Source organism: Methyloceanibacter sp., assembly GCF_051306395.1.
Lineage (GTDB): Bacteria > Pseudomonadota > Alphaproteobacteria > Rhizobiales > Methyloligellaceae > Methyloceanibacter.
The window spans coordinates 1-55,007 of sequence record NZ_JBPPND010000071.1 but is presented as its reverse complement, the minus strand read 5'-3'; the positions used below and the strand labels follow the sequence as shown (position 1 = coordinate 55,007).

56 protein-coding genes, 2 tRNA genes and 1 riboswitch (1 of these 59 running past the window's edge) are annotated in these 55,007 nt (G+C 64.2%); of the genes, 28 read left to right on the top strand and 30 right to left on the bottom strand.

All coding sequences use genetic code 11. The features are described 5' to 3' along the window. Together ACSLE4_RS04500 and pip are read left to right on the top strand one after the other, a co-directional pair. A protein-coding gene (locus tag ACSLE4_RS04500; protein ID WP_435903278.1) for a solute symporter family protein crosses the window boundary here: on the top strand, positions 1–855 show its 3' end. 990 nt of this gene lie to the left of the window's left edge; only the last 855 of its 1,845 coding nucleotides appear in the window; its start codon lies off the left edge, out of view; the stop codon is at positions 853–855. Positions 856–864: 9 nt separating this feature from the next. After that, on the top strand, positions 865–1,836 hold the full coding sequence (gene pip / locus ACSLE4_RS04495; RefSeq protein ID WP_435903277.1) for a prolyl aminopeptidase: 972 nt from the start codon (positions 865–867) through the stop codon (positions 1,834–1,836). On the opposite strand, the gene ACSLE4_RS04490 is transcribed toward pip, so the two are convergent. Beyond that, the gene (locus tag ACSLE4_RS04490; protein WP_435903276.1) at positions 1,837–2,274 is read right to left on the bottom strand and encodes a secondary thiamine-phosphate synthase enzyme YjbQ; all 438 of its coding nucleotides are present in this window, start codon (positions 2,272–2,274) and stop codon (positions 1,837–1,839) included. It abuts the gene before it with no gap. 253 nt (positions 2,275–2,527) lie between these two features. Here ACSLE4_RS04490 and ACSLE4_RS04485 point away from each other — a divergent pair, with 253 nt between their 5' ends. From ACSLE4_RS04485 to ACSLE4_RS04475, 3 genes are all read left to right on the top strand, one after another. Continuing rightward, positions 2,528–5,434, top strand: coding sequence for a peptidoglycan-binding protein (locus ACSLE4_RS04485; protein ID WP_435903275.1), 2,907 nt, complete (start codon positions 2,528–2,530; stop codon positions 5,432–5,434). Between the two features lie 131 nt (positions 5,435–5,565). Then, entirely contained in the window at positions 5,566–6,492 is a 927-nt protein-coding gene (locus ACSLE4_RS04480) for a sulfite exporter TauE/SafE family protein (RefSeq protein ID WP_435903274.1), read from the top strand. Continuing rightward, positions 6,492–7,301 carry a TIGR02186 family protein gene (locus ACSLE4_RS04475; RefSeq protein ID WP_435903273.1) on the top strand — a complete coding sequence of 270 codons (810 nt, stop codon included), beginning with the start codon at positions 6,492–6,494 and terminating at the stop codon, positions 7,299–7,301. Before ACSLE4_RS04480 ends, ACSLE4_RS04475 begins: the two co-directional genes overlap by 1 nt. A gap of 8 nt (positions 7,302–7,309) precedes the next feature. Here the strand turns inward: ACSLE4_RS04475 and pdeM are convergent, their stop codons facing one another. Both pdeM and ACSLE4_RS04465 read right to left on the bottom strand, forming a co-directional pair. Continuing rightward, positions 7,310–8,035, bottom strand: a complete 726-nt coding sequence (gene pdeM, locus ACSLE4_RS04470; RefSeq protein WP_435903272.1) for a ligase-associated DNA damage response endonuclease PdeM — start codon at positions 8,033–8,035, stop codon at positions 7,310–7,312. Then, positions 8,022–10,580: a ligase-associated DNA damage response DEXH box helicase gene (locus ACSLE4_RS04465; protein ID WP_435903271.1), complete on the bottom strand. Its 2,559-nt coding sequence runs from the start codon at positions 10,578–10,580 to the stop codon at positions 8,022–8,024. Before ACSLE4_RS04465 ends, pdeM begins: the two co-directional genes overlap by 14 nt. Positions 10,581–10,689: 109 nt before the next feature. Here ACSLE4_RS04465 and ACSLE4_RS04460 point away from each other — a divergent pair, with 109 nt between their 5' ends. Beyond that, on the top strand, positions 10,690–10,995 hold the full coding sequence (locus ACSLE4_RS04460) for a DUF6460 domain-containing protein (protein WP_435903270.1): 306 nt from the start codon (positions 10,690–10,692) through the stop codon (positions 10,993–10,995). Here the strand turns inward: ACSLE4_RS04460 and arsC are convergent. From arsC to ACSLE4_RS04445, 3 genes are read right to left on the bottom strand one after another with little or no spacing between them, the layout of a single operon-like run. Continuing rightward, complete coding sequence (gene arsC, locus ACSLE4_RS04455) at positions 10,992–11,339, bottom strand: arsenate reductase (glutaredoxin) (protein ID WP_435903269.1); 348 nt, start codon at positions 11,337–11,339, stop codon at positions 10,992–10,994. The two genes, ACSLE4_RS04460 and arsC, sit on opposite strands and share 4 nt — an antisense overlap. Next, positions 11,336–12,421, bottom strand: coding sequence for a quinone-dependent dihydroorotate dehydrogenase (locus ACSLE4_RS04450; protein ID WP_435903268.1), 1,086 nt, complete (start codon positions 12,419–12,421; stop codon positions 11,336–11,338). Before ACSLE4_RS04450 ends, arsC begins: the two co-directional genes overlap by 4 nt. Continuing rightward, positions 12,418–12,768, bottom strand: a complete 351-nt coding sequence (locus ACSLE4_RS04445) for a DUF952 domain-containing protein (RefSeq protein ID WP_435903267.1) — start codon at positions 12,766–12,768, stop codon at positions 12,418–12,420. The genes ACSLE4_RS04450 and ACSLE4_RS04445 overlap by 4 nt, the downstream gene beginning before the upstream one ends. A 137-nt stretch (positions 12,769–12,905) precedes the next feature. Here ACSLE4_RS04445 and ACSLE4_RS04440 point away from each other — a divergent pair, with 137 nt between their 5' ends. The 3 genes from ACSLE4_RS04440 to ACSLE4_RS04430 all read left to right on the top strand — a co-directional run bounded on the left by ACSLE4_RS04440 (position 12,906) and on the right by ACSLE4_RS04430 (position 14,586). Then, positions 12,906–13,106, top strand: coding sequence for a hypothetical protein (locus ACSLE4_RS04440; protein WP_435903266.1), 201 nt, complete (start codon positions 12,906–12,908; stop codon positions 13,104–13,106). A 145-nt stretch (positions 13,107–13,251) separates the two neighbouring features. After that, on the top strand, positions 13,252–13,893 hold the full coding sequence (locus ACSLE4_RS04435) for a S24 family peptidase (protein ID WP_435903265.1): 642 nt from the start codon (positions 13,252–13,254) through the stop codon (positions 13,891–13,893). 45 nt (positions 13,894–13,938) lie between these two features. Beyond that, positions 13,939–14,586 (top strand): thermonuclease family protein, encoded by a 648-nt coding sequence (locus ACSLE4_RS04430; protein ID WP_435903264.1) that lies wholly within the window; start codon positions 13,939–13,941, stop codon positions 14,584–14,586. 118 nt (positions 14,587–14,704) lie between these two features. On the opposite strand, the gene ACSLE4_RS04425 is transcribed toward ACSLE4_RS04430, so the two are convergent. Beyond that, the gene (locus tag ACSLE4_RS04425) at positions 14,705–15,118 is read right to left on the bottom strand and encodes a hypothetical protein (RefSeq protein ID WP_435903263.1); all 414 of its coding nucleotides are present in this window, start codon (positions 15,116–15,118) and stop codon (positions 14,705–14,707) included. A 133-nt stretch (positions 15,119–15,251) separates the two neighbouring features. Continuing rightward, positions 15,252–16,874, bottom strand: coding sequence for a lysine--tRNA ligase (locus ACSLE4_RS04420; protein ID WP_435903262.1), 1,623 nt, complete (start codon positions 16,872–16,874; stop codon positions 15,252–15,254). Positions 16,875–17,042: 168 nt separating this feature from the next. Here ACSLE4_RS04420 and ACSLE4_RS04415 point away from each other — a divergent pair, with 168 nt between their 5' ends. Further along, positions 17,043–17,456 carry a tellurite resistance TerB family protein gene (locus ACSLE4_RS04415; protein WP_435903261.1) on the top strand — a complete coding sequence of 138 codons (414 nt, stop codon included), beginning with the start codon at positions 17,043–17,045 and terminating at the stop codon, positions 17,454–17,456. 124 nt (positions 17,457–17,580) lie between these two features. Then, positions 17,581–17,859 (top strand): hypothetical protein, encoded by a 279-nt coding sequence (locus tag ACSLE4_RS04410; protein WP_435903260.1) that lies wholly within the window; start codon positions 17,581–17,583, stop codon positions 17,857–17,859. 4 nt (positions 17,860–17,863) lie between these two features. On the opposite strand, the gene ACSLE4_RS04405 is transcribed toward ACSLE4_RS04410, so the two are convergent. Further along, entirely contained in the window at positions 17,864–19,156 is a 1,293-nt protein-coding gene (locus ACSLE4_RS04405) for a hypothetical protein (RefSeq protein ID WP_435903259.1), read from the bottom strand. Positions 19,157–19,520: 364 nt separating this feature from the next. Further along, a complete protein-coding gene (locus tag ACSLE4_RS04400; protein ID WP_435903258.1) occupies positions 19,521–20,183 on the bottom strand; it encodes an NADPH-dependent F420 reductase in 663 nt (220 codons plus the stop codon). Between the two features lie 106 nt (positions 20,184–20,289). Here ACSLE4_RS04400 and ACSLE4_RS04395 point away from each other — a divergent pair, with 106 nt between their 5' ends. From ACSLE4_RS04395 to ACSLE4_RS04385, 3 genes are all read left to right on the top strand, one after another. Continuing rightward, complete coding sequence (locus ACSLE4_RS04395) at positions 20,290–21,222, top strand: LysR family transcriptional regulator (protein WP_435903292.1); 933 nt, start codon at positions 20,290–20,292, stop codon at positions 21,220–21,222. A 137-nt stretch (positions 21,223–21,359) separates the two neighbouring features. Next, positions 21,360–22,013, top strand: coding sequence for an HdeD family acid-resistance protein (locus ACSLE4_RS04390; protein ID WP_435903257.1), 654 nt, complete (start codon positions 21,360–21,362; stop codon positions 22,011–22,013). 173 nt (positions 22,014–22,186) lie between these two features. Further along, positions 22,187–23,053: a sterol desaturase family protein gene (locus tag ACSLE4_RS04385; RefSeq protein ID WP_435903256.1), complete on the top strand. Its 867-nt coding sequence runs from the start codon at positions 22,187–22,189 to the stop codon at positions 23,051–23,053. On the opposite strand, the gene ACSLE4_RS04380 is transcribed toward ACSLE4_RS04385, so the two are convergent. From ACSLE4_RS04380 to ACSLE4_RS04370, 3 genes are all read right to left on the bottom strand, one after another. Then, the gene (locus ACSLE4_RS04380) at positions 23,050–23,913 is read right to left on the bottom strand and encodes a transporter substrate-binding domain-containing protein (protein ID WP_435903255.1); all 864 of its coding nucleotides are present in this window, start codon (positions 23,911–23,913) and stop codon (positions 23,050–23,052) included. The two genes, ACSLE4_RS04385 and ACSLE4_RS04380, sit on opposite strands and share 4 nt — an antisense overlap. A gap of 664 nt (positions 23,914–24,577) precedes the next feature. Continuing rightward, a tRNA-Thr gene (locus ACSLE4_RS04375) sits at positions 24,578–24,659 on the bottom strand. Positions 24,660–24,865: 206 nt separating this feature from the next. Further along, positions 24,866–24,940: transfer RNA gene (locus tag ACSLE4_RS04370), tRNA-Gly, on the bottom strand. Between the two features lie 123 nt (positions 24,941–25,063). Between ACSLE4_RS04370 and ACSLE4_RS04365 the strand changes: the two genes are divergently transcribed. Both ACSLE4_RS04365 and ACSLE4_RS04360 read left to right on the top strand, forming a co-directional pair. Further along, complete coding sequence (locus ACSLE4_RS04365; RefSeq protein ID WP_435903254.1) at positions 25,064–26,041, top strand: radical SAM protein; 978 nt, start codon at positions 25,064–25,066, stop codon at positions 26,039–26,041. 20 nt (positions 26,042–26,061) lie between these two features. Next, on the top strand, positions 26,062–26,847 hold the full coding sequence (locus ACSLE4_RS04360) for a haloacid dehalogenase type II (protein WP_435903253.1): 786 nt from the start codon (positions 26,062–26,064) through the stop codon (positions 26,845–26,847). Here ACSLE4_RS04360 and ACSLE4_RS04355 read toward each other — a convergent pair. Next, entirely contained in the window at positions 26,830–27,465 is a 636-nt protein-coding gene (locus ACSLE4_RS04355) for a hypothetical protein (protein WP_435903252.1), read from the bottom strand. The genes ACSLE4_RS04360 and ACSLE4_RS04355 overlap by 18 nt on opposite strands. 133 nt (positions 27,466–27,598) lie before the next feature. Here ACSLE4_RS04355 and ACSLE4_RS04350 point away from each other — a divergent pair, with 133 nt between their 5' ends. Beyond that, complete coding sequence (locus ACSLE4_RS04350) at positions 27,599–27,979, top strand: hypothetical protein (protein WP_435903251.1); 381 nt, start codon at positions 27,599–27,601, stop codon at positions 27,977–27,979. Positions 27,980–28,062: 83 nt separating this feature from the next. Then, positions 28,063–28,311 (top strand): hypothetical protein, encoded by a 249-nt coding sequence (locus tag ACSLE4_RS04345; protein WP_435903250.1) that lies wholly within the window; start codon positions 28,063–28,065, stop codon positions 28,309–28,311. Positions 28,312–28,317: 6 nt separating this feature from the next. On the opposite strand, the gene ACSLE4_RS04340 is transcribed toward ACSLE4_RS04345, so the two are convergent. Together ACSLE4_RS04340 and ACSLE4_RS04335 are read right to left on the bottom strand one after the other, a co-directional pair. Next, a complete protein-coding gene (locus tag ACSLE4_RS04340) occupies positions 28,318–29,679 on the bottom strand; it encodes an alanine/glycine:cation symporter family protein (protein WP_435903249.1) in 1,362 nt (453 codons plus the stop codon). Positions 29,680–29,734: 55 nt separating this feature from the next. Beyond that, entirely contained in the window at positions 29,735–30,928 is a 1,194-nt protein-coding gene (locus ACSLE4_RS04335) for a 2'-deoxycytidine 5'-triphosphate deaminase (protein WP_435903248.1), read from the bottom strand. On the opposite strand from ACSLE4_RS04335, the gene ACSLE4_RS04330 reads away from it, so the two are divergent. The 4 genes from ACSLE4_RS04330 to argE all read left to right on the top strand — a co-directional run bounded on the left by ACSLE4_RS04330 (position 30,927) and on the right by argE (position 34,396). Beyond that, on the top strand, positions 30,927–31,424 hold the full coding sequence (locus ACSLE4_RS04330; protein ID WP_435903247.1) for a DUF1772 domain-containing protein: 498 nt from the start codon (positions 30,927–30,929) through the stop codon (positions 31,422–31,424). The genes ACSLE4_RS04335 and ACSLE4_RS04330 overlap by 2 nt on opposite strands. Before the next feature lie 57 nt (positions 31,425–31,481). Next, positions 31,482–31,559: riboswitch (SAM riboswitch) on the top strand. Positions 31,560–31,639: 80 nt separating this feature from the next. After that, positions 31,640–32,848, top strand: coding sequence for an O-succinylhomoserine sulfhydrylase (metZ, locus tag ACSLE4_RS04325; RefSeq protein WP_435903246.1), 1,209 nt, complete (start codon positions 31,640–31,642; stop codon positions 32,846–32,848). 75 nt (positions 32,849–32,923) lie between these two features. Continuing rightward, positions 32,924–33,199: a DUF2277 domain-containing protein gene (locus tag ACSLE4_RS04320; protein WP_435903245.1), complete on the top strand. Its 276-nt coding sequence runs from the start codon at positions 32,924–32,926 to the stop codon at positions 33,197–33,199. A 42-nt stretch (positions 33,200–33,241) separates the two neighbouring features. Next, complete coding sequence (argE, locus tag ACSLE4_RS04315; RefSeq protein WP_435903244.1) at positions 33,242–34,396, top strand: acetylornithine deacetylase; 1,155 nt, start codon at positions 33,242–33,244, stop codon at positions 34,394–34,396. Positions 34,397–34,399: 3 nt separating this feature from the next. On the opposite strand, the gene ACSLE4_RS04310 is transcribed toward argE, so the two are convergent. Genes ACSLE4_RS04310 through ACSLE4_RS04300 form a run of 3 tightly spaced genes read right to left on the bottom strand, consistent with a single transcriptional unit; the run spans position 34,400 to position 37,599 of the window. Then, entirely contained in the window at positions 34,400–35,341 is a 942-nt protein-coding gene (locus ACSLE4_RS04310) for an Hsp33 family molecular chaperone (protein ID WP_435903243.1), read from the bottom strand. After that, the gene (gene argF, locus ACSLE4_RS04305) at positions 35,338–36,393 is read right to left on the bottom strand and encodes an ornithine carbamoyltransferase (RefSeq protein ID WP_435903242.1); all 1,056 of its coding nucleotides are present in this window, start codon (positions 36,391–36,393) and stop codon (positions 35,338–35,340) included. Before argF ends, ACSLE4_RS04310 begins: the two co-directional genes overlap by 4 nt. Before the next feature lie 18 nt (positions 36,394–36,411). Continuing rightward, complete coding sequence (locus tag ACSLE4_RS04300; protein ID WP_435903241.1) at positions 36,412–37,599, bottom strand: aspartate aminotransferase family protein; 1,188 nt, start codon at positions 37,597–37,599, stop codon at positions 36,412–36,414. Positions 37,600–37,983: 384 nt separating this feature from the next. On the opposite strand from ACSLE4_RS04300, the gene ACSLE4_RS04295 reads away from it, so the two are divergent. Continuing rightward, a complete protein-coding gene (locus ACSLE4_RS04295; protein ID WP_435903240.1) occupies positions 37,984–38,490 on the top strand; it encodes a GcrA family cell cycle regulator in 507 nt (168 codons plus the stop codon). Between the two features lie 75 nt (positions 38,491–38,565). Here ACSLE4_RS04295 and phoB read toward each other — a convergent pair whose 3' ends face one another. From phoB to ACSLE4_RS04265, 6 genes are all read right to left on the bottom strand, one after another. Further along, entirely contained in the window at positions 38,566–39,291 is a 726-nt protein-coding gene (phoB, locus tag ACSLE4_RS04290; protein WP_435903239.1) for a phosphate regulon transcriptional regulator PhoB, read from the bottom strand. Between the two features lie 4 nt (positions 39,292–39,295). Beyond that, positions 39,296–40,027 carry a phosphate signaling complex protein PhoU gene (gene phoU, locus ACSLE4_RS04285; RefSeq protein ID WP_435903238.1) on the bottom strand — a complete coding sequence of 244 codons (732 nt, stop codon included), beginning with the start codon at positions 40,025–40,027 and terminating at the stop codon, positions 39,296–39,298. A 25-nt stretch (positions 40,028–40,052) separates the two neighbouring features. Continuing rightward, positions 40,053–40,889, bottom strand: coding sequence for a phosphate ABC transporter ATP-binding protein PstB (pstB, locus tag ACSLE4_RS04280; RefSeq protein WP_435903237.1), 837 nt, complete (start codon positions 40,887–40,889; stop codon positions 40,053–40,055). Between the two features lie 26 nt (positions 40,890–40,915). Then, the gene (pstA, locus tag ACSLE4_RS04275) at positions 40,916–42,559 is read right to left on the bottom strand and encodes a phosphate ABC transporter permease PstA (RefSeq protein ID WP_435903236.1); all 1,644 of its coding nucleotides are present in this window, start codon (positions 42,557–42,559) and stop codon (positions 40,916–40,918) included. Further along, the gene (pstC, locus tag ACSLE4_RS04270; protein WP_435903235.1) at positions 42,552–43,931 is read right to left on the bottom strand and encodes a phosphate ABC transporter permease subunit PstC; all 1,380 of its coding nucleotides are present in this window, start codon (positions 43,929–43,931) and stop codon (positions 42,552–42,554) included. Before pstC ends, pstA begins: the two co-directional genes overlap by 8 nt. A 133-nt stretch (positions 43,932–44,064) precedes the next feature. Beyond that, positions 44,065–45,096 (bottom strand): PstS family phosphate ABC transporter substrate-binding protein, encoded by a 1,032-nt coding sequence (locus tag ACSLE4_RS04265; protein WP_435903234.1) that lies wholly within the window; start codon positions 45,094–45,096, stop codon positions 44,065–44,067. A gap of 247 nt (positions 45,097–45,343) precedes the next feature. On the opposite strand from ACSLE4_RS04265, the gene arsH reads away from it, so the two are divergent. Next, positions 45,344–46,066 carry an arsenical resistance protein ArsH gene (gene arsH / locus ACSLE4_RS04260; RefSeq protein WP_435903291.1) on the top strand — a complete coding sequence of 241 codons (723 nt, stop codon included), beginning with the start codon at positions 45,344–45,346 and terminating at the stop codon, positions 46,064–46,066. An 11-nt stretch (positions 46,067–46,077) separates the two neighbouring features. On the opposite strand, the gene ACSLE4_RS04255 is transcribed toward arsH, so the two are convergent. After that, a complete protein-coding gene (locus ACSLE4_RS04255; RefSeq protein ID WP_435903233.1) occupies positions 46,078–47,421 on the bottom strand; it encodes an ATP-binding protein in 1,344 nt (447 codons plus the stop codon). A 214-nt stretch (positions 47,422–47,635) separates the two neighbouring features. Between ACSLE4_RS04255 and ACSLE4_RS04250 the strand changes: the two genes are divergently transcribed. Further along, on the top strand, positions 47,636–48,832 hold the full coding sequence (locus ACSLE4_RS04250; RefSeq protein WP_435903232.1) for a PQQ-dependent sugar dehydrogenase: 1,197 nt from the start codon (positions 47,636–47,638) through the stop codon (positions 48,830–48,832). Positions 48,833–48,952: 120 nt separating this feature from the next. On the opposite strand, the gene ACSLE4_RS04245 is transcribed toward ACSLE4_RS04250, so the two are convergent. Both ACSLE4_RS04245 and ACSLE4_RS04240 read right to left on the bottom strand, forming a co-directional pair. Continuing rightward, on the bottom strand, positions 48,953–49,306 hold the full coding sequence (locus ACSLE4_RS04245) for a gamma-butyrobetaine hydroxylase-like domain-containing protein (protein ID WP_435903231.1): 354 nt from the start codon (positions 49,304–49,306) through the stop codon (positions 48,953–48,955). An 18-nt stretch (positions 49,307–49,324) separates the two neighbouring features. Beyond that, complete coding sequence (locus tag ACSLE4_RS04240) at positions 49,325–49,519, bottom strand: DUF6494 family protein (protein ID WP_435903230.1); 195 nt, start codon at positions 49,517–49,519, stop codon at positions 49,325–49,327. Positions 49,520–49,601: 82 nt separating this feature from the next. On the opposite strand from ACSLE4_RS04240, the gene ACSLE4_RS04235 reads away from it, so the two are divergent. The 3 genes from ACSLE4_RS04235 (at position 49,602) to ACSLE4_RS04225 (ending at position 52,962) form a co-directional block, all read left to right on the top strand. After that, the gene (locus ACSLE4_RS04235) at positions 49,602–49,799 is read left to right on the top strand and encodes a hypothetical protein (RefSeq protein WP_435903229.1); all 198 of its coding nucleotides are present in this window, start codon (positions 49,602–49,604) and stop codon (positions 49,797–49,799) included. Then, on the top strand, positions 49,800–50,804 hold the full coding sequence (gene moaA / locus ACSLE4_RS04230; protein ID WP_435903228.1) for a GTP 3',8-cyclase MoaA: 1,005 nt from the start codon (positions 49,800–49,802) through the stop codon (positions 50,802–50,804). It begins immediately after the preceding gene. Positions 50,805–51,006: 202 nt separating this feature from the next. Then, positions 51,007–52,962: a putative bifunctional diguanylate cyclase/phosphodiesterase gene (locus ACSLE4_RS04225; protein WP_435903227.1), complete on the top strand. Its 1,956-nt coding sequence runs from the start codon at positions 51,007–51,009 to the stop codon at positions 52,960–52,962. 16 nt (positions 52,963–52,978) lie between these two features. Here the strand turns inward: ACSLE4_RS04225 and ACSLE4_RS04220 are convergent, their stop codons facing one another. Beyond that, positions 52,979–53,674 carry a hypothetical protein gene (locus ACSLE4_RS04220; RefSeq protein WP_435903226.1) on the bottom strand — a complete coding sequence of 232 codons (696 nt, stop codon included), beginning with the start codon at positions 53,672–53,674 and terminating at the stop codon, positions 52,979–52,981. Between the two features lie 88 nt (positions 53,675–53,762). Further along, on the bottom strand, positions 53,763–54,998 hold the full coding sequence (apbC, locus tag ACSLE4_RS04215; RefSeq protein WP_435903290.1) for an iron-sulfur cluster carrier protein ApbC: 1,236 nt from the start codon (positions 54,996–54,998) through the stop codon (positions 53,763–53,765). Positions 54,999–55,007: the final 9 nt, after the last annotated feature.

Sequence of the window (55,007 nt, the reverse complement as noted above, 5' to 3'; positions counted from 1 at the left end):
CGCCGCTCGACCGCCTGGGCGCTTCTGCTCGTGGCGCTGTTCGTCATCACCGCGCCGTCGCTTGCGGCGTTCGCTAAAGTGCTCATGTTCCGCGACATGGCGCTCATCCCCACGCAAGGGCTGCCGGCGTGGCTCTCCAGCTTGAGCGTGGGACAGTTGGCGCAGGCGAGCGATCTCAACGGCGACGGCACGATCGGAGCAGGCGAGCTTTTAATCTCGCGCGACGGGATCGCGCTGGCATTGCCGATCCTGGCGCAACTTCCTTACGTCCTCACCGCGCTCATGGCTGCGGCGGGCTTGGCGATCGCGCTCGCCGCCGCCGGCTCGCATCTGTTCACCCTCGGAGCGAGCCTCGCCGACGACGTCTACGGCACGCTCGACCACCAGCCTATCATTCTGCCGCGGCTCATGGCGGCGTGGGCTGCGATTGCCGCGTGCGCGTTTTTGGCGGCCGTGTATCTCTTTATCGCCGAGGTGGATGCGCTGCATACCGCGGTGACGGCCTTCGCTTTTGCCGCCGCGACGTTCTTCCCGGTTCTTCTCCTGGCGATCTGGTGGCCGCGCTGCACCACCCGGGGCGCTCTCGCCAGTCTGGCAACCGGATTTGGCGTCCTGTTTCTCGCCTTGACCATGGGCGGCCTGATCGGCGTGGCCGAAACCGCCGTGGGCACGGCCATGTCCTGCCTCGTGGCGGCGGTGCTGGCGCTTGGCGCAGGCGTCGGGGCGAGCCTCTACGGACCGGAGCCGGAGGGCTTCGACACCGCCTATTACGAAGAGATGCGCAAACCCGACGGCGAGACCATGTTCGACCAGGCGCAAGCCCGGGCGGCCACAGCGAGCAGCGAAGAGGACTGAACGAGTTCCATGGACCCGCGGCCCGACTCTCCACGGCTATCGCTTTACCCTGAAATCGTGCCCTTCCGCTCGGGCCGGCTCAAGGTCTCGGACCTGCACGAACTCTACTACGAAGAGTGCGGGTCGCCGTCCGGCAAGCCAGTCGTCGTGTTGCATGGCGGACCCGGTGGCGGCGTCACGCCCATCATGCGGCGCTATCACGATCCCCGGCTCTACCGCATCGTGCTGTTCGACCAGCGCGGCTGCGGCCGGTCGATCCCCCATGCCTCACTCGAGGAGAACACCACCTGGGATCTGGTTGCCGACATCGAACGCTTGCGCGAGCATCTCGGCATCGACCGCTGGCAAGTGTTTGGCGGTTCGTGGGGCTCCACGCTGGCGCTGGCCTACGCGCAAACTCACCCCGAGCGCGTGCGCGAGCTCATCTTGCGCGGCATCTTCATGCTGCGCCGCGCGGAGCTTGAATGGTTCTATCAGGACGGTTGTAGCTGGCTGTTTCCTGACGCGTTCGCCGACTACGTCAGCGTCATCCCCGAGGCGGAGCGCGCCGACATGATCGCGGCGTACTACAAACGGCTTACGAGCGATGATCCTTCCGTCCAGGTCGAAGCGGCGCGCGCTTGGAGCGCTTGGGAGGGACGCACGCTTTCCCTGCTGCCGGATTTCGCCCGGGAGCGGCAATTCTCCGAAGACTATTATGCGCTCGCGTTCGCGCGCATCGAGGCCCACTACTTCGTCAATCGAGGCTTCTTCGACACCGACGATCAGCTCCTGCGCAACGCGGACCGTCTGAAGGACGTTCCCGGCGTGATCGTGCACGGCCGCTACGACGTGGTGACGCCGGTGAAGAACGCCTTCGATCTTGTTCAAGCTTGGCCGCAGGCCGATTTGCGCGTGGTGCCGGATTCCGGCCACGCCATGACGGAGCCGGGCATCGTGCATGAGCTGATCGCCGCGACGCGGATCTTCTCTGGAAACTGATCACGCCTGCTTTGCGCGTCCGATGAAGCTCAGGACGACCCGGCGCCGATGCGGCGCGGCGCGATGCTCGATCAGATAGACGCCCTGCCAGGTGCCGAGCGTCATGGCGCCGTCCCGCACCGGGATCGACAGGCTGACCGAGGTGAGCATCGCCTTGATATGGCTCGGCATGTCGTCGGGCCCCTCCTCGTGATGGGCATAGGCCCGGTCCTCCGGCGCCAACCCCTCGAGCGCATCGAGCAGGTCGACCCGTACATTCGGATCGGCGTTCTCCTGGATGGTGAGGGAGGCCGAGGTGTGAGAGACGAAGACGGTGAGAAGCCCGCCGTCGGCGCCGATGCCCTCGAGCCAGGCTGAAATCCCGCGCGTGATCTCGACGAAGCCCTTGCCGCGCGTCGGCACGGTCAGGATGTGGCTCGATTCGACCAGATCAGACAACGCGCGATTTCCCCGGTTCCGCGATGCGAGAAGCGCAGAATCGTCCCATTCCAGGGCATTCCTTAAGAGAAAATTTACCCAGCCTTGCCACCGTCATCGAGACCGCTTCGTCACACGTGTTGCGGCCAGGCCGTCACCCGCGGGGGCGCGGAATCGGCGGCGTAACTCCATGGGTAACGGTATGGCTTCAGAAGCAAGTTGGCAAACCAGCAACGCCGCTCAGGGAAGCGATGCCTACTCCGAGGACCAACCTATGGACCAAGGCACCGTCGAGACCCTGTTGCGCCGCTTGGTGGAGCGGGTCGAGGACAGCGAGCGCCGCTACGGCGAAGCGCTCGACGACCTTCATGCCAGGCTCGATCATCTGTCGCAGACCACGGAAGCCGCGCGGGAGACCGGCGCGCCCGAGGACGCCGACACATTCGACCGGTTGCATACCCAAGTCAGCGATCTTGCCCGCCGGCTCGAAACCGAAAGCTCGACGCCGCTCGACGATTTCGAGCGCCTCGGACAGGCGCTATCCGGCGGTTTGCGCGCGGATAGCGAGGAGAGCGCGCGGGACCCCTACGGCTATGAGCCGGAGCCGAGCCGGTTCGCGCAGTCCGTAATGGCGTCGAAGACGCGGTCCCGGCTGGCGCCGGATTCCGACCTCGCCGAATTCGGCTACGGGGCCACCGCTCCCAAATACGCGGGCCCCGCCTCTCCCTTTGAGGGTTTCGCCCCCGAGCACGCCAATCTCGACAAGCAGCTCGTCGAGATGGCCGAGCGGCTGGAACAGTCCATCGGCGCGGCAATGCCGGCCAGCGCCATCGAAGCCCTGAACACGCGGCTCGACGAGATCGGTACGCAGATTGCCCAGAGCCTGGAGACGGTCCCGAGCGGCGCGGCCCTGGAGCATATTGAGAGACAGATTACCGATATGGGTCAGCAGCTTACCCGGGCCGAAGAGCAGCTCGGCAGGATCGGCGGGGTGGAAGACCACCTGCTCAAGCTGATCGCGCGGCTGGACGAGAAGGACGCCGAGCAAGAGCCCGCCGCGCTCGACCCGGCGCAGCTTCAGGACATCGCCGCCAAGGCCGCGAAGGACGCCGCGCGCCTTGTCGCCGACGACACCAAAAAGACCACCGAGCGGCTCGACGCCATGCAGCGCGAGCTTGCTTCCATGGACGACAGGAGCCGCCAGTCGGGCGACAAGCTGGCGAGCACGATCGAAGCGGTCCACCAATCCCTGAAGCAGCTCGTGGAGCAGCTCGAGCACAGCGGCCCCGGGGCGAGCCCAAAGCCCCGCACCCCGTTCACAAGCCCGGTCGAGGCCAAGCCCGCCGCGCCGTTCGCCCAAGCCCCACAGCAAGCGACCGCACCGCAGGCGCAGGCCCCTAAGGCTGAAGCGCCGAAGACCCTAGTCTCTGCCGCGCCCCAGACGTCCGCACCAAAGGCTCCCGAGACGCCTAGCCCGCGCCTTCCCGAGATGCGCCCCGCATCGAAGCTCGATGATGCCGAGATGCGCATGAAAGAGACCCTGCGCGACCGGCTCGGCGCCGCCATTCCCGATTACAAGGAAACCGAAACGCCGCCGCCCTTCGGCCGCGCCAAGCGCGCCGGCCTCGATGGCGAGGCGGTCGATCTCGACGCGGCGCCGAAAGCCGCACCGGACGATCTTGTGGCCGCGGCCCGCCGGGCGGCGCAGGCGGCCGCAGTGCGCGCCGAGGAACGCAGCGGACGGAGGTCCAAGAAAGTATTACCCGGGAGTTCGCCCGCGACCGAGCAGCCGGGCCGCCGCAAACGGTCGCTGCTGATCATCTCCGCGGCCATTCTTCTGGCGATCAGCGCGCTGCTTCTTTATGGGCGCCTTGGCTCCAAGCCGGATGCCGACATGAGCCCGACCACGATCATCGAGCCCGCGCCATCGGCCGACACTCCGTCCGCCACCACCGAGACGCCGCCCGCCGATACCTCCGAGGATGCCGCGGCGCCTGAGAGCAACGAGACGATACCGTCTACCGAGCCCGACCAGGGATCGTGGATGATCCTGCCAGATCAAGGCTCGACCCCGGGACCGGACTTCGAGCCCTTCAACGGCCGGGTCGGTCAGGCAACGCCCGGCGTCACCGATGTCGTGAAATCCTCGGGCGGAAAGCCCTCCGGCGCGACCATGCCCGAGAGCGAGATCAGGCCCGAGCCCCAGCTCGCTTCGCTGACACCGACGAATGCCGCTGCCCTGCCCCCCGGCGTGATCTTCTCCATCGAGGACCCCGCCTCCGCCACGGACGCCGCGCTGGCCGAGAGACTGACGATGACGCCGGTGAAGGGACCGATGCCGCCCGAGGCGCTCGGCCCGCTGCCCTTGCGGAAAGCCGCCTCGGAGGGCGACGCGGCCGCGCAGTACACGATCGCGGACCGCTACATGGAAGGCAAGGGCACCACGCGCAACGTGAAGAAGGCCACCGAATGGCTGGAGCGCGCGGCGCGCGCCGGGCTCGCGCCGGCCCAGTATCGCCTCGCCGCCATGTACGAGCGCGGGCTCGGCGTCGAGAGGGACCTCGACAAGGCACGGAGCTGGTATGCCGCCGCCGCGGAGCGGGGCAACGTCAAGGCCATGCATAATCTCGCGGTCAGCGTCAGCGGCCGTGACGGCAGCGCCCCGGATTATGACCTCGCCGCCAAATGGTATGGCGAGGCGGCGGCAAGAGGTCTCGCCGACAGCCAATTCAATCTGGGCATCCTCGCCGAGCATGGGCTCGGCCGGACCAAGAGTCTCACCGACGCTTACAAGTGGTTCTCGCTGGCCGCCGCTCAGGGCGATCCCGAAGCCCAAAAGCGCCGCGACGTGATCCACGCGCAACTGGCACCGGAGACGCTGGCCGCGGCGGACGCCGAGGTGAAGGCTTGGACGGCTATGCCCGTAACCACGGAAGCCAACGAGGTCACCGAGCAGCGGACCTGGGCGGCCACGTCGGCCTCCTCACCTCAAGGCGTTTCCCTCGTGGCCAAAGCCCAGGTGCTCCTCAACAAGCTCGGCTTCGACGTCGGCCCGCCCGACGGCCTGATGGGCGAGCGCACCCGGACCGGGATCAAGTTGTTCCAGCAGCGCAACGGCCTGAATGAGACCGGCGAGGTCACCGCTCCGCTCGTCACCAAGCTCGAGAGCCTGGCGAGCTAGACAGCGCCGGCCGAATTCACTCTTCGGCCTGATTTTCGTGACATTTCGTTCAAGTCAGGGCGTAACGCATTGACAGGCCCGCGCGCGGCGAACAGGTTGCCAAAACGCCCGCTCTCTCAACGCCACGGCCGATGTTTCAAATTTATCTGCCCATTGCCGAGATCTCAGTGAACCTCGTGGTGATGCTGGGACTTGGCGCGGCGGTGGGCTTTCTGTCGGGCATGTTCGGCGTCGGCGGCGGCTTCCTGCTCACGCCGCTCCTGATGCTGTCGGGCATCCCGCCGGCCATTGCCGTGGCCACGGGCGCCAATCAGATCGTCGGCACCTCGGTCTCGGGCACGATGGCACAGTGGCGGCGCGGCAATGTCGACCTTCAGATGGGCGCGGTGCTCATCGCCGGTGGCGTGGTCGGGGCGCTGGCCGGCGTCTTTCTCCTCAAAATCTTGCGCGAGGCCGGCCAGGCGGGGCTGATGATCTCGCTGACCTATGTGTTCTTCCTCGGCTCGATCGGCGCGCTGATGCTGTGGGAGAGCGTCAACGCGATAAGGCGTCAGCGGGCCGGCAAGAGCGTCTCCGCGCGCAAGGCAAGCCAGCACAATTGGATTCACGGCCTGCCGTTCAAGATGCGCTTTCCGCGCTCGCGTCTCTATATCAGCGCCATCCCGCCGCTGGTCATCGGCTGCCTGGTCGGTCTCCTCGCCGCGTTCCTCGGCGTCGGCGGCGGCTTCATCATGGTGCCGGCGATGATCTATCTGCTGCGCATGCCGACCAACATCGTCGTCGGCACCTCGATCTTCCAGATCATTTTCGTCACGGCCATCGTCACGCTGCTGCACGCAACCCTGAACCATACGCTCGACATCATGCTCGCATTCCTGCTCATCATCGGGGGCGTGATCGGCGGTCAGTTCGGCGTGCGCGCCGGCCAGAAGCTGCGCGGCGAGCAATTGCGCGCGCTGCTGGCCCTCATGGTGCTCGGCGTCGCGATCCGCATTCTGCTCGACCTGGTGATCCGGCCGTCCGAGCTCTACAGCATCGTTCCGTTGGTGGGGTCGTGATGGGCGCCACGATCCTCCGTCTCACCGCACTTCTCCTCGCGCTTTTGTGCATGCCGGCGCGCGCGCAAGACGCCGTGACGCCGCCGGAGGTGAAGCCGGGCACCAGCCAGGAAACGGTTCAGTCGGACATCTCGACGCGCGAGATCGCCATCCAGTCGAACTTCACCGGCATCGAGATCCTCATCTTCGGCAGCATCGATTTCAGCGACTCGCGCACGCCGGGCGAAGGCACATACGACGTGATCGCTGTGGTGCGCGGTCCGTCCGAGCCCATCGTGCTCCGCAAGAAGGAGCGGGTAGCCGGAATTTGGGTCAACGGCCCCGCCAAGGCCTACGGTAGCGTGCCCGGTTTCTATGCGGTGCTCTCCACGCGGCCGTTTCGGGCGATCGCTTCCGACGCGACCTTGAAGGACCTCGGCATCGGCCTCTCCGATCTCGATTTCGGCCGCTACACGAAGGGGGATCCGCAAGAGCAGTCCTTCCGCTCGGCGATGGTCCGGCTGAGAGAGGACAAGAAGCTCTTTCAAGAAGACGACGACGGCGTGAGGTTCATCGGCCGCAGCCTGTTCCGCGCCACGGTCGCGCTCCCGGTCAACGTGCCCACCGGGCGCTACACGGCCGACGTCTATCTGTTCCGCGACGGCGAGGTGGTGAGCAAGAGCCAGGGCTCGCTCGAAGTGACCAAAGCAGGGATCGAAGCTTTCATCTACCAGCTCGCCTTCCTGCACCCGTTCCTCTACGGCCTGCTCGGCGTCATCATCGCCGTGCTTTCGGGTCTCGCCGGCTGGTTCGCCTTCCGGCGCGACTAGGCCGGTCGCTAATCCGGCAGCAGCAGGCTGCCGAGCACCGGATAGACCGCGTGCCGGCCCATCATCCAGGCTTCCAGCCGGTGCCAGAGGAAGAGCGGCCGAAACGCCTCATGCAGCACGTTGAGCCCGCCCGCGTAGGCGCCGAAGGCCGGCATGACCAGGCGGCTGCCATCGGTGGCGAAACAGCGGCGGCGGACCACCGTGCCCCGCCGCGAGATGCGCGCGATCGGGTGGAGATGCCCCACGATCTCCGGACCCGTTGCCTGGTCCGACGGTTCGTGGCGCAAGACGACGCCCGCCATGGTCAGCGTGGCGCAGACCGTGCCGCCGATGCTTTCGGGCAGATGCGGGTCGTGATTGCCGCAGATCCAAAACCAGTCGCGGCCTTTCTGGAGTTTCATCAGGAGCGCGAAATCGTCCTCGACCAGATTGTCGGCGCACTCGCTGCGATGGAAGCTATCGCCGAGCGCCACGACGCGGCCCGGGTCCACGGCGGCGATGATCTTGCCGAGGCGGGACAGCGTGGAGCGTGTGTCGTACGGGGGAAGCAGCATGCCGCGGGCGGCATAGGCGGCGCCCTTCTCCAGATGGAGATCGGCCACGAGGAGCGTGTCCTCCGCCTCCCAATAGAGCGCGCCCGCCGCCAGCGGCTTCAGCGTATGGGGGCCCACGGTGAGATGTGAGCGAAGCGTGGGCGCCGTTTCCGGCATGAGATCGAGCCTAGCGCGCAGCATGTTTCCCCAAAGCCTCCGCGATGAGTTCTTCGGCGGTCTCACGCAACAAGGTGTCGCCGACGTCACTTGGAACGCTTTCGCGTCCGATCTCGAGCATGACCGGTACGGCAATCGGCGAAACGTGACTGAGCTCACTATGCCTGATTCGACCGCCGATCCGCTTGAGGAATTGCCCCAAGCGGCCGAGATCGATCAGGCCTGAGGCCGCGTCGGCGAAAGCAGCCTTCAGCAGGACGTGGTCCGGCTCGTGCTGACGCAGAACGTCGTAGATGAGATCGGACGAGACGGTCATCTGCCGCCCGGTCTTCTCCTGCCCGGGATGACGCCGCTCGATCAGCCCTGAGATGATGGCGCAGACGCGGAACGAGCGCTTCATCAGGTTCGACTCCGCGAGCCAAGCGTCGAGGTCGTCGCCCAGCATGTCTTCGTCGAAGAGTTGCGCGAGGTCGAGGCGCCCGTCGCGGATCATCGCGCTCATGTCGTTGAGCCCCCAGACGGCGAGCGCGTACTCGTTGGCGACGAAGCCGGTCGGCGCGGCGCCTGCCCGCTCCAGCCGCCGCGTCAGCAGCATGCCGAGGCTTTGGTGGGCGAGACGCCCCTCGAAGGGGTAGCAGACGAGGTAGTGGCGCTGCCCGCGCGGGAATGTCTCGATCAGCATCTCCTCGGCGGAGGGAACAACCGAAAAATCGGCTTGTAGCCTGAGCCAATCGGAGACCTGGCCCGGCAGCTTCGCCCAGGCGCCGCGCTCCGCCAGCATCCGGCGCACGCGGCCGGCGAGATAGGTGGAGAGCGGAAACTTGCCGCCTTCATAGGCGGGTACCTTGGGATCGGCGGCATGCGCCCGGGTGACGATGGCATCCATCTCGCGCAAACCCTCGAAGCGCAGCACCTCGCCGGCGAAGACGAAAGTGTCGCCGGGAGCGAGCTGCTCGATAAAATACTCCTCCACCTCGCCCAAGACGCGCCCCCCGGCGACCATACCGGACTTGCCGACGCCGCCCTTGAGGCGTGCAAGCCGCACGCGCAGCATCGGCGCCTCGACGATGGTGCCGACATTGAGCCGGTATTGCTGCGCGATGCGAGGATGCGCGACGCGGTATTCGCCCTCCTTGGTGAGTTTCAGCTTGGCGTAGCGCTCATAGTTGGCGAGCGCGTAGCCGCCGGTAGCGACGAAGGCGAGCACCTGGTCGAACCCCTCGCGGGTGAGCCCCTGATAGGGCGAGGCGCTGGTCACCTCCCGATAGAGCCGGTCCGGATCGAAGGGCTCCGCGCAAGCCACGCCGAGAATGTGCTGGGCGAGCACGTCGAGCGCGCCGGGGCGCGTGGGCGGGGTGTCTTGCGCCCCCTCCTCCGCCGCTTCGAGCGCCGCCTGACACTCCATCACCTCGAAGCGGTTGGCGGGCACCAGCAGCGCCTTGCTCGGCTCATCCAGCCGGTGATTGGCGCGGCCGATGCGCTGGGCGAGACGGCTTGCGCCTTTCGGCGCGCCGACATTGATGACGAGATCGACAGCGCCCCAGTCAATGCCGAGGTCGAGGGTCGAGGTGCAGACCACGGCGCGGAGCTTGCCCGCGACCATGGCCGCCTCGACTTTGCGCCGTTGACCCACGTCGAGGGAGCCGTGATGGAGCGCGATGGGCAGGTTGTCGTCGTTGCAGCGCCACAGCTCGTGGAACAACATCTCGGCTTGCGAGCGCGTGTTGACGAACATGAGCGACATGTTGTGCGATTTGATCGCCGCGTACATCTCCGGCAACGCGTAGCGCGCCGAATGGCCGGCCCAGGGAAGATCGGCGTTCGATTTGAGGATGGCGATGTCGGCCTTGACGGCGCCGTCCGCCGTGACGATCTCGGCCAGCCTTGTGGCACTCTGGCCCTTGTGGGGCACGAGGAAGGCGGCAAGCTCGGAAGGTCGCGCCACAGTGGCCGATAGGCCGATTGCCGTAAGTTCCGGCGCAAGCGTGCGCAACCTCGCAAGATCGAGAGAAAGCAGATCGCCGCGCTTGCTGGTGGCGAGCGCGTGCAGCTCATCTAGGATCACGCATTTCAATCCGCCGAACAGTTCCGCGGCGCTTTTGTGGGAGAGCATCAGCGCGATCTGCTCGGGCGTGGTCAGCAAGATGTCGGGCGGCAGCACGCGCTGGCGCGCGCGGCGCGATTGCGGCGTGTCGCCGGTGCGGGTCTCGAGCTGAATGGGCAGCCCCATCTCAACCACGGGCGTAGCGAGGTTGCGCGCGATATCGGTGGCAAGTGCCTTGAGCGGCGAGACATAAAGTGTGTGGACGCTTCGCGCCGGCGTTTGCGCGTGCGGCCGCGCGGCGAGATCGATCAGGCTCGGCAGGAAGCCGGCCAAGGTCTTGCCGCCGCCGGTTGGCGCGATGAGCAGCGTGTCGCGGCCCGATGAGACCGTGTCGAGCAGCGCAAGCTGATGAGGTCGCGGGCGCCAGCCGCGCGAGGCGAACCAGCCGGCGAAGGACTCAGGCAGTCGCGCGCCGGGCTCGTCCGCTTCGCCCGCTTGTCTTGCCAGCCCCTTTCGCGCGCTCACGCAACCCTCTCCTTCTTGATCTTCGCCGCCGTCTTGACCTTCGCGGCTTTGCGCCCCAACTGTGGTACAGATTCGACTGAAACGCCCACGATTCAGAGGGAACGGACAGATGGAACGGTTTTTTGGCGGCAATCCGGCGCTCGTGCTTGCCCGGCTCGCCATCCTATCCTTGATCGTGGGCGTGGTCCTGGCGGCGCTGGGTTTCAGCCCCTACGACATCCTCCAGAACCTGCGCGACCTCGCGGCCCGCATCTATGACATGGGCTTCGCGGCGATCGAGAAGGGCTTCCGCTACTTCCTGCTCGGCGCGGTGATCGTCTTCCCGGTCTGGCTTGTGATGCGCGCGTTCAAGATCTTCGGCCGCGAGACCGGGGCGGAAATGGCCGAGACCGGCCCGCCCAAACGCGAAGCCTAAAGAATCTTCAACACCGCTTCCGGCGGGCGGCCGATGGCCGCCCTTTCGCCCGATACTACGATCGGCCGCTCGATGAGGATCGGGTTCTCGACCATCAGCGCGAGCAACTCGTCGTCCTTGATGTCCTTATCCTTGAGCCCAAGCTCGGCGTAGCGCGCCTCGCCCGTGCGCACGATGTCGCGCGCCGTGAGGCCAAGCTTCTTGAGGATGCGCTTCAATTCGGCGACGGAGGGCGGCGCCTTCAGATAGTCGACGATCTTTGGGGCAACACCCTTGTCCTCGATCAGCGCCAGTGTCTGGCGCGACTTCGAGCAGCGCGGGTTGTGATAGATCGTGACCGTCATACGACCAGCTCCGGGAGTTGCTTCTCCGCCCATTCGTCCGCGCGGCGGCCGATCAGCGGCGCGAGGGTGTTGGATTTCTCGTCGTCCATGGCCGCAACCAAGGTGCGCTTGATGCGGCCGATCAGGCCGGGCCCTTCGAACACGAGACCGGTGTAGAGCTGGATGAGCGACGCGCCCGCCTCGATCTTGGCGAGCGCGGTCTCGCCGGAGTCTATGCCGCCCACACCGATCAGCGGCAGCTTGCCCTCGGTGATTTGATAGACGCGGGCAAGCATGCGCGTGGCGCGATCGAACAGCGGCCGGCCCGACAAGCCGCCGGTTTCGCGGATGAGCGTCTCATCGTTCACGCCGTCGCGGGCGAGCGTGGTGTTGGAGATGACGATGCCGTCGGCGCCGCTGTCCTTGATGACGGCGACCACTTCGGGCAGGTCGGCGTCGGCGAGATCCGGCGCGAGCTTGATGAGCAGCGGCGGAGTGTCACCCAAGCCTTTGCGTGCGTCCTGTACCTTGTCGAGCAGCTCGCCGAGCTTTCGCGGCGCCTGGAGGTCGCGCAGGCCCGGCGTGTTGGGCGAAGAGATGTTCACGGTGAAGTAGCTCGCCACGGGCGCCATGCGCGTGATGCCGTCCACATAATCGGCGATGCGGTCCTTGCTGTCCCGGTTGACCCCGAGATTGACTCCCACGATGCCGTCCGGTTTGGCGCGCAGCCGCTTCAGGGCGGCTTCCTGGCCTTCGTTATTGAAGCCGAGGCGATTGACGATGGCGCGGTCCGCATGAGAGCGGAACACGCGCGGGCTCGGATTGCCGGGCTGCGCGCGGGGCGTCAGCGTACCGACCTCGACGAAGCCGAAGCCCATATCGAGAAGCTGACGCGGGGCGCGCGCATTCTTGTCGAAGCCCGGCGCCATGCCGATTGGATTGGGGAAGTCGAGACCGAACACCGTCTGTCTCAGCCGCGTGTCGTCGGGTCCGGAGGGGCGGGGATAAACTCCGAGCTCGAGGGTCTTGAGGGCAAGGTCATGGGCGCGCTCCGGATCGAGGGCGAGCAGAAGCGTCTGGCCCAAACCGAACAAGGCACTCACTCGGTAAACCCGTCGGGCAGGATGTGGGTGTTGTCATCGTCGAGCCGGAGCGGCTTGGCCGAGAGAACCGAATCAAGTGGAAGCGGCGCGTAGAGATGGGGGAAAAGATCGCCGCCGCGGGATTCCTCCCATTTCAGTGCCGGTCCGAGCCTGTCGGGATCGACGGCCAGAAGCAGCAAATCCTCCTGGCCGGCGTAATGCTTGGCCAGCGTGGTCTCGACCTGATGGCGGGCGGAGAGGTGAATGAAGCCGTCGCGCAGATCGTCGGACGTCCCTAAGAAACACCCTTCGCTCTTGGCCGCTTCATAGGCGGCATCGGCGAGGATCTTGTAGAGGGGCTTGGGCATGGCGTCTGGCGGAGACTAGCGGTCCCGTCGGCCCCCAACAAGGACCGCCGGGGCACCTGCGTAAAATTGCCGTGGACGGTGGCGTTCGGCGCCCAACCTCCTGTATGGTCCCGCGAAACGCATTTCCCGGAGACCTGATGAGCTATTCCATCCGGCGGGGCACCCCGCCCAACACCAGAACCGTCATGCGCCTGACGACGCGGGACACCGTCAGCCAAGCGCGTGCGCTGATCGCCGAAGGCGATCTCGAATTCCGCATCTTCAACAGCCGGGGCGAGCCGGTCGAGCTTCAAGCGCTCGAACGCGCTCTGCATTCGCTGCCGGAGCGGGCCTCCTAACACCGCGGGTCCCTGCCGAGCCGGCACGGGCGACGCTACCTGAGTCCGCAACTCAAAGGTGGTGGACAACGCAGGCAAATAAGCCATAATTCCTATAAATAAGTATTATTTCTCTGCGAGTGGCTTCATTTGGGGGCCTCCTTCCGTGAACAGGCTCACCCATGCCCGGGTCTGGTCCGCCATCGACGCACTCGCGCGGCGCTATGGCCTGTCCGCCTCTGGGCTTGCCAAGCGCGCCGGGCTGGACCCCACCGCCTTCAACAAATCAAAGCGCGTGACCGGCGAAGGGCGCCCGCGCTGGCCTACTACCGAGAGCATCGCCAAGGTGCTGGGAGCCACCGGCGCCTCCTTCGACGACTTCACGGCGCTGGTCACCTCCGAACCGCGCCGGCGCAACCCGGCCCAGCCGATCCCGCTCATTGGCATGACGCAAGCCGGCGGCGGCGGTTTCTTCGATGACGGCGGCTTTCCGGTGGGCGGCGGCTGGGACCAGATCCGCTTTCCCCGCGTGGACGACGAGAACGCCTACGCGCTCGAAGTCACCGGGGACAGTATGGCGCCGCTCTACCGGGACGGGGATATCCTCATCGTCTCGCCCAACGCGGCGCCGCGCAAAGGCGACCGCGTGGTGCTACGCACGATCGACGGCGAAGTGATGGCCAAGGTGCTGGTGCGGCGCACAGCCAAGACCATCGACCTCGCCTCGCTCAACCCCGCACACCCCAACCTTGTCTTCCCCGTGGAGCGGATCGAGTGGATCGCGCGCATTATCTGGGCAAGCCAGTAGGACGCGTCCTTAAAGCCGCCAAGCATCGCCTCTAGTGTAGGGGTCATGTCGCTCGCCTCGCGCCTTCTCACTGCTTTGGTCGGCCTCGCGCTGATCTGGTTCCTCTGGCCCTTTGGCGGCGACACCGAGGTGGTGAAAATGGTCGAGCCGCCGCCGACCGGCCATCAGGGGCGGCTCTTCACCACGCCCCTGCCAGACGACCCGCCGGCGAAGGCGACACAGGCATCGCCCAAGGACGACGCGGCGGGCCCGGCCGACGAGGACAAGACAGCCGCGCTCGCGCCGGAGGCGGCACAAGAACCGAGGTCAAAACTCAAGGCGACGCGCTTTTACCGCGTAGTGGTCCGGGATGGCGGCACGCTCGAGACGCGCGGTGACTTGGTCATCAAGCTCGAGGGGATCGACGCCTACGCGGCGGACGAGACCTGCAAGGACGCGGAGGGACGGAAATGGTCCTGCGGTAAGAGCGCGCAGGTGGCGCTGACGCGGCTGATCCGGGCGCGCGCTGTCGTGTGCAAGGTGCCCGCTATAGGCACGGTAAGCTCGGTGACGGCGCGCTGCACGCTGGCGGATGCCGACCTCTCCACATGGATGGTGACGCAAGGCTGGGCGAAACCTGAGGCCCCGACGGAGCCCAAACTCGCCAAAGCGGCAGAGGCCGCGCGCAAGAAGAAGATCGGCGTCTGGCGCTAGCCCTACTGCGATTCCCGCGCCGGCGCCGTCCATCGTGCTTATCGGTTCGACCGTCTCCATAAAAAACGGCCCCGAATTTCGGGGCCGTTCTTTTAGCGGGTGAAGCGATCTCGCCAAACTACATCTTGTCCGAGGAGTCCTTCATGTCATCCGACGACTTCTTCGTGTCGTCAGAGGAGTCCATCGGGTCGGCCGGCGTGCCTTCCATGTCCTGCTCGGTGGCCGCATCGGCACTCACCCAGCCCTTGGCGCAGCCCTCTTTCCACTCCTCAGCGGAAATCTTGGCATCCTTGGACGAGTCGACCATCTCAAAATTCGAGATGTACGGCGTGGCCTTGTCTTGGGACAGCGTATCGCCGTCAGGGCTGGCCGTCTCCCAAGCCTTGGTGCATTCGGCCTCGCTCAAGACTTTGCCGGGACGCCCCGACGGGTCCTGATCCTGAGAACCTTTGGGCGGCTCCGCGCCGGGTCCTGCAAACGCATAGGTGGCGCTCGTCAAAAGCATGACGGCAGTCAGGGTTGTGAGTTTCATCAGAAGACTCCTTTTGGGTTTTTCATCAGGGACTGTTCCGCGCGAAGTGTGTTTCGCGGGACCCTGTTGGCTTGAAAACGCATGAGCCGGAGCTGGGTTCCGGATTGTGAGGGATTGGTGCGCAGAGCATGCCTTATGCGGCAAGCTCACCGGCCAACGCCTTCCCGATCAAGGCGCGGGTTTCGGGTATGCCGTAGAGCTCGACAAAGGAGCCGAAGCGCGGCCCTTGGCTCTGGCCGAGCAGCACCTGGTAGAGCGCTTGGAACCAGTCGCGCAACGGCTCGAAGCCGTGCTCCTTGCCGACTGCATACACCTCGTTCTGGATCTCTTCGGCAAGGACCTGTTCGGGCAGCGCCGCAAGACGCTTGTCGAGATCGGCAAGCGCGGCGCGCTCCTTGTCCGCCGGTGCGCGATACTGCTTCGACGGCTTCACGAAATCATGGAAATAGCGGATAGCGTAGCCCACGAGCTCATCGAGCAGCGGGTGACCTTCCGGCGTGGCGTCCGGCATGTAGCGCTGAATGAAACCCCATAACACTTCCCGGTCTTCCGAATTGGACGCGGAGGCCAGGTTGAGAAGAAGCGCAAAACTGATGGGCAATTCGGCTTGCGGCGGGTCGCCCTCATGGACGTGCCACACAGGATTCATCAGCTTCGCCGCCTGCTCCTCCTTCGGGTAGGCGGCGAGATGGCCGACATACTCATCGACCGCGCGCGGGATGACGTCGAAATAAAGCCGCTTCGCCTTTTTCGGGCTTTGATACATGTAGAGCGCGAGACTCTCAGGCGACGCATAGGACAGCCACTCCTCGATGGTGAGACCGTTGCCGCGGGACTTGGAGATCTTCTCGCCGTTCTCGTCGAGGAACAGTTCGTAGTTGAATCCTTCCGGCTGCTGGCGGCCGAGGATGCGGCAGATGCGGCCCGACAAGCGAACCGAGTCGATCAGGTCCTTGCCCGCCATCTCGTAGTCGATGCCGAGCGCGGCCCACCGCATCGCCCAGTCGGCTTTCCACTGCAGCTTGCAATGCCCGCGGGTGACCGCGACCTGGGTGAGCTTTCCGGAGTCGGGATCCTTGTAGACGATCGAGCCCGCGGCGAGATCGCGGTCGATGACCGGCACTTGCAGCACCTTGCCCGTCTCCGGCGAAATGGGCAGGAAGGGGCTATAGGTGGCGCGGCGCTCAGGACCCAGCGTCGGCAAGATCACGTCGCGAATTTCGTCGTAATGCTCGAGCACCCTGAGCAAGGTCGCGTCGAACCGCCCGGACGTGTAGCACTGGGTCGCCGACAAGAACTCGTAGTCGAAGCCGAACGTATCGAGAAACGACTTTAGCCGCGCATTGTTGTGCTGGCCAAAGCTCGGATGTTCGCCGAAAGGATCCGGCACCTGCGTCAGGGGCTTGCCGAGATGCTGCTCGACCATCGCCTTGTTTGGGATGTTGTCCGGGACCTTGCGCAGGCCGTCCATGTCGTCGGAGAAGCAGATGAGCCGGGTCGGCACCTTGTCCTCGGTGAGGACGCGGAACGCATGGCGCACCATAGTGGTGCGCGCGACCTCGCCGAACGTGCCGATATGCGGCAGCCCCGAGGGCCCGTAGCCGGTCTCGAAGATGATGGGGCCGGTGGGCTGCGGGATGCGCTTCAGCCGGCTCAGCACCTTCCGTGCCTCTTCGAACGGCCATGCCTTGCTGACATGGGCGTGGGCGAGAAGTTCGGAGTTGATCTCGATCTTGGCGCTGGGCGGGGAAACCATCGGTGGGATTTCGCTTGGTCTGGAAGGGCGCTCGGCCCGACAAATTTCACAGTTTTCTACGGCGCGCCAGTATTTCCGCCCTGCCCCCACTCGGTGCTTGCCCGGAAACCTGCAATTTCCTACCGTCGCGCCGCTTCGAGCCAACAGGGAAAGAGGGGTGGAGAGCTTATGACTGCGCCAATCGACCATCACGATGCGCTGATCTACGCGATGGTCACCGTATCGGCCGTGGACCGCATGATGACCGACGCCGAGCTTGCCCGCATCGGCGAAATCATCTCCCACCTGCCGATCTTCGACGCCTATGACGCGAACAAGCTCGTCCCAGCCTCCCAGGCCTGCGGAGAAATCTTAAGCGCCGATAACGGTCTTGAGCTGGTTTTAGAACTCCTGCGGAGCACCCTGCCGAAAAAGCTGCACGAGACGGCCTATGCCGTGGCGCTGGAAGTCGCCGCAGCCGACCTCGACGTTAAGCCCGAGGAGACGCGGTTCCTTCAGATGCTCGCCGACGGGTTGGAGCTCGACAAACTCACCACCACGGCCATCGAACGCGGAATCCGTGCGCGCAACGCGGTACTCTAGAACCCGGCTTCACCAATTGCGAACGGTGCGCCACGGAACCGACGCAGCCCTTGGGCGGTTGTTGATAGGATAGGTTTCGACGCAGCCGGTGCGGCTGCGCGCTCAATTCTTAGGAGGACTACACATGTGGGGCTTGGCTGAACGCAAGACGTCCAGATTCGGAAGGGATTTCGACGTCAGCGATGTCTACGACCAGCTCGATACGCTGCGCGGTTACGTGCAGGATCTGACGCAAAGCGCCGGGAAAAGCGCCGGTCACTCGTATGGGCGTGCCCGGGACTTCGCATCCGAGACGGCGCACGACGCAGAGGACATGATGAAGGACAACCTTGTCGCGTCGCTGCTGCTGACGCTCGGCTTCGGCGTGGCGATCGGCTTTCTCATCAGCCGCAGCAGCAAATAGTCGCTTAGTGGGCGAGCTTGGCAGCGCCGGAATATAGCGCGCCACCGATCACGCAAGGTATGGCGATCTGCGCCTGACCGAAGGCGGTTGCCGCAACGCAGCCCGTGGCGATCGCGATCGAGCCTGCGGTCATGCCTTTCGACATTCCGGCGTCCGCCGTCATCTGCCTCTTCTGCGCATCCTCGATGGCACCGAACTGGTCCTTCCGGATGCTCTCGGCCTCGAATAGCTCCGCCGCCTCGATGACATCCTTCAGCGGCTTGGCCACCTCGGGCGGCTGGTTCGGATACTCGGCGCGATAGAGGCTGATCAGCTCGCGGTCGCGTTCGGCATAGGATGCAAGCGTCCATTTCGCCGTGCCGCCGGTGGTGACCTTCTCGATTCCGCCGTCGGATCCCCAGCCTGAGAAGATCTTGCCGAAGGCGAAGCCGCTCTCCTCCTTATCCTTGGACCATTTCAGAGCTTCCATGATGCGCATGACCGGCTCGTGCTGGCCCGTGGCGACGTAGTAGCCCCAATGGGCGTAGATGCCCGGCGCGCCGCCGACATCCAACGCCAGGTCTTGCAGTCTCGGACGCCGCTCCTCGAGGAAGTCGTCGATCAGCGGCTTTCGAAGCGGCATCTTCGCCGCGTTCTTCTCAAGAAGCGTCCGCCAGTCGGGGCGGCCCGAATAGGCGATCGCCCGGATGATGACCTCCTGCTCCTTGTCGGGCATCGGGAACATCTGGGTGACGAGCTTCGGGCCGTCGTTCGGATTGGTGCCCAGCACGCCGGCAATGAAGCCGATGCAGAACCAACGCTGCTCTTCGTCCTTGAACAGGCCGTAATCGAGCATGGCGTGCACCGATGCGGGCACTTTCCAAAGCTGGGGACGGTCGCGGTAGTTGGAGATCCAATCGAGCAGCCGCTCGGCGGAACTGAAATCCGATTGCGGGGCGGCGGCTTGCGCCGCGGGCGCATAGGCAGGCGTGCTCAGGGTCGGGCGGGCGTAGACCGGCTGCGGCGCGGTCTCGCGCGGCGCGATCGCGTCCGGGGTGATCCGCTGCGTCGTGACCGACTGGGGGGCTGCGACCGGTTGCGGCGCGGCAGGCGTAGTATCCTCGCGCGCGGCCTTATCCTCGGTGGTCGCCTGCACCACGGGCACTTCCGGCGGACTAAGCCGTTGTGGGGAGACCGCGGTCTTGGAAACGGAGCTGCTCTTCGGCGCAACGGAAACCGCACCGGATTGAGCGGCGCAAGGCAGCACAAAGCCGAGAACGCCAATAGCGGCGAGCGCTAATGTCGCGACGGTTCGCATGTCATCAGCTTCCTCCCCCAGGCCCCTGAGTGCTGACGAAACAGACACATATGGTTAACGCCCGCGAGGCTCGCGCCTTACGGGAAACATCATGATTTTCAAGCGTTTCGTGGCGATTTAATGGCCGGAGCGTTAACCATAACAAAAGGTTACCGCGCCTTGCGCGCTCTCAAGCCCGTGCTGAATGTCCGGCCGCCCTTCCGACTCGCGGAGCAGGAGGGCGGCCGGGGCCTCGCACTCACGCCGCTAGGGAGCGATTTTCACCGCGCGAGGGAGTTCATCCGGCGCATCTCCTGGGTCTCGTCCTCCACTCGTTCGCCCGCGGGTTCTGGAGTGGCCGACAGGTCAGCCCGCGGGGAAATCCTCATCCGGCCTCGCGCGCCTCCATGTTCACCACGGGGCAAGGCTCGGCCTGTCTGTTCGTCCGGGAGCCGAGGACCAAGGCCAGATCGCGGCCCTTCTCCCCGGTTTCCTCAAGGTGCATCAGCAGCATGCTCAAGGGCTCGAGCAGGCGCGCGGCCCGAAGCTCGCCCACGTCCACCGCCTCGAAGCCGACATCTCTCACCAGCCCCATGACGACGTCCTTCTGCGCGCCGCTCGGGCCCGCCACGAACGCGGCGGCAAGTCCTTGCGGATAGCGGGGGCTCGCCACGGCCCCCGGACCCGTGACGTTGAACGCCTTGAAGAAGGTCGCGTGCCGCGCATGGCTTTGCAGCAACTCGGCGCCCGACGTGTCGAAGCCGAACGCCAGGCGCGTCGCGTTGGTGTTGAGCGGATTGGTGGCGTCGATGACGATCTTTCCGGCGAGCGCCGGTGCGTGCTCGCAGATTAGCGCCTCGGCCGCCGTCCAAGGCGTCGTGAGGATTACCGCATCTGCGCTCGAGATGGCCCGGTCAATGGTCTTGGTAACGAAGCCCGCCGAGACGTTCGGCTCGCGCACAGCGAAAACAACGACGTGGCCTTTGGCCTTGAGGGCCGCGCCTAGAGACGCGCCGACGCGTCCCGCGCCAAGGATGGCGATCCTCATTTCCTCGCCCGCTCTTCTTTCTTTTAGCTCCGGGAAACAGGTCCGGTTTGCTCTTGCAATCAACATGGGGGCTCCACTAGCATTAATCCAATCGATAGGATCGATGATGAGTATCGATCATGCCAATTTAAGCAGGTTGGACCTCAACCTGCTTGTCGCGTTCGACGCACTCTTGACCGAACGGAGCGTGACGCGCGCCGCGGCCCGCGTGGGCCTCGGCCAATCGGCCATGAGCCACAATCTGGCGCGACTTCGCAGTCTGTTCGGCGACGAGCTTCTGACCCGCGGCGCCGACGGCATGCGTCCCACGCCCCGGGCGATGGCGCTCGTCGACCCGGTGCGGATGACGCTGGCGCAAATCCAAGCGGCCGTGCTTCAGCGCGAGGCGTTCGATCCGGCGACCGCGGACAGGGTGTTCCGGATAGGGCTCGCCGACTCCATCGAGGTCGCCGTCATTCCCGCTCTCATCGATCGCCTGCAAGACGAGGCGCCGGGCGTCTCGCTGAGACTGCGCTCCACAAACCGAATGAGCATCCTGGAGGAGCTCGACACCGGCAATCTCGATCTCGGCATCGGCGTGTTCGATCAGGGCCAGAACCATCACAAGCGCCGGCAGCTCTACACCGACAGCTTCCTCTGCCTGTTCAGCAGCGAGCAACTCGGTCTCGCGCCGCCGCTTTCGCTGCAAGACTATTTGCGATGGCCGCATCTCCTGACGAGTCTCGCCGACGATGCCCGCGGCGCCGTCGACGAGGCGCTCGCCAAGCACAAGCTTCGCCGCAGCATCGTCATGACCACGCCGGGATTTCTCGCCGTGCCCTTCGTGGTGCGCCGCGCGCGCGTCATCACCACTATGCCGTCGCGGCTCGCGCGCTACTTCTCAGACGCGTTCGGGCTGGCCACGAGCCCCGTGCCGATCGATCTGCCGAGCTTCACCATCTCGCTTCTATGGCATGCGAGCTTCGACCAAGACCCCGGCCACTACTGGCTGCGACAGACGCTCTCGGCCCTCGTATCCGAGGATAGCCTGGAACTGTGACGCGCGAGACTGGGGGTGTGGACAACTCCCGATTTCACGGCGCGGCCGCTTTATTTTGGTTTCAACATCTGCGCGGATTGGCTTTGCGCGTTCGGTCGACGCGCCGAGACTTTCCCATAACCCCGAAGGAGGCCGTCATGGTTGTAACCATATCAACGGAGCGGCACGACGCGCTGAGCGAGGTCTTGGCCGATAGCTGGTGGGCGGTAGGCCTCCGTGGCCTGCTTGGCGTCGCCTTCGGCCTGATCTGTCTTGTGGTTCCCGCCGCCGCGATTTTGGCGCTCATTCTCCTATTCTCGGCTTACATGCTGGTGGACGGCGTGCTCGCCATCGCCTCGGGCATCAAGGCCGCGCGGAACGGGGAACGCTGGGGTCTGCTGATCCTCGAAGGCGTCGTCGATCTCGCCGCCGGCGTCATCGCGTTCCTGTGGCCCGCGATCACCACCGTAGCCTTCGTCATCCTCATCGCCGTGTGGGCCGTCATCTCCGGCGCATTGATGCTGACCGCGGCCCTCACCTTGAAGATCGACCACGGGCGCTGGTGGCTGGCGCTTGGCGGCATCGCCTCTGTGATCTTCGGCGTCGTGTTGCTGATCGCGCCGGTCGTGGGCGCAGTCGTGCTCACTTGGTGGCTCGGCGCTTATGCCATCGTGTTCGGCGTCATGCTGCTCGTCCTCGCCTTCCAGCTTCACGGCAAGAAGGAGGAACGGGAGATGAAGAAGCCCGCCGCGCGCTCCACCACCCGGACGCCGGCAAAGAAGACTACCCGGCCCGTGGCGAAAAAAGCCTGAGGCGCAAAGCGTGATCTCTTGCGTTCCTGAGGGGCGGTGCTTCGCGGCACCGCCTTTTTTGGTCCACTGATCGCGATCAAGCGCGGTCTCGCTGTTGTGATCCGGTGGTGGTTGGCTTGACGCCGGGGGCGCGCCACACTGACGGACCCCAAAGCAGCGCCTATATCTGTGCCATGGACAATATCTTAGGCCCCAACGACACGGCGATCCGGCTCGGCGTCTTCGCGGGCATCTTTCTGCTGATGGCGCTGATCGAGTTCGCCCTGCCCAAGCGCACGCTAATGGTCTCGAAGGGGCGGCGCTGGCTGACCAATGTGGGGATCAGCGTCGTCGCCAGCCTACTGTTGCGCCTCATGGCGGCGCTCGCCGTGCCCGTCACTGCCGTAGCCGCAGCATTCTACGCGCAAGAAAACAATGTCGGTCTCCTGAACAACGTGGCCTGGCCGGAATGGGTGAAAATCGTCGTCGCACTGGTCGTGCTCGATCTCGCCATCTGGGCGCAGCACCTCGCCTCCCACAAGATCCCGATCCTGTGGCGCCTGCATAAAGTACATCACGCCGATCGCGACATCGACGTAACCACGGCGGTGCGCTTTCACCCAGTCGAGATCGCGCTTTCCATGCTGTGGAAGATCGTTGTGGTGGTGCCGCTCGGCGCATCGCCGCTGGCGGTGTTCCTGTTCGAGGTGATTCTCAATGGTTGCGCGATGTTCAATCACGCCAATATTGACCTGCCGCGCTGGCTCGACCGCGTGATCCGCATCTTCGTGGTGACGCCGGACATGCACCGGGTGCATCACTCGGTGCAGCGGCGCGAGCACAACTCCAATTACGGCTTCAATCTCTCCGTGTGGGACCGGCTGTTTCGGACCTACACGGCGCAGCCAGAAGGCGGCCATCAAGGCATGACGATCGGGCTCACCCCCTATCAGAGCGAGGAGCCTACCCGCTTCGGCTGGAGCTTGTGGCTACCGTTTCGAAACGAGGCTCCGCCGCCCGGGCCCCGGCCGCCGAAGGGCACGCCAAGCAAGCGGGACTAGAAGAAATTCATGGGGAAGTAGCGCAGGAACAGCTCTTCGTAGCGGCCGCTGGCATGGACCTGCTCGAGCCCATAGGTGAGGACCTCGACGAGCTTGCGGTTGCCCTTCTTCACCGCGATGCCGACGCCCTCTCCGAAGAAGCTTGAATCGAGATAAGGCCCGCCGCGAAACTCGCAGCACGACTCGCTGGTCACGCCGTTGAGCCAAAAAGTGAGCGTGATGCCGTCGCCGAAGACGAGATCGATAGCCCCGTCCTTCAGCGCCTTCTGCGCGTCCTCGCTCGTGTCGAAGGTGGCGACGGCCGCAGCAGGAAAAAACTTCTTGAGATAAGCCTCGTGGCCGGTGTCCTTGGCCACGCCGACCTTGAGACCCTCAACCGTCTCGGGGCGGATGTCGTCGAGCTCGCTCTCCTTGTGCGCCGCAAAGCGCGCGGGCGTCGCATAATAGCGCGAGGTGAAGTCGGCGGCCTTCAGGGCTTCGGCCGTGATGCGGATGGAAGCGATGGCCGCATCCGCCTCGCCACGATCCAGGGTCGGAATCAGATCGCTCCAGTTGGTGGCGTTGATCTGGCACTCGACCTCGAGGACCTCACAAATGGCTTGCGCTAGATCGACGTTGAAGCCGGTCAGCGCGCCCACCTCGTCGTAATAATGGAACGGCGGATAGTCGGAGTCGGTGATGAAGCGGATCCTCTCGATTCCCTTCATGTCTGGCTTAGGCCGCAGCGCGTCGCCCTGCCAATTGTCAGGTACGATGGGCTTGGGCCCGGGCTTGGCCTCTTGGGCGTGGACGGTGAACGGCGCCAGGCAGGCGCCTGCAAGCGCCAGCACGGCAAGCCAAACAGGCAAACGTCTTGTCATCGAGAAATCACCAGGCCGCGTCGTGTCACTGTTTCCTCTTAGCGCGGCTTTGCGGGCACTGCCAGCGCGAAGATGCTCGTTATAGTTGTAGTTATTCATTCAGCGCTATTTACTTGTATGCGCCGCATTGCAACTTCCGATTCCGACGGAATATTGCGTCTCGCTCAAAAAGAGCAAGAATACCTCTGGGTGCGTTCTTGGGGGGATTCCCGTAAGGGGGTAGCCATGACCAGATCGATTGTTGTAGCCGCAGCCATCGCTGCCGCGCTTTCATTCTCGACGCCTGCTTTCGCTAATTGCATAGGTTACGCCGGTCCTGGAGGGCCTTGCTACACCGGGCCGGGTGGTGGGCTTTACACCGGGCCTGGCGGTGGTGCGTACACCGGGCCTGGCGGTGGTGCGTACACTGGCCCTGGCGGTGGTGCCTACGCTGGCCCTGGCGGAGCTTGTTATTCCGGTCCCGGTGGTGGCCAGCTACGACAAATGGAACCGACCTTCTCCGTACTGCCAATAGTCGCCCCGCACGCATAGCAGCCTGGGGTAATGCGCAAAGGTCAAAAGAGGAAACTACGCCCCCCGCACTTCTCGATCTGATGAGAAGCACTTCGCTCGCACTTCGCTGCTGGTGGTGGCTTTGCAGCTGCCAGCTAAGTCTCTGTTTTAATGGTGCCGCCGCTCAGGATTGAACTGAGGACCTCGTCATTACCAATGACGCGCTCTGGGGCAATCCGGGCAGCTACAGCGCCCTGTCTCCGCGCGGTGCTCTTCCCCGTGCGCGAGCGACACCGATCATTTCCACTCGGACATATCCGGCTTACTCAGCAACGCACCAAGTCAGGCGAGGCCCGGCCTTTGGACGTTGGTCTGCCTCTTGTACCGACGAAGAATACGGCGCTCCTAAGCGCCTCCTAACGTTCTGTCACCACCGGTGTCACCACCGGCTCAAGAATTATGGAGCGGGTGAGGCGAATCGAACGCCCGACACGTAGCTTGGGAAGCTACTGCTCTACCACTGAGCTACACCCGCCTTCAGCCTCAATACAACGACACGGAACTTAAGAAAAGCAACTTGCCTTCACGCACAGGTGAAGGCGGCCGGTCTTGCGGTTAGGGCGCGAGCGCTTGTTAATGCCCTTGCTGGAGGGCTTTCATGACCGACGCCGCGTTCGCCATGGCCCATGCGAAGTTTGCCGACCCGGACCGGACCGCGGCCGGGGAGCGGCGCGCGCGCGTCAGCCTCGATAGTCTTCGGACCCTGTGGATCAACACAGGCAGCCTCTGCAACATCGCCTGCCGCAATTGCTATATCGAATCGAGCCCCAGCAACGACCGGCTCATCTACATCACGCGCGCGGAAGCCGCCGCCTATCTCGACGAGATCGCCCTCGACGGCTGGCCCGTGACCGAGATCGGCTTCACGGGCGGCGAGCCGTTCATGAACCCGGAAATTCTCGGCTTGCTCGATGACGCGCTGGAGCGGGGCTTCTCGGCGCTGGTGCTGACCAACGCCATGCAGCCGATGCTGCGCCTGAACCTCCGCGAAGGTCTGCTGGCGCTGCGCGAAGCCTATGGCGATCGTCTCACCTTAAGGGTCAGCCTCGACCACTACACTAAGGCCTTTCACGACGAGGAGCGCGGCCCGGGCTCCTTCGACAAGACCCTCGAGGGCCTCGACTGGCTCGCGGCCAACGGCTTTTCGCTGGCGCTCGCGGGACGCACCTGCTGGGGCGAAAGCGAGGCGGATACGCGGACCGGCTACGCCGTGCTTATCAAGTGGCGCGGCTGGCCGGTGGACGCGCGCGACCCAGCCTCTCTCGTATTGTTCCCCGAGATGGACGAGCGCGCGGAGGTTCCCGAGATCACCGAGAGCTGCTGGGGCATTCTCGGCAAATCCCCTTCCGAGGTGATGTGCGCGTCGAGCCGCATGGTGGTGAAGCGTCAAGGGGCGGACGCGCCCGTGGTGCTGCCGTGTACGCTGCTTGCCTACGATCCCGCTTTCGAGATGGGCAGCACGCTGGCCGAGGCAGGGCGCGCGAACGGCGGCATGTTCGACCATGGGGCCGTCAAACTCTGCCATCCCCATTGCGCAAAATTCTGCGTTCTTGGCGGCGGCGCCTGCTCGGCATAACCTGCCTTCGGGGACGATTCATGCCGCTAACACGCCGCGATACGCTTGGCCTGGCCGCAAGCACGCTTGCCGCCACGTTGCTGCCTTCGGTTTCAAGCGCCGAGGAGGCGAAGAAGGACGCGAAGAAGGACGCGAAGATCGAGCTCGTCCTGTTCGATGCTTTTCCCGTCTTCGATCCGCGGCCGATCCTCGAAAGCCTCGAGACGATGGCGCCGGGCCGGGGCGAGAAACTGGGCGAGCTCTGGCGCAACCGGCAATTCGCATATACCTGGCTCCGCACCGTGGCCGGCGAGTACGAAGACTTCTGGAAGGTCACGCGGGATGGCCTGCTCTACGCGGCCGAGGCGATGGACGTGGTGCTCTCGCCGCGTCAGGTCGAGAGAATTATGAACGGCTATCTCACCCTCAAGGCTTGGCCCGACGCGCCAGCGGCGCTGGAGACTCTGAAGGCGGAGGGGCTCCGGCTTGCGTTCCTTTCGAACTTCACGCCGCGCATGCTGGGGGCCGCGATCGAGAGCGCGGGGCTCGAAGGCACCTTCGAGCAGGCCTTGAGCACGGACGCCGTGCGCACCTATAAACCCGACCCCCGCGCCTACCGCCTCGCCATCGAGACCTTGAGCATGCCCCGCGACCGCATCCTATTCGTGCCCTTCGCCGGCTGGGACGCGGCGGGCGCTAAATGGTTCGGCTATGAAACCTTCTGGGTGAACCGGTTGGGCGCGCCGCCCGAAGTGCTCAGCGTAAAGGCCGACGGCATGGGCAGCAATCTGGACGACCTCGTCGCCTATCTACGGCTGCGCGCTTGAGGTGTCGTCCTCCGAGCTATCATCCGACGACGCATCGCCTTCTGCCTTGATTTCGAAGGGCAGCTCGAAGGTCGCCGACTTGTCGCCGGGCTTGTCGGTGAATTTCAGCTCCGCCGCATATTTCCCGGCCGGTGCCTCGGTGAAATCGATGGTGAGCGCGGTCATCACCTCCATGTTCTCGTCACGGCTGTCAAAGGTGAAGGTTCCGAACCCCTCCTGCTCGCCGAGCACGGTGCCCTCGTCGTCCTTGAGAACGAGATCGGCGACAAGCTGAGCATGGTTCAGGCCGTCTTTCTCCTGCCAGGTGAAACCCACCGGCTCGACATAGATGAACAGCTTCTCGCCGGGCTTGAAGGCGCCCTCGGGGCGCGGATCGTAGATGCCGAAGCCCTCGGGCGCCTTGGTGACGAAAATGGCCTTGCGGAACAGAAGCGGCCCCGACTGCCATACCTGAAGGGCGGCCTTGCGCATCGTGTCGTAGGCTTCGAGGTTCTTGCCGTCCTTGGCTTCGCTTTCCGCCTGCTTCGCCAGCCCTGTCAAATCCTCCGCGGCGCCGGCTCCCCCGAACCCCGCACCCGCCGCCAAGGCAAACGCAAGCACGATTGCGGCATGTTTCATGTCGGCCTCCCCCCGAAACCCTCGCAAAATCCGTTAGCGGCGAAGCATCGCATACGGATTACGCTTTCGCCACTCAGACAGCAACGCACGGGATCGGCGTTGTTCCGCTCGGGCGCGCCTATAGAATGAACCCATGGATGCCATCGCTCACGCTTTCTTAGACCCGACTGTTCGCGGCTGGTACCTCATCGGCTGCCTCGCGCTGCTCCTCCTACCGATGGTGGCGCTCTCCGTCTGGTTTCACCGGGGCATCCGACACAGTCCCGGCGGACGGGCCCTGATGCGGAGGCAACGGGGATCTCGGATATGGGCGCGCGGGTCTCTGGCTGACGCCGCCTACAACGCCGGAGACGGCGTATCGATCATGCAGGACATCAATGCGGGCCGGTACGGCCGGCACGCGAAGGCCATGATGAGCCGTGTCTATTGGTTCACCGGCGCATGGGTTGTTCTCAACGCTATCGCCTTCGGCATTCTGATCTGGGCGGACGAGATCAATCGCGTCGTCGAATAACGGGCCGCTCCGGCGTATGGCCCTCGCGTCATAGACACGCTACTGGTCCCTGCCTTTCTTCACGATCATCGAGGACTTTGCCCATGAACGCGATTGCACAGAGCTTGGCGGACCCCACGGTACGGGGCTGGTATCTTGGGTTCTGCCTCGCCTTGGTGCTGCTGCCCATGGTGGCGCTGGCGTTCTGGTACCGCAGTCGGGCAAAGCAGAATTCCGTCGATAGATCCATGCTGCTGCGCGTCTCGCTCCTGACGCTGCTCTGGATGGTGGTCAACGCCTTGGCGTTCGGCCTCCTGATGTGGGCCGACGGCGTGAACGGCATTGCGGGATAGCAGCGCCTAGAACGGGTTGTTCTCCGACTTGCCGCGAGTCTTGAAGAACTCGCGCGCGGCGCTGAACACAACCGGGCTGAGCACGGCCAACGCGATGAGGTTCGGGATCGCCATGAGCGCGTTCAACACGTCGGCGAGCAGCCAGACGAAGCTCAGCTTCACGGTGGCGCCGACAATCGGCGCAAGCGACCAGATGACCCGGAACGGCACGATGGATTTGACGCCCAACAGATATTGCCAGGCGCGCTCGCTGTAATAGCTCCAGCCGACCAAGGTCGTGAAGGCGAAGATGGCGAGCGCGAGCGACGTGATCATGCTGCCGATGCCGGGGAGCGCCGTCTCGAAGGCGAGCGAGGTGAGCTCCGCGCCGTTCTTGCCGCTGGTCCAGGCGCCAGTGCTCAGGATCACCAACGCGGTGAACGAGCACACGAGAATCGTGTCGATGAAAGTGCCGAGCATGGCGACGAGGCCCTGGCTGACCGGGCCTTTGCACTTCGCCGCGGCATGGGCGATGGGCGCCGAGCCAAGTCCCGCCTCGTTCGAGAACACGCCGCGCGCCACGCCGAAGCGGATAGCCGCCCAGACGGCGGCGCCGGCAAAGCCGCCCGTCGCCGCGATGGGCGAGAAGGCGTGGCTAAAGATCAGGCCGAAAGCTCCGGGAATGGCGTCGGCATGGAGGATCAGCACGATGGTCCCGGCGACAATGTAGCTGATGGCCATGAACGGCACGAGCTTGCCGGCGACCGCGCCGATGCGGTGAATGCCGCCGACCAGGACGAGGCCGGTGAGGAGGGCGAGCATGACACCTGTCACCCAGAACGGCAGACCAAACGCCGCCTCCAGCGCGTCCGCCACCGAATTGGCCTGCACCATGTTGCCGATGCCGAAACCGGCGAAGCCCGCGAACACCGCGAAGCACGTGCCCAGCCACGCCCAGCGGGCTCCCATGCCATTTTTGATGTAGTACATCGGACCGCCGACATATTTGCCGCGCTCGTCGACCTCGCGGTAGTGCACCGCCAGCACGGCCTCGGCAAACTTGGTGGCCATGCCGACAAGCGCCGTCATCCACATCCAGAACACGGCGCCAGGGCCGCCGATGAAGATCGCCGTGGCGACGCCGGCAATGTTGCCCGTGCCGATGGTCGCCGCGAGCGCGGTCATCAGGGCGTTGAACGGGGTGATCTCGCCTTTGCCTTCGGCCACGCGGCCGCGCCACAGCATCCAAAAGGCAAGCGGCAGATCGCGCAGAGTGCGGAGGCGCAAGCCAAACGTCAGGTAGAGACCGACGCCGAGCAGGAGCACCAGCATGGGGACGCCCCACACGATGCCGCTCAGCCACTCCACAGCCTTGGTGACAGACTCCATGCTACGCCCCCCGCTTTTATCTGATTATTGGCTGCCGCCCGCTTCCCTTAACGGCTCACTCCTGGCGGAAGTGCTTCGACAGCTTCAGCCCCTGGGCCTGATAATGCGAGCCGATGCCCTGGCCGTAAAGGGTTTCCGGCACCTCGGTCAGCTTATCGTAGATGAGCCGGCCGACGATCTGACCGTCCTCGACGATGAAGGGGATGTCGAGACTGCGGACTTCGAGCACCGCTTTGGCGCCGGGCGCTTTGCCCTCCGCATAGCCGAAGCCGGGGTCGAAGAAGCCCGCATAGTGAACGCGGTACTCCCCGATCATGGGATCGAACGGCGCCATCTCGGCCACATATTCCGGCGGCACGGATACGCTTTCCTTGGAGGCTAGGATGTAGAACTCGTGCGGATCGAGCACGAGCCGCTTGTCTCCGCCAAGACGCACCGCCTCCCAATATTGCTCCACGTCGTAACCGCCGACATTGTCCACGTCGATGACGCCAGCATAGCGGCGAGCGCGATAGCCGATCAATCCGCCGGCCTCGATCGGCGCGAGGCTGATGCGCAAGTTCAACCCATCGCGGATCGCCGCCTCGCCTTCGACAAGCCCGACGTCGGAGTGGATCGCCCGCAAGCGCCGGTCGCCCACGCGGCCCGGCGCCTCGGCGTCGATTTGCTGGCTGACGCGGCGGCGGAAGCGGATTTGATTGAGGCGCGAACCGTAGCGGACCTTGATGGAGAAGGTGCGCGGGCAGATCTCGGTGAACAGCGGCCCTTTATAGCCTTCGGCCACGCTGTCGAAACTTTCCTGATAGTCGGCGATGAGGCGCGTAAACACGTCGAGCCGGCCGGTCGAGCTTTTCGGATTGGCGAAGGCGGCGATGGTCGAACGAAGATTCAGATGCTCGATCAAAGGCACGAGGTAGACGCAGCCCGCTTCGAGCACCGCGCCTTTGGTGAGATCGATCTCGTGGAAGGTGAGCCCCGCCAGCTTGTCGCGCACGGTGGCCTTGGTGCCCGGCAGGAAGCTCGCGCGGACCCGGTAGGCCACCTTGCCGAGGCGAAGGTCGAGGCTCGCGGGCTGGATCTGCCCGTCCTCGATCGCCGGCGCGCCGGCGATCTCGCCCGCAGCGATGAGCTGCCGAAGCGCCTGGCTCGGCAGAATGCCGGTCCGGCCGAGCGCGCCCTTGCGGCCCTCCCCGGGGAGGGCGCGGGCGTCTTCGGGTAGCGCCTCGAAAAGCTGGTCGGACTGGTTCATGGTCGATCTTCTTGGCATTTGCCTGGGCTTCGGTCACCCTAAGCTCGGCCTTCTCCCCTGGATTCACAAGGGGTCACGGGCCGGAGGCACCATGGTTTTAAGCTACCTTGCTCTCACGGTCGCGGCTCTGTTCACAGGCGCCGCCTTCTACATCAATTTCGCCGAACAGCCCGCTCGGCTCCGTCTCGACGACCGGGGGCTCCTGACCCAATGGAAGCCCGCCTATAAGCGCGGCTTCGTCATGCAAGCCAGCCTGGCGGTGCTCGGGTTTCTCTTCGGAGCCGCGGCTTGGTGGCAGACGGGCGTCATGGGCTTCCTGGCCGGTGGCCTGCTGATGCTTTCCAACTGGCCATACACCCTCATCGTTCTCATGCCGACCAATAATGCCTTGATGGCGAGCGATCCCGCCAAGGCGGATGCGAAAACTCGCGTCTCATCCAAAAATGGAACTGGCTCCATGCCGCTCGCACGGCGCTGGGCGCTCTTGCCGTACTGAGCTTCCTCGTAGCCCTCACCTGGCAGACTTGACGCGGACGCCCGCCCGCGACATTAATCGCCCTCTCGTGGTGATTTGGCCGGCCGGCTTGCAGCCACGTAAAATAAGTCGCTAAAAGGCCGTGCGAGGCGTTTCAGCCGATCCCGGTCATTTGGCGGCAGCCAAGGTCCGGGTTTTTTTATGGCCGGCCGTAAACAGAGGCAGGAGTTCTGAGCATGGCCGCAGACAGGACAGGCCGCCGCAAGGCCTGGGCGCCCGCCACCCAGCTTGTGCATGAGGGCACGCGGCGCAGCCAATTCGGTGAGACGTCGGAGGCCATCTTCCTCAACTCTGGCTATGTCTATGACAGCGCCGAGGAGGCGGAGGCCCGGTTCAAGGGCGAGGCGGAGGGCTATGTCTATAGCCGCTACGCCAATCCCACCGTCTCCATGTTCGAGGACCGCATGTGCGCACTGGAAGGCGCGGAGGCGGCACGCGGCATGGCGAGCGGCATGGCGGCCGTCGCCGCGTCCCTGCTGTGTCATCTCAAGGCGGGAGACCACGTGGTCTCGGCGCGCGCGCTGTTCGGCAGCTGCCGCTATATCGTGGAGGATCTGCTGCCGCGCTTCGGCATCACCTCGACGCTGGTGGATGGGCGTGACCTTGCCGCCTGGGACGCGGCGGTGCAGCCCAATACGCGGGCCTTCTTTTTCGAGACGCCGACCAATCCGGTGCTTGAGCTGGTGGACATCGAAGCCGTGGCTAGAATCGCCAAAAAGGCCGGCGCGATGACCGTGGTCGACAACGTGTTCGCCACACCGCTCGGTCAGCGGCCGATTCCGCTCGGCGCCGATATCGTCGTCTATTCCGCCACCAAGCATATCGACGGCCAAGGGCGCTGTCTCGGCGGCGTGGTGCTCGGTCCTGACGAGTTCATCAACGAGACCCTGCACACTTATCTCAAGCACACGGGGCCTTCGCTCAGCCCGTTCAACGCCTGGGTGCTGCTCAAAGGTTTGGAGACATTGCCTCTGCGCGTCGAACGCCATTGCTCATCCGCGGCACGCATCGCCGACTTTCTTGCGGTCCGCGCAGAGGTCGAACGCGTGTTCTATCCCGGCCGGGCCGACCATCCTCAGCACGACCTCGCCAAGAAGCAGATGGCCAATGGCGGGCCGATGGTCGCCTTCGAGGTCAAGAGCGGCAAGGACGCCGCCTTCGCGGCGCTGAACGCCCTGGATTTGTTCAAGATCAGCAACAATCTCGGCGACGCGAAGAGCCTCGCCACTCATCCGTCGACCACGACGCATCAACGCTTGACGGACGAGGCCCGCGCGGAGCTCGGCATTTTCGACAACACGATCCGGCTTTCCATCGGGCTGGAGGAGCCGAGCGACCTGGAGGCCGATCTCGACCAGGCGCTCACCGCTGCGCACGGTCGGTGAGGCCTATGCCTTGCGGGGCGGCGATACCGTATGCCACCCTGCTCCGCGTCGTCGTCTTCCCTATGGGTCCCGATCATGTGCCGAAACATCAAGACGCTGCATAACTTCGAACCGCCCGCCACGGACGCGGAGGTCCGTGCATCCGCACTCCAGTTCGTCCGGAAGCTGAGTGGCTGCACCACGCCGTCCAAGGCCAACGAGATCGCCTTCCATCGCGCAGTCGATAAGGTTTCGGAGGCAGCGCGTGAGCTGCTCGATAGCCTTGTGACGAACGCCCCGCCGCGCGATCGCGAGGTTGAGGCCCTCAAAGCACGGACGAGGTCGGCGGAGCGATTTGGCCGCGCCGTCTAGCCGCAACGAAGCAACTCACGATCATCTTAAAGGATTTCCTTGGTGGTCAATCAATCCGCCCCCGTCGAGCTGCTTACAAAGCTCGTCGGCTTCGACACCACGAGCGCGAAATCGAATCTCGATTTGATCGCCTTCGTTCAAGACTATCTGGACGGCCACGGCGTCGCCTCGACGCTGGTTCCGAGCGAGGACGGCAAGAAGGCATGTCTCTTCGCCACGATCGGCGGGGGCGCGGGCGGCATCGGTCTTTCCGGCCACAGCGATTGCGTGCCCGTCACAGGACAGAAATGGACGAGCGACCCCTTCACGCTGACGGAACGGGACGGCAAGCTCTACGGACGCGGCACATGCGACATGAAGGGTTTCATCGCCTGCGTGCTCGCCTCGGTGCCGCTGTTCAAGTCGGTGGTGCTGAAAGAGCCGATCCACATCATCATCTCCTATGACGAAGAGGTGGGCTGCGCCGGGGTGCGGCCGCTGATCGCGCGTATCGGCGCGGACCTGCCCCAGCCGCGCGTGGTGATCATCGGCGAGCCGACCAGCATGCAAGTGATCGACGGACACAAGCGCATCGACGTCTACCGCACCACCATCACCGGCAAGGAAGCCCATTCGAGCCTGCCCGCCATCGGGGTCAACGCGATTTCCGTTGCGGCGAAGCTCGTCGACGAGATCGACCGCATGGCGGCCGAGCTTGCCGAAAAGGAGAACGATCCCCGCTTCGAACCGCCTTATTCCACAATGAGCGTCGGCATGATCGAGGGCGGCAGCGCGCCGAACATTGTGCCGAAGACTTGTGCATTCCGTTGGCAAATCAGGAGTCTACCAGGGGCGGAAGTAGACGACGTCCCCGACACGTTGGCCGCCTTTGCCGCGCGCGACCTGCTGCCTGCGATGCGAAAAGTCGCGCCCGAAGCCGCGGTGGAAACCGAGAGCCAGACGTCCGTGCCGGCCTTCTCGGCCCCGCCCCGGTCGGAGGCCGTGAACCTTGCGATGGCGCTCACCGGCGCGAATCGCACCAGCGGCGTGTCCTATGCCACGGAAGCCGGTCTGTTCGAGCAAGCCGGCTGCGCTTCCGTGGTGTGCGGGCCCGGCGACATCGCACAAGCGCATGCAGCCGATGAGTTCGTGGCGATCACGCAGCTCGAAGCGTGCTTGAAATTCCTCGGCGATTTGACGGCGAGGCTGCGCGCTTAGACGCTATTCTTCGCCGAAGCTATCCGGATCGAAGTTGTAGCGGGCGTTGCAGAACTCGCAGGTGACCCACACCTCGCCGTCCACGGTCATCTCGGCGATGTCTTCGGCCGAGAAGCGATCGAGCAATTCTTCGACACGCTCGCGCGAGCAACTGCAATAGGTCTGAAGCGGAATGGCGCGATAGACGCGCACCTGCTCCTCATGAAATAGGCGGAAGAGCAACCGCTCAGGCGACAGCATGGGGTCGAGCAGCTCGTGGTCCTCGACGGTCTCGGCAAGCGACTTGGCCCGCGTCCAGTCCTCCTCGAACTCCTTGAGGCTGGCGACGCCGCCTTCGCGCGTAAGCTTCTGCACAAGGAGGCCGCCGGCCCGCCAGGTCCAGGCGCCCTCGCCATTCTCCCCGGCTCTAAAGTGCCGCGCGACAGCCAACCGGATGAAGGTCGGAAGCTGCTCAGACTGCCGGAAATACGTGTCGGCGGCTTCGGTGAGGCTCTCGCCCTCGAGCGGCACGACGCCCTGATAGCGCTCCGTATCCACGCCGCGGTCGATGGTCATGGCGAGGTGGCCGTGCCCGAGCAGCGCCGCATCGTCGTCCGCATCGAGCGCGGCCAGACGCTCGGCGTCGAAACGCGCATAGCCCCGCAAGGAGCCCGGCACTGAAAAGTCAGCCACCAGCAGATCGACGGGTCCGTCGGTGGTCGCTTGCAGGATCAGCTTGCCCTCGGATTTGAGGGAAGCACCGAGCAGCGCGGTGAGCGCAACGGCCTCGCCCAAGAGCCGCGACACGGGCTCAGGATATGCATGGCGCGACAGGATCGTGTCGACGGTCGGCCCGAGCTGCACCAAGCGGCCGAGCACGTCGGCCTGCTCGGCTTGAAACGGCAGGACGAGATCGTCCGGCGGCAACGAGAGCTCGATGTGACTTTCCGAAATTGGAGCGCTCACCGTCCGGCCCCGCGCGACTTGGCCCGGGCCATCTTCCTCGGCGCCGCCTTCTTTGCCTTCTTGGCCTGCCTTTTCGCCTTTGCTGCCCGGGCGCGCGCAGGGTCGAACTTCAGCACCTTGGCTTTGCGGGCTTTGGGCGCGCCCAGGCACCAAGCGAGAATGGCCTTCTGCACATGGAGCCGGTTTTCCGCCTCGTCCCACGCGGCGGATTGGGGGCCGTCGATCACCGCGTCCGTTACCTCCTCGCCGCGATGGGCCGGCAGGCAATGCATGAAAATAGCGTCCGGCTTAGCAACGGCCATCAGCGCCTCGTCGACCTGGAAGGGACGCAGGGCGGCCTTTCGCTTTTGGGCATCATTGTCGCCCATCGAGACCCAGGTATCGGTGACCACGCAGTCGGCGCCGTGCACGGCTTCGCGCGCGCTGTCCATCACCTCGATCTTCGCGCCTTCGCCTTCAGCCCAGGCCAGATTGTCCGAGGCGGGCGCGAAATCGGCCGGCGCCGCCATGCGCAAGGTGAAGCCGAAGCGCGCCGCGGCGTGCACCCACGACGTGGAAACGTTGTTGGCGTCACCGATCCAGGCGACCGTGCGGCCTTTGATGGGACCTTTGCGCTCCTCGAAGGTCATGACGTCGGCCATGATTTGGCACGGATGGGACCGCGTGGTGAGCCCGTTGATCACGGGAATCGTGCTGTTCTCGGCAAACTCGGTGAGGGTCGCGGGCGGGCCCGTACGCAGCATGATGGCGTCCACGTAGCGCGACAGAACCCGCGCGGTATCGGCAACCGTCTCGCCGCGGCCGAGCTGCATGTCCTGCGGATTGAGCACGATGGCCGTGCCGCCGAGCTGATGAATGGCAACCTCGAAGGACACGCGTGTACGGGTGGACGGCTTTTCGAAGAGCATGGCAAGCACCGCGCCTTGCGGCACACCAAGCGCCTTCGGAACCCTGCCGGACTTCTTCATTACTGCGGCGCTATCGAGGATGGCGCGCAGGATCGAGGCGTCCAATAGGTCGAGATCGAGGAAATGCTTCGGCTGCGGTGACATGGGAAACGTCTCGGAAAGCTATGCGTTCTCGCTCGCGCTTACTTTCAGCGCGGCGCAAGCGGTGTCGATCGTGGCGCAGGCAAGGTCGATTTCCTCCTCGCCCACGATAAGCGGCGGCAGCAGGCGTACCACATTGTCGCCGGCCTGGACGGTGAGCATCCCCCGCTCGCGCAAGCCGGCGATGAGCTTCTGGTTCTCCACCTTGCACTTCAGCCCGACCATGAGCCCCTGGCCCCGCACCTCAGCGATGACGTCGTCATGCTCATCGGCGAGACCCGCGAGCCGCTGCTTCAACCTTAGCCCCATTTGCGCGACATGTTCGAGAAAGCCCGGAGCCAAAACGACATCGAGCACCGCGTTGCCGACCGCCATGGCAAGTGGGTTGCCGCCAAAGGTCGAGCCGTGGCTGCCCGGCGTCATGGCCTGGCCCACCGCCTCGGTGGTGAGGCACGCGCCCACGGGAAAGCCGCCGCCGAGCCCTTTCGCGGTGGCCATAATGTCCGGCGTGATATCCGCCCATTCATGGGCATAGAAGCGCCCGGTGCGCCCAACGCCACTCTGGACCTCATCGAGCACGAGCAAGATATCCTTCTCGTCGCACAGGGTGCGCAAATCTTGCAGGAACCGATACGGCACTTCGCGCATGCCGCCCTCGCCCATGATTGGCTCCAGCAGGACGCCGGCAGTTTCATCGCCGATGGCCGCCTCGACGGCCTCGAGGTCGAAGCCCGACACCTGATCGAAGCCCTCGACCGGCGGGCCGAAACCTTCCAGGTGCTTTGATTGGCCGCCGGCGGCGATGGTGGCGAGGGTGCGGCCGTGAAAGGCGCCCCCGAAGGTGACGAGCCGGTAGCGCTCGGGCGCGCCATTGACGAAGTGATAGCGGCGGGCGGCCTTGATCGAGGCCTCCACGGCCTCAGCGCCGGAATTCGCGAAAAACACGCGGTCGGCGAAGGTGGCGTCGCACAGCCGCTCCCCGAGCCGCTCCTGCTCGGCGATGTGGTGCAGGTTTGAGACGTGCCAGACCTTGTTCGCCTGGGCCGTCAGCGCCTCGATCAGCCGCGGATGAGCGTGGCCGAGCGCGGTCACGGCGATGCCACTCGAGAAGTCGAGATAGCGCTCGCCCGCCTCGGTAAAGAGAAAGGCGCCTTTGCCCCGCGCGAAGGACAATCCGCTGCGGGCATAGGTCGGAAGGAGGGCCGACATTAAACTTGCGTATCCCTGAAACAAAATTGCCGCCGACCGGCGGCAGCAAGGAAAGTCAGAGTGTTAGGTCTGGTCTTGGGTGGTGTCAATCTGTGCACATGACCTGCTTATCCAAGGTTTCTCCACGTTTCCATCAACGCTCGCGTTTGTGTTCTCGCGAGAGAAGTGGCAGAATCCGCTTGTTCCGGTGGAAAACGGGGCACCCAAGCGTGGCGGACGCTTGTCGGCTTCTACCGGTTTTAGTAGGGTAATAACTGCTCGGCTACCAGATGTTGTAGGTGCTGTTGGCGCCTGAGCGGTCATTCTCAGCAGTAATTCCGAGTATTTCGAAAAATGCCGTCTTGCGGGACGGGTGGAATCTGAGTCCAAACGAGGAGGCCAACCATGGCTTGGACTGATGAAAGGGTGGAACTGCTGAAGAAGCTCTGGGCAGAGGGATTGAGCGCGAGCCAAATCGCGGGTCGCTTAGGCGGCGTGACCCGTAACGCGGTGATCGGCAAAGTCCATCGGCTGGGGCTTTCGGGGCGCGCGACCAGTTCGCGCTCCAGCGCGCCACGGCCACGGCGCAATCACGCGCCACGGCAAAATCGAGCGCCGTCGCTGACTTTCGGCACGCGGGGCAATGTGGCGCTCAAGCCGTCTTACGAGGCGGAATACGATCCGGCGCCCGCGCCGGTCGCAGAACTCGTCATCCCGCTGCATGAGCGGGCGACTATCCTCACGCTGAAGGAGTCGATGTGCCGCTGGCCCATCGGCGATCCCACGGAAGAGGAGTTCCACTTCTGCGGGCGCAAAAAGGACGGCACGGTGCCTTACTGCGAGCATCACGCCCGCATGGCGTACCAGCCGGTTCAGGCGCGGCGGCGCGAGAAGCGCTTTGCCTCAGGCTAAGATCGACTTATCGGGATAGCGAAAGAGGCGCCGCGAAAATCGGCGCCTCTTTACTTTTCAGGGCAGGCAAAAACTTCAGGCCGTCTCTTCGAGCTTGTCGGAGAAGGCGTAGCCGGCACCACGCACGGTGCGCACCGGATCGCGCTCGTTGCCGCGCATCATGGCCTTGCGCAGACGGCCGATATGCACATCGACCGTGCGCTCATCCACATAGACGTTACGGCCCCACACGCCGTCGAGCAGCTGCGCCCGGCTGAACACGCGGCCGGGGCTCTGCATCAGGAACTCCAGGAGGCGGAATTCAGTCGGTCCGAGATGGACCTGACGGCCGTTGCGGGTCACGCGATGGGACTCCCGGTCGAGCTCGATATCGCCCACGGTCAGCACCGAGGCAATGCGCTCGGGGTTGGTCCGCCGCAAAATGGCGCGCACCCGCGCCATCAACTCCGGCAGCGAGAACGGCTTGACCACATAGTCGTCGGCGCCGGTGGTGAGGCCCCGGATGCGATCGTTTTCCTCGCTGCGCGCCGTAAGCAGAATGATGGGAATGGTGCGGGAGTCCTTGCCGGTGCGTAAGCGACGGCAAAGCTCGAGCCCCGAGAGGCCCGGCAGCATCCAGTCGAGCACGATGAGATCGGGCGAATTCTCGGCGATGGCCACCTCCGCCTCGTCGCCGCGATGGACGACGTCGACGGCGTAGCCTTCGGCCTCGAGATTGTAGCGGAGAAGGAGGGCCAGCGGCTCCTCATCCTCGACAACCAGAACCTTGGCTCCCGCGCCCATGGCGTTTGTCTGTAACATCCGTCTAGACCGCCGATCGCTTCAGTGAGACCGGCGTCGAGCTCGTCGTATCGCCCTTCGGCCGCTGATCCGTGATGGCCCGGCCATGCACCAGATAATAGACCGTCTCGGCAATGTTCGTCGCGTGGTCGCCCACACGCTCGATGTTCTTGGCGCCGAACAGGAGATGCGTGCAAAGCCCGATATTCCTCGGATCCTCCATCATGTAGGTGAGGAGCTCGCGAAACAGCGAGTTGTACATCGCATCGATCTCTTCATCCTTGTACCAGACGCCAAGCGCCCGGTCGGCATCGCGCTCGATGAAGGCGTCGAGCACGTCCTTCAGTTGGCCGAGCGCCAGTTCGCCCATGTGCTTCAGACCGAGCATGAGTTGCTTGGGCTGCTGCTCCGTGACCACGGCGACGGCGCGTTTGGCGATGTTCTTGCCGAGGTCGCCGATGCGCTCCAGATCGGCGGAGATGCGCAACGCGGCCATGATCTGGCGGAGGTCGTAGGCCATGGGCTGCCGCCGGGCGATCATCAGAACGGCCTGCTCCTCGATCTCGCGTTGGAGCTCGTCGATCTCCTCGTCCTCATTGATGGTCGCGGCCGCAAGATCGGGGTCGCGCCGCTCCAAGGCCTCGAAGGATTGGCCGAGCACCTTCTCCGCAAGACCGCCCATCTTGGCGATCTTGTTGTTGAGGAGCGCGAGCTCCTCTTCGTAGGATCTGACGATATGTTCGTGCTGCTGTTCCATGGGGGGAACTCCTAGTGAGCCGGCATCAACCGAAGCGGCCGGTGACGTAATCCTGCGTCCGCTGGTCGGTCGGATTGGTGAAGATTCTGGTGGTCTCATCTACCTCGACCAGCTTGCCGAGATGGAAGAAGGCCGTGCGTTGGGAGACGCGGGCTGCTTGCTGCATCGAGTGCGTGACAATGACCATGCAGAGGCTTTCCTTCAGCTCATCCATCAGGGTCTCGATCTTGGCGGTGGCGATTGGGTCCAGCGCCGAGCAGGGCTCGTCCATGAGCAGGACCTCGGGGTTCACCGAGATGGCGCGCGCGATGCAAAGCCGTTGCTGCTGACCGCCGGAGAGGCCCGTGCCGGGTTCTTGGAGCCGGTCCTTGACCTCCTCGAACAGCCCGGCCTTGGTGAGGCTGTGGACCACGATTTCCTCGAGATCGGTCTTGCTCGTAGCAAGGCCATGAATGCGCGGCCCGTAGGCCACGTTCTCAAAAATCGATTTAGGGAACGGGTTCGGCTTCTGGAAGACCATGCCCACCCGGGCGCGAAGCTGCACCGGGTCAACGTTCGGGGCATAGATATCATCGCCGTCGAGACGGATATCGCCGGTGATGCGAACTCCCTCGATTACGTCGTTCATGCGGTCGAGACAGCGCAAGAAAGTGGACTTGCCGCACCCTGACGGTCCGATCAGAGCCGTGACAGACTTGTCGAAGATCTCGAGCGACACGTCAAACAGCGCCTGCGCGTCGCCGTACCACAGGTTGACGCTTTTGGCGTTCATTTTGAGCTCGGGCTGCTCCACGGGCAGTTGGCCCTCCTTCTTAGCGGGCACCGCGGGCGCCTCTACGCGGATGGCCGGTCGCGCTTCCACCTTAGCCTCCATAACGAATTCCCTTTCTACCACTTGCGCTGGAAGATCTGCCTTAAGGCGATCGCCACCATGTTCATGATTACAAGAAAGCCCAGCAGGACCAGGATTGCCGCCGAAGTACGCGAGACGAAGCCGCGCTCAGGACTGTCGGCCCAGGCGAAAATTTGAGTCGGCAGCGCGGTCGCGGGTTCGAGAAGGCCCATATTCTCGATGCTCGGGATAAAGGCGTTCATGCCGATCAAAAGCAGCGGCGCCGTCTCGCCCAGGGCCTGCGCCATGCCGATGATGGTTCCGGTGAGAATGCCTGGAAGCGCGAGGGGAAGCACATGATGCAACATGACTTGGTGCTTCGAGGCGCCGACGCCAAGAGCCGCCTCGCGGATCGATGGCGGCACTGCTTTGAGCGCGGCCCGCGTGGTGATGATGATGGTCGGCAGGGTCATGAGGCTGAGCACCATACCGCCGACCAGCGGCGCCGAACGCGGCAGGCCGAAGAAGCCGAGAAACACGGCGAGGCCGAGCAGACCGAACACCACCGAGGGCACGGCGGCGAGATTGTTGATGTTGACCTCGATGAGGTCGGTGAAGCGGTTCTTCGGAGCAAACTCTTCGAGATAGACTGCCGCGGCGATCCCGATGGGAAAGCTCAGCAAAAAGCAGACCATCAGCGCATAGAAGGAGCCGGTGATGGCGCCGGCGAGGCCCGCCCGTTCCGGGAAGCGGCTATCCGCATTGAAGAACAGCTCCCAGTTGAACGGCGTGCGCACGAGGCCCTTTTCCTCCATCGCATCGAAGGCCTTGATTTGCTCCGGCGTGAAACGCGAGTTGAGCACCTTCGGCGTCTCGCCTTTGGCGAGCTCGGCGACGGGCGGCGACACCGGGAAAAGAACCGGTATCGTCTTGCCGATGATGCCGGGGTCGACGGCAACACGTTGGGCGATGGCGTCGGGTGCGTCGTCGGCGAGCAGGCCGAAGAGCGCCGTGTCGTACACGTCGGGCAGATAGGCCTGCAGACTATCGCGCGCCACGGCTTCGAACTCGCCGCTTGGCGGAGGACCAGCTTCGATCCTCGCAGGGTCGACATAGACGTCGAGCTCGAGGCTGGTGCGTCCGCCGTCCTCGACCACCACTCCACGGTTCTGCAAGCGCTCGAAATAGCGGACCTGGCTCCAGGTCAGTGCGTCCACCTCCTTGGGGATCACGCCCTTGTGGAGCTGATCGAACGGGTCGGAGACGGCAATCGGCAAGGTGATGGTCTTGCCTATGGATTCTGGGTGGCTAACGACATAGTCGCGCAGGATGTAAGCGGCATCCGAGGTCAGGATGTTGCCGACGCTCCGCTCTTGATCCTCAGGAATGTCGGGAATGGCCTTGTTGAGTGCCTCGCGGATCAACACACGATATTTGCCCTTGGACGGGTCCTCAGCATCGACTTGAGATGGGTCCACGTAGATCGGCAGCTCGACCTTGGTCTGAAGAAAGGCGGGGTATCCCGTGGAGACAAGCGAGGTGAGCAAGACGCCAAGGAGACCGACGGCAACAGCGATGGCGATGATGCCATAGGCCTGGAGCCGCCTGTCGGCCGCGTAGCGGCGCCGCACGCGCCGCCGCGCCTGGTCCGAGTTCCAGTCGAGCGTTGCCGTGGGAGCTATGGCTTGTGCGTCACTCATATTGCTCTCTGTATTTGCGTACGATGCGAAGGGCGATGATGTTTAAGACCAGGGTGGCGAGGAACAGCACGAGGCCGAGGGCGAACGCCGCGAGCGTCTTCGGATTGTCGAACTCGGTGTCGCCAATCAGCAGGGTCACGATCTGCACGGTGACCGTGGTGACCGGCTCGAGCGGATTCATGGTCAGGTTTGCGATGATGCCGGCTGCCATGACCACGATCATGGTCTCGCCGATGGCGCGGCTCACGGCGAGGAGGACACCGCCCATGATCCCCGGAAGCGCCGCCGGCAGAAGCACCTTAGTGATGGTCTCGCCCTTGGTGGCTCCCATGGCGTAGGACCCGTCGCGCATGGCGCGCGGAACCGCGGCTATGGCATCGTCCGACAGAGACGAGATGAAGGGAATGATCATGATGCCCATCACCCCCCCGGCGGCGAGCGCACTGTTGGGCGCGATCGGCACGCCGATCATCTCGCCGAACTCCCGCATGGCCGGCGCCACGGTGAGGACAGCGAAGAAGCCGTAGACAACCGTCGGAATGCCCGCGAGCAGCTCCAGAACCGGCTTGATCACGGCGCGAACTTTGGGATTGGCGTACTCGGTGAGGTAGATGGCCGAGTAGAGGCCGATTGGGGTCGCCACCAGCATTGCGATGAGCGCGATGAGCAGGGTGCCGGCGAAGACGGGAATGGCGCCGAACGCGCCGCCGGCCGTCACTTGGCCTTCGCGGATGGGGATCTGCGGCTCCCAGTTCAGCCCGAAGAAGAACTCGAAGGGGTTCACCCGATCGAAGAAGCGCAAGGCTTCAATCAACAGCGACAGGACGATGCCAAGAGTCGTAAGAATGGCGATGAGCGAGCAGGCAATCATCAACCCGCTCAGAATGCGCTCGGCGCCATGGCGGGCCCGGAACTCCGGAGAAAGACGGCGGCTGGCAAAGACAAGTCCGAGAAGGGCGACGCTCAAAGCCGCGCCCACCATGGCCCAGCGGGCGATGGCCTGCCAGCGCTGATAGCGCTCTGCCGCCTCTTGAACCATAACGCTCGGCACGCTGAACATATTGCCGGCCGCGACCGACTTGATCTCGCTCAGGAGCAGGCTGATGCGGCCCTGTTCCATGCCGTCGGTGGTGCCGGGCGGCAGGCTCCACAGCAAGAGGCTGTCGATGATCGTTCCCTGGAACAGTAGCCAGATAAGGACCAGAAGAATCGAGGGGATGCCGACCCAGGCCGCGACGAAAGCGCCGTGATACGTCGGCCGAGAGTGAAGCTCGTGTTCGCGGCCCTGAACCAGAGCGACTGAACGGCGGCGGGCGAACACATAGCTCACCGCGGCCAGAACGATGAGCACGAGCAAAAGGTAACCGATCATCTCCGCCCCAATCCCCTAGCTGCGCCCGTCAGCCGGCGCGGCCAATTCTTCCTCACGATCGTCGGCGTGGCCGCCGCACTAAGCGGCCACGCCTTCGATCTAACTCGTGCGAAGTTGAGAACGACTCCGCCCCTTAAGAGGTCGGCGCAGCCATCTTCTTGCCCTCGGTCGCGCGGTCTTGCATTTCCTTCAGCTTGTCCTCGGGAAGCACGACCAGACCACGCTCATGCAGGTAGCCGTCCTCGCCCATAGCGTCGTCGCTAACATACTCGGCGATGAACTCGTTCAGGCCGCCGATGACCTTGCGGTGCGGGTTCTTGATGTAGACGAACAACGGCCGGGACAGACCGTAGCTGCCGTCACCAATGGTGTCGAAGCCCGGATTCACGCCACCGATCTTCACGCCCTGAAGCTTGTCCTTGTTCTCGTAGAGGAACGAGTAGCCGAAGATGCCGACAGCATTGGGATCGGCCTCGATGCGCTGCACGATGAGATTGTCGTTCTCGCCGGCCTCGATGAAGGGGCCGTCCTGACGCATGGGCGTGCACTTCTCTTTGACCTGGTCCTTGTTCTTTTTGAAGTACTCGAGCTCCTCGCAGCCCTCGTGCATGGCCAGTTCGACAAACGCGTCACGCGTGCCGGAGGTGGGCGGCGGGCCATATGCCGTGATTGCGATGTCGGGCAGGGAGCTGTCGACATCGCTCCACTTCTTGTTGGGGTTCTTCACCAGCTTGTCGCCATCCGGAACCTCGGCCGCGAGCGCCAGGAAGATCTGCTCCTTGGTCAGGTCCATCGGCTTGCCCTTTTTGGACTGCGCGATGGACAGACCGTCATAGCCGATCAGGACCTCGGTGACGTCATCGACGCCGTTCTCGGTGCAGAGTTCGAACTCGGACTTCTTCATGGCGCGAGAGGCGCCAGTAATGTCGGGGTTGCCTTCGCCGATACCCTGGCAGAAGATTTTCATACCGCCGCCAGTGCCGGTAGATTCGACCACGGGGGCCTTCTTGCCCGTCTTCTTCCCGAACTCTTCAGCCACGGCCTGGGTGTAGGGGAAAACCGTCGAGGACCCGACGATCTTGATCTGGTCACGGGCCAGCGCCGGGCCGGCCGTGCAAATAGCGGCGACGGCGAGCGTCGACGCTGCAATACTGAGCTTGTTCACTTTGCTCTCCCTTGAGGAATTGGATGTGAGCCTCCGCCAGCGCGAGTAACGCCGCCAGCTCGCGGGCACGCTAGTCCCCAGGCATCATTGTTTTATGACAGCGATGATTCGACTTTATGACAGTTTATGTGACTGTTATGCATAGGTATTTGTTGGAAATCCCTGTGGAAAACAGGACCTTCTGGAGCGAACCGAGTCGGGTTGACCCGATTGTCGATATGTCTATATTTCTGGAAATATCGATACAATCTCCGCCGCTCCGCGCGACCTTCCCAACGTCCTTGAGTCCGCGCTGGCTATGCCGGATCACCGTTTGCTAAGGACGCCGCGCTGGCCCTCACACCCGCCCCGCTTGCTCCTGCTGTACGGGTCTCTGCGCCAACGCTCCTACAGCCGCTTTCTCACTTTTGAGGCGGCCCGGCTTCTCGAAGCGTTCGGGGCCGAGGTCAAGATCTTCAACCCCTCGGGATTGCCGCTCCCGGACGATGCGCCGGAGACACACCCCAAGGTTCAAGAACTGCGCGAGTTGTCCGCCTGGTCCGAAGGGCATGTCTGGTGCAGCCCGGAGCGTCACGGGTCGATGACCGGCATCATGAAGGCGCAGATCGATTGGATTCCGCTCACGCTCGGCTCGGTCAGGCCAACTCAGGGGAAGACCCTCGCCGTGATGCAGGTTAGCGGCGGCTCTCAGTCGTTCAATGCTATCAACCAGCTTCGCGTGCTCGGCCGATGGATGCGGATGATCACCATTCCCAATCAGTCGTCGGTGGCCAAGGCCTATGAACAGTTCGATGAGGCGGGCCGGATGAAGCCCTCGGCCTTTTACGATCGCGTCGTGGATGTGATGGAGGAGTTGATGAAGTTCACGCTGTTGACGCGCGGCATCTCGGACTACCTCACGGACCGCTATAGCGAGCGCAAAGACGCGACCGAGAAGGAAGCCATCAGCGTCGATCTCGACGCGATCTAGCTGGCCGCTCGTCAGCCGGCGTGGGCCTCGTTCAGCATTACCGTGAAGGTGGAGCCTTTGCCGGGCTTGGAGGCGACGGCGAGCTCGCCGCGATGGCGGTTCAAGATGTGCTTGACGATGGCGAGGCCGAGACCGGTGCCGCCCTTCTCGCGGCTGGAATCCACGTCCACACGATAGAACCGCTCGGTGAGCCGCGGCAGATGTTCGGCCGCGATTCCGGGACCGTCGTCCACGACCGAGATGGCATAGCGGCCGCGGGTCTGGCGGCCGAGCGAGGGAATGTGCTTGGCTTCAATGCGGACATGGCCGCCGGAATTGCCGTATTTCAGCGCGTTCTGCACCAAGTTCTGGAGGACTTGGAGGAGCTCGTCGCGGTCCCCGCGCACGATCGCCGCCTTGGGGAAGCGCTCAACCTCCAGCGTCATACCGCTGTCGGTCGCGATCCGCTCCAGAGTGTCGCGCGCATGTCCGAGGACGTCGTTGAGGTCGACGAGATTACTCGGCGGCACGTGGGCATTCATCTCGACCCGGCTCAGGGACAGCAGCGCATCGATCAGACGGGTCATGCGCGAGGCCTGCTCCGCCATGATGGGCAAGAATCGTTCGCGTGCCCCGGGGTCTTCCTTGGCCGTGCCTTGCAGCGTCTCGATGAAGCCGCGCAGCGATGACAGCGGCGTGCGGAGCTCATGGCTGGCATTGGCGATGAAGTCCGCCCGCATCTGATTGATGCGCTCGCCCTCGGTAAGATCGCGCAGGAGCACGAGAATATTGCCGTCGCGCTCGGACCCCCGCGTGAGCGGCGCCACGGTCACCTCCATGCGACGGCCGACCGGAACGCGCTCGGCATAGATGACGGTCACGGAGCGCCTGCTCTTCGGGGCGGCGCTGACGGCGTCGAGGAACTCCGGCGTGCGGATCACCGAGGAGATGTGGCTGCCTTCGCGCAGGGAGGCGAAGAGGCCCCGGGCCGGCGCATTGCAGGAGAGCACCTGGCCGGTGCGATTGAGCAGAATGACGGGATCGGGCAGCGCCTCGGCCATGACATGCATGGCGGAGCGCGAGCGGCCCGAGACCGGGGACGGCCTGAGTTCCGCTTCGAGCAGGGGATCCACGTCCTGGCGCGGAAGCAGCGCGACGGAGGCCACGAAGCTCGCGAACGCGATCAAAGCCAGCCCTACCGAGAGGTCGCCCAAGGCCACCAGCGCGGCCATGATCACGGCCACGATCACGACCTGCCACAGCGACGACCAAAGCCGTGCGGCAAGCTCGCGTAGCCCGCGCCTAACCGCGTGGAGGGCGCGCCAGAGAAGACCAGGCGGCAACGCGGGCGCGCTGTGATCTACCTGGTTTGTCAAAGCCTTCTCCCTAACTTTGCTACGAATCGCCGCGTCGGCGGCACGGCCCTATTTGCGCTTGGAGCATCACGTTTTTGCGACACTCTACTGCCGGCCCATGCGACATCTTCATGAAGAGCCCACATGGACTGTCATGAAGACTGCTATATTTTGGCACTGCTCAAACGTCGATCGGCAGATTACCCAATCGCCGTCACCTTCAAAGGGATCATATATGGGGCGTCAATCACTGCATGTCGCGCTTCTAGCCGTTTTTGCCATGCCGGTCGTTTCGGCCCACGCTGCCGATATCCATCGCTGCCCAGCGACCAGCACCCAGACCATTCCAGCGCCGGGCGATCCGGGAATTGTCCTGGCCGACGGGCTGGAACTCGTCGCCGTCCAGGTCACGGGCCCGTTTCGAGCGCCGTGGTCATTCGGCTTTCTACCGGATGGATCGTTTCTTGTAACGGAGCGGTCGGGTCATCTTCAGCATGCCCGGCCCGGCGCCGACCACAAAGAGGTGTCCGGCATTCCGCCCGTGCTCTACGAGCTCCACGGCGGCCTCCTCGATGTGGCGATCGATCCTGAGTTCTCCACCAACGGCCTTATCTATTTTTCTTATCTGCAAGGCAGCACCGAGGCATCGACCATGAGGGTGATGCGCGCCCGCTACGACGAGAAAGCCGAGACGCTGGCCGACCAACGGGTCATCTTCGAGAGCACGCCCGGCAATAAGACCGACCAGATCGGCGGCCGCATCGCGCTTTCCGGCGACGGCTATCTGTTCCTCACCCTCGGCGACCTGTGGCAGCCGGAGCGCGCTCAAAACCTGGCAGATCACAGGGGGTCGGTCATTCGCATCAGAACCGACGGCTCGGTGCCGGACGACAATCCGTTCATCGATATGCCGGGCGCACTTGCGGAGATGTGGAGCTACGGCCATCGCAATCCGCAAGGACTCGCAATCGACCGCACAACCGGAGCGGTGTGGGAGACCGAGCATGGACCGCAAGGCGGCGACGAGCTCAATCTCGTGCTGCGCGGCCGGAACTACGGCTGGCCTCTTGCCACCTACGGCACCGACTACATGGGCAAGTCCATCGCGGTGAGCAGCCAGTATACCGGCACTGAGCAGCCCATCCACTTCTGGGTCCCGACCTCGATCGCGCCAAGCGGACTTGCGGTGGCGACGGAAGGCTCGCAGACGACGGTGTGGATGGGGACGCTGGGCACCCAGATGGTCGTCAAGCTGACGCTTGAGCACAACTGCGTCGTCGGCGAAAAATATTACTTGAAGAACCAGCTCGGCCGCGTGCGGGACATGCGTGTCGACGCCGCTGGGAACGTCTATGCCCTTGCGGAGGGCGGCGCCATCTATCGCCTGAAACCCTCGATCGAGGCGGCGTCCCCCAGCAAGCAAGCCCTTTAGCGCGAGCGACCCTCGCGCGGGAGCGCACAAGTTTGAAAGCAAAGCAAAGATGGGGACTCGGCGGCTTGAATGGGCACTAAGCTTCATGCCGCCCTGCTGGCCAAAGGAGAGACTCGACCTCTAGCGCGTAAGACCCTTGGCGGCCAGCTCGTCGAGATAGCTCTGGAAGCGCGCGTCCTGGTTCTCGCCGAGGTCACGCAGATAATCCCAGACATAAAGCCCTGTGTCGTGGCCGTCGTCGAAGGCGATGCGTATCGCGTAATTTCCGACCGGCGTAAGCTGCGTGATGCGAACATTCTTTTTGCCCGGCACGGTCACGCGCTGCTCCGGGCTATGGCCTTGCACCTCCGCGCTCGGGCTCAAGACCCGCAGCATCTCCGCGGGCAGCGCAAAGCTCTCGCCATCATCGAAGCTCACTTGAAGCGTGCGCTTCTCGGCGTCGAGCTTGAGCTCCGTGGGCCACGCTTGCGTCATGTGCCTGCTCGCCGAGCGCTAGCCGAGGTCGATCTCGCCCTCGACCTCGTGGTCGAGCGGTGCGCCTTCGGCTGTGAGCACCATCTTCACTTTGAGCTTGCCCTTGCCGCCGAGCCCCTCCTCGCGGACCACGCGTTCAATGGCCTGCTGTGAGGTTACGCCGACCTCCTTCAGAAACTTCCGCATCGACATATTGAAGCGATCCTCATCCATAGCGGCCTCCCTTTGACGTTCCATGCCGTGATATGACAAGCAAAAGACTATATATTAGAGACAATACCAGAGATAAAATCCCATGGCGGTTACCTCACAAGGCAAGGGCAGCGCCGGACAGAAAACGCGAGCCGGGACGATGAAGCGGAAAAACACGATCAAACGCCGGAGCGCGCCTGCCGCGGCGCTTGCGGACCCCCGCTACCACATCCGGGTGGTTAAGAGCGCCAAGGCCTATAGCCGCAACAAGGCGCAGGCGATCGAGGACGAAGACGCATAGATGAATATCCCCTCCGCCCGCCTAGTCGACCAGTTCGGCCGCGCCATCACCTATTTGCGTGTATCGGTCACCGATCGCTGCGACTTCCGCTGCACCTATTGTATGGCGGAGGACATGACCTTTGTGCCGCGGAAAGAGCTCCTCAGCCTGGAGGAGATCGACCGGCTCGCGAGCGCTTTCATCGCACGTGGCGTGCGCAAACTGCGGCTTACCGGCGGCGAGCCGCTGGTGCGACGGAACATCCTGTGGCTCATCGAGGCTCTGTCGCGCCATCTCGGAGACGGGCTCGACGAGCTGACGCTCACCACCAATGGCAGCCAGCTCTCTCGATACGCGGACGCGCTCGCGGGGCTCGGCATTAAGCGCATCAATGTTTCGCTGGACACACTCGATGAAGCCAAGTTCCGCGTGCTCACCCGCTGGGGTGATTTTAGCCAAGTGATGCGGGGCATCGACGCCGCCGCGCGCGCCGGACTGAAGATCAAGATCAATACCGTGGCGCTGCGGGACATGAACGAGGACGAGATCGAGGATCTCCTGCACTGGACGCACGGCCGGGGCTTCGACTTGACTCTGATCGAGACGATGCCCTTGGGGGAGATCGAGGCGGACCGCACGGATCAGTACCTGCCGCTATCGCTGGTGCGGGCACGGCTCTCCCAGCACTTCACGCTGGACGATATTCCCGACAAGACCGGAGGCCCGGCGCGCTATGTGCGCGTGGCAGAGACCGGCGGCCGGCTCGGCTTCATCACGCCGATGAGCCACAATTTCTGCGAGGCCTGCAACCGTGTCCGGGTCACATGCACCGGCACACTGTATATGTGCCTCGGCCAAGACGACGCCGCCGACCTGCGGACGCCGATGCGCGCGAGCGGTTCGGACACGCAGCTCCATGCCGCAATCGACGAGGCCATTACGCGCAAGCCCAAAGGCCACGATTTCGTCATCGACCGGGACTCGGCCCCCGCCCTTTCGCGCCATATGTCGGCCACGGGCGGCTAAGTTCGTTCACGGTTAAGATACTCCTCCGGCAACAAAAATGCTAAGATTCCCGGCCATTCCGGGAATTCGGAAGGCCCGGCCTCTGCCTGAGGGCGCGATCTCGACAGCGATCTCTCCGCCTATGGCGTTTCTTAACCTGCGGCACGGTAGTTTTAGCCCAGGGATCAGTGGCCTAGCCCGTTGTCGTTCACTGCGGTACTTTATGTTGCTCAAGGAATCGCTGAAAAAATATTGGCACTGGCTGGGGCTAGCGCTGTTGTCGGCGCTGATCGCCGTGACGGCGTTTCTCGCGCCGAGTCGGGTGAGTCACTTGGAGCTCGAGCGTGAAGCGCTCGTGGCCGAGGATCGGATTTTCACCCGCCTCCTCGAAGACCCGCAGATCGTTCTGAATGCGCTCACGGTCCCCGGAGCGGCACCGCAGCTCAGCGAGATATTCAAGGACGCCGGGTACGCCACCCGCATCCTGCGCTACGAGCTCTACGACGCCAAAGGGCGGCTCGTGTTCACCAGCGGCCAGGCCAGTCTCGAGCTCAACGACGTCGTCGACGTGACGCAGAACCCGGTTCAGGAAGGGGCGGTCGTCGGCCTTTACACCGGGCACACGGAAGACGGCCCGGCACATTTGGCGTTGCTTCGCCTGCCCATCGATCTCAACGCGAACGCGCGCGGGACGCTTTACGTCTATTTGGACCAGAGCGATCAGGCGAATGTCCTCTCGGGCTATTTCGGCCTCATCGCGCTAGTGAACCTCATTCTTCTGGGCATCGGTGTCGCCACGCCCGTCGCCTTCGCCTGGATGCGCAGCCAAGAGCGGCTACAGGCCCAAGAGCAGGTTCGCTATCTGCAGAGCCATGATGCGCTGACCGGGCTCGCCAACCGCAGGGCGTTCGCGGACAGCCTTGGCGAGGCCATAATCCGCATGAAGCGAGAGAACACGCACATCGCCGTGATCTGTCTCGACATCGACAAGTTCAAGGAAATCAACGACGCCTCCGACCACGGCGGTGGCGACCAAGTGCTGCGCGAGATGGGAAGCCGGATCAAGGCCACGCTACGAGGGCGCGACGTCATCGCACGGCTCGGCGCAGACGAGTTCGCCATCGCGCTCGTGGACATCACCAATCTCGGCGACGTGATGGCCTTTATGAACAGGCTGGTCACGGCGTTGCGGTTGCCATTCGACGTGAACGGCAAGGAGATCCTGCTGACGACCAGCGTGGGCATCGCCTTGGCTCCGGCCGACGGCGATACGGCCGCCACCGTGCTGCGCCACGCCACCATCGCCCTCTCCCGGGCCAAAGGCGACGGCGGCCAGCGCATGTGCTTCTTTGAGGAGAGCATGGACAAGGCGCTTCAGCGCCGGCGCACGGTCGAACACGAGCTTCGCCTGGCGCTCGGGCGCGAAGAGTTCCAGGTCGTCTACCAGCCGCAATTCAACCTCGCGAACGAGGCGCAATGCGGCTCCGAAGCGCTAATTCGCTGGCATCACCCCGTCCACGGCAAAATCGCGCCGGGTCACTTTATCTCGGTCGCCGAGGAGACCGGGCTGATCGTGCCGATCGGCGAATGGGTGCTGCGCCGGGCCTGCTTCGATGCGGTGACGTGGCCAGAACACCTGACCGTCGCGGTGAATCTGTCGCCGGCGCAGTTCCGCGACAGCGACATCGCCGAGACGGTCGCCGACATCCTCCATGAGACCGGGCTGCCCGCGCGGCGTCTGGAACTTGAGATCACCGAGAACCTCCTCATCAACGACACCGAGGAGGTGTTGAGCAAGTTGAACCGTTTGCGCGAGCTGGGCGTGAAGATCGCCATGGACGATTTCGGCACCGGCTATTCGAGCTTGAGCTATCTGGCGCGCTTCCCCTTCTCGAAGATCAAGATCGACCGCCAGTTCATTCGCAACATGACGCGCGACCCAGCGATGCGCGCCATCGTCAAGACCATCATCGCCCTCGGCAAATCGCTCGACGTGACCATCACGGCCGAAGGCGTGGAGACTCCGGAGCAAGCCCAAATGCTGCGGAAGTTCGGCTGCTCTCAGGTTCAGGGCTTTCTCTACGGTCATCCCGAAGCGGCCGAGAACCACGCCAAGCAGAAACCCGCTTCAGGCGGCAAGATCACGCCGATCCGCGGCCGGCGCTCTACCGCCGCGTAGGCCCCTCGCGAAAAAATCAACGTCCCGCGCCGAACGGGAACTCCGCCATGGGGGTGGCCCTCGTGCCACCAAGGAGACCCTTGAACTTCGGCTTCGCGGGCGCGCGCGCCCGAGACTGAGTGACCCGCGGCTGTGGCGCAGGCTTTGGTTTCGCTTGCGGCTCCACGACAACGGTGAGTGGCGGCTTGCGGAACGGGCGCGGGACGACATCCGGCATGAAGTCCGGCTCATCCGTCTCGATGCTGGCTACCGTGCTTAGTTCCACATCCTCTTCTATCACCGGCGCGGGCGCGTCTTCGACGAGGGCGGCTTCCGGGGCGACGACCGGCGCGGCGGACTCCGCCGGCAGCGCAGCCTCGACTGGCTCGGACAATGCCGCTTGCTCCATCAGCGGCGCTTCCTCGGCCACTGCGGCCTGTTCCGGGATGTCCGGCAAAGCGCCGGTAATCTCTTCGGTCTCCGGCACGGCCCACCCGGCTTCATCCATGTCTCCTTCGCCTTCCGCGACTGCGGCTTGGGGCAGCATGGCGGCTTGGACGAAAGGCGGAGGCGAAGATCGCACGATCACCTGGATGGCGACCGTGCCTTGAGCGGTGTCGTCGAGTGCGGGCAGCGTGATCATGACCGGTAAGACGAGCACCAGCACCGCGGCATGGGCCGCGCCAGCGCCAACGGCACAGACGGAGAGGCTAGGCTTGTCGATATGAATCACGGACGGTGGAGCGCAAAAAAATTTCGCCGAACGCTCAATACTCACGCCCGTTCTGAGTTAGCTGAGTCGGCCCCCGGCCCGCAACCCTCTAGTTTTCAATGACAATTTTCGGCGCTTGGCGCTCGGTGCCGGACACGCGCTCAAGCTCCGTCCAAGCCGTCGCGGCGATATGGCGATAAGCGCCCGCCACGGGGCTATCCGGATCGGTGGCCACCACGGGCTTGCCCTCGTCGGAGGTCTCGCGGATAGCCATGGTGAGCGGCACTTCGCCCAGGAAGGGTACGCCTAGCCTGCCCGCTTCCTGCTTGGCGCCGCCATGGCCGAAGATGTCGGACCGCTCGCCGCAATGGGGGCAGAGGAAGGTCGACATATTCTCGACGATGCCGAGCACTGGCACGTTGACCTTCTTGAACATGTTGAGGCCCTTGCGGGCGTCGATCAGCGCGAGATCCTGCGGCGTGGATACGATCACCGCGCCCGCGAGCGGCACTTGCTGGGCCATGGTGAGCTGGGCGTCGCCCGTGCCCGGCGGCATGTCTACGACCAGCACGTCGAGCTCGCCCCAGGCCACGTCCTTGAGCATCTGAGACAGGGCCGACATGACCATGGGCCCGCGCCAGATCATCGGCGTCTCCTCGTCCACGAGGAACCCCATGGACATCACCTTGAGACCATAGCTGCGCATGGGATCGAGCTTGTTGCCGGCGAGTTGCTGAGGCTGGCCGTGAATGCCCAGGAGCCGCGGCATTGAGGGACCGTAGATGTCGGCGTCGAGCACGCCGACTTTCAGGCCCTGATCCTTCAGCGCCAGGGCGAAATTGACCGCGGTGGTGGATTTGCCGACGCCGCCTTTGCCCGAGGCCACGGCGATGATGTGCTTCACGCCCGGCACGCCGCCGGGGCGGTGGCGCGCATCACGGGCCGCGCCCGGCGCAGTGACACCCGGGCCTTGCAGGGTATGACTTTGAGGGGCTTGCGGCGGAGGGCTCTGCGGCTGCGGCGCTTGCCGCGCGTGGCCATTGCCGCCGGCAACGGGACTCGCCGAGCCCGAAGGGCTGCCGCTGCCCGGTTCGCGGTCGGCGGTGAGCGTAACAGCGACACCCTCCACGCCCGGCAGCCCCTTCACGATGGTCTCGGCCGCTTGGCGCAACCCCTCGAGCTCGCGCGCCCGCGCCGGGTCCACGGAAATGGCGAAATAGACTTTGCCCTTGTGGATCACCACCTCGGAGACGAGGCCGAGTGAAACGATATCTTCGCTGAGATCGGGGCCCTTCACGCCCTTCAGGGCGGCCAGAATTTGGTCTTTGGTCAGTGTCTCGGTCATGGCCGGAAT

Coding starts and splice junctions, on each gene's coding strand:
- pip (WP_435903277.1), top strand. CDS start 865: ATGGACCCGCGGCCCGACTCTCCACGGCTATCGCTTTACCCTGAAATC.
- ACSLE4_RS04485 (WP_435903275.1), top strand. CDS start 2,528: ATGGACCAAGGCACCGTCGAGACCCTGTTGCGCCGCTTGGTGGAGCGG.
- ACSLE4_RS04480 (WP_435903274.1), top strand. CDS start 5,566: ATGTTTCAAATTTATCTGCCCATTGCCGAGATCTCAGTGAACCTCGTG.
- ACSLE4_RS04475 (WP_435903273.1), top strand. CDS start 6,492: ATGGGCGCCACGATCCTCCGTCTCACCGCACTTCTCCTCGCGCTTTTG.
- pdeM (WP_435903272.1), bottom strand. CDS start 8,035: ATGCTGCGCGCTAGGCTCGATCTCATGCCGGAAACGGCGCCCACGCTT.
- ACSLE4_RS04460 (WP_435903270.1), top strand. CDS start 10,690: ATGGAACGGTTTTTTGGCGGCAATCCGGCGCTCGTGCTTGCCCGGCTC.
- arsC (WP_435903269.1), bottom strand. CDS start 11,339: ATGACGGTCACGATCTATCACAACCCGCGCTGCTCGAAGTCGCGCCAG.
- ACSLE4_RS04445 (WP_435903267.1), bottom strand. CDS start 12,768: ATGCCCAAGCCCCTCTACAAGATCCTCGCCGATGCCGCCTATGAAGCG.
- ACSLE4_RS04440 (WP_435903266.1), top strand. CDS start 12,906: ATGAGCTATTCCATCCGGCGGGGCACCCCGCCCAACACCAGAACCGTC.
- ACSLE4_RS04430 (WP_435903264.1), top strand. CDS start 13,939: ATGTCGCTCGCCTCGCGCCTTCTCACTGCTTTGGTCGGCCTCGCGCTG.
- ACSLE4_RS04425 (WP_435903263.1), bottom strand. CDS start 15,118: ATGAAACTCACAACCCTGACTGCCGTCATGCTTTTGACGAGCGCCACC.
- ACSLE4_RS04420 (WP_435903262.1), bottom strand. CDS start 16,874: ATGGTTTCCCCGCCCAGCGCCAAGATCGAGATCAACTCCGAACTTCTC.
- ACSLE4_RS04415 (WP_435903261.1), top strand. CDS start 17,043: ATGACTGCGCCAATCGACCATCACGATGCGCTGATCTACGCGATGGTC.
- ACSLE4_RS04410 (WP_435903260.1), top strand. CDS start 17,581: ATGTGGGGCTTGGCTGAACGCAAGACGTCCAGATTCGGAAGGGATTTC.
- ACSLE4_RS04405 (WP_435903259.1), bottom strand. CDS start 19,156: ATGCGAACCGTCGCGACATTAGCGCTCGCCGCTATTGGCGTTCTCGGC.
- ACSLE4_RS04400 (WP_435903258.1), bottom strand. CDS start 20,183: ATGAGGATCGCCATCCTTGGCGCGGGACGCGTCGGCGCGTCTCTAGGC.
- ACSLE4_RS04395 (WP_435903292.1), top strand. CDS start 20,290: ATGAGTATCGATCATGCCAATTTAAGCAGGTTGGACCTCAACCTGCTT.
- ACSLE4_RS04390 (WP_435903257.1), top strand. CDS start 21,360: ATGGTTGTAACCATATCAACGGAGCGGCACGACGCGCTGAGCGAGGTC.
- ACSLE4_RS04385 (WP_435903256.1), top strand. CDS start 22,187: ATGGACAATATCTTAGGCCCCAACGACACGGCGATCCGGCTCGGCGTC.
- ACSLE4_RS04380 (WP_435903255.1), bottom strand. CDS start 23,913: ATGACAAGACGTTTGCCTGTTTGGCTTGCCGTGCTGGCGCTTGCAGGC.
- ACSLE4_RS04365 (WP_435903254.1), top strand. CDS start 25,064: ATGACCGACGCCGCGTTCGCCATGGCCCATGCGAAGTTTGCCGACCCG.
- ACSLE4_RS04360 (WP_435903253.1), top strand. CDS start 26,062: ATGCCGCTAACACGCCGCGATACGCTTGGCCTGGCCGCAAGCACGCTT.
- ACSLE4_RS04355 (WP_435903252.1), bottom strand. CDS start 27,465: ATGAAACATGCCGCAATCGTGCTTGCGTTTGCCTTGGCGGCGGGTGCG.
- ACSLE4_RS04350 (WP_435903251.1), top strand. CDS start 27,599: ATGGATGCCATCGCTCACGCTTTCTTAGACCCGACTGTTCGCGGCTGG.
- ACSLE4_RS04345 (WP_435903250.1), top strand. CDS start 28,063: ATGAACGCGATTGCACAGAGCTTGGCGGACCCCACGGTACGGGGCTGG.
- ACSLE4_RS04340 (WP_435903249.1), bottom strand. CDS start 29,679: ATGGAGTCTGTCACCAAGGCTGTGGAGTGGCTGAGCGGCATCGTGTGG.
- ACSLE4_RS04330 (WP_435903247.1), top strand. CDS start 30,927: ATGGTCGATCTTCTTGGCATTTGCCTGGGCTTCGGTCACCCTAAGCTC.
- ACSLE4_RS04335 (WP_435903248.1), bottom strand. CDS start 30,928: ATGAACCAGTCCGACCAGCTTTTCGAGGCGCTACCCGAAGACGCCCGC.
- metZ (WP_435903246.1), top strand. CDS start 31,640: ATGGCCGCAGACAGGACAGGCCGCCGCAAGGCCTGGGCGCCCGCCACC.
- ACSLE4_RS04320 (WP_435903245.1), top strand. CDS start 32,924: ATGTGCCGAAACATCAAGACGCTGCATAACTTCGAACCGCCCGCCACG.
- argF (WP_435903242.1), bottom strand. CDS start 36,393: ATGTCACCGCAGCCGAAGCATTTCCTCGATCTCGACCTATTGGACGCC.
- ACSLE4_RS04300 (WP_435903241.1), bottom strand. CDS start 37,599: ATGTCGGCCCTCCTTCCGACCTATGCCCGCAGCGGATTGTCCTTCGCG.
- ACSLE4_RS04295 (WP_435903240.1), top strand. CDS start 37,984: ATGGCTTGGACTGATGAAAGGGTGGAACTGCTGAAGAAGCTCTGGGCA.
- phoB (WP_435903239.1), bottom strand. CDS start 39,291: ATGTTACAGACAAACGCCATGGGCGCGGGAGCCAAGGTTCTGGTTGTC.
- phoU (WP_435903238.1), bottom strand. CDS start 40,027: ATGGAACAGCAGCACGAACATATCGTCAGATCCTACGAAGAGGAGCTC.
- pstA (WP_435903236.1), bottom strand. CDS start 42,559: ATGAGTGACGCACAAGCCATAGCTCCCACGGCAACGCTCGACTGGAAC.
- pstC (WP_435903235.1), bottom strand. CDS start 43,931: ATGATCGGTTACCTTTTGCTCGTGCTCATCGTTCTGGCCGCGGTGAGC.
- ACSLE4_RS04250 (WP_435903232.1), top strand. CDS start 47,636: ATGGGGCGTCAATCACTGCATGTCGCGCTTCTAGCCGTTTTTGCCATG.
- ACSLE4_RS04245 (WP_435903231.1), bottom strand. CDS start 49,306: ATGACGCAAGCGTGGCCCACGGAGCTCAAGCTCGACGCCGAGAAGCGC.
- ACSLE4_RS04240 (WP_435903230.1), bottom strand. CDS start 49,519: ATGGATGAGGATCGCTTCAATATGTCGATGCGGAAGTTTCTGAAGGAG.
- ACSLE4_RS04235 (WP_435903229.1), top strand. CDS start 49,602: ATGGCGGTTACCTCACAAGGCAAGGGCAGCGCCGGACAGAAAACGCGA.
- moaA (WP_435903228.1), top strand. CDS start 49,800: ATGAATATCCCCTCCGCCCGCCTAGTCGACCAGTTCGGCCGCGCCATC.
- ACSLE4_RS04225 (WP_435903227.1), top strand. CDS start 51,007: ATGTTGCTCAAGGAATCGCTGAAAAAATATTGGCACTGGCTGGGGCTA.
- apbC (WP_435903290.1), bottom strand. CDS start 54,998: ATGACCGAGACACTGACCAAAGACCAAATTCTGGCCGCCCTGAAGGGC.